The 57,671-nt window shown below is 39.5% G+C and carries 52 protein-coding genes, 1 tRNA gene and 1 pseudogene (1 of these 54 cut by a window edge); 26 read left to right on the top strand and 28 right to left on the bottom strand.

The features are described 5' to 3' along the window. The first annotated feature begins 64 nt into the window (after positions 1-64). From H8S90_RS21240 to H8S90_RS21225, 4 genes are all read left to right on the top strand, one after another. Positions 65-388, top strand: coding sequence for a hypothetical protein (locus H8S90_RS21240; protein WP_187339804.1), 324 nt, complete (start codon positions 65-67; stop codon positions 386-388). A gap of 30 nt (positions 389-418) precedes the next feature. After that, positions 419-1,051, top strand: a complete 633-nt coding sequence (locus tag H8S90_RS21235; protein ID WP_187339803.1) for a hypothetical protein — start codon at positions 419-421, stop codon at positions 1,049-1,051. Then, positions 1,044-1,385 (top strand): hypothetical protein, encoded by a 342-nt coding sequence (locus tag H8S90_RS21230; RefSeq protein WP_187339802.1) that lies wholly within the window; start codon positions 1,044-1,046, stop codon positions 1,383-1,385. Before H8S90_RS21235 ends, H8S90_RS21230 begins: the two co-directional genes overlap by 8 nt. Positions 1,386-1,460: 75 nt before the next feature. Further along, a complete protein-coding gene (locus H8S90_RS21225) occupies positions 1,461-1,745 on the top strand; it encodes a hypothetical protein (protein WP_187339801.1) in 285 nt (94 codons plus the stop codon). A gap of 194 nt (positions 1,746-1,939) precedes the next feature. Here H8S90_RS21225 and H8S90_RS21220 read toward each other — a convergent pair whose 3' ends face one another. The 5 genes from H8S90_RS21220 to H8S90_RS21200 all read right to left on the bottom strand — a co-directional run bounded on the left by H8S90_RS21220 (position 1,940) and on the right by H8S90_RS21200 (position 5,120). Further along, positions 1,940-2,374, bottom strand: coding sequence for a hypothetical protein (locus tag H8S90_RS21220; RefSeq protein WP_187339800.1), 435 nt, complete (start codon positions 2,372-2,374; stop codon positions 1,940-1,942). 6 nt (positions 2,375-2,380) lie between these two features. Then, entirely contained in the window at positions 2,381-2,737 is a 357-nt protein-coding gene (locus H8S90_RS21215) for a hypothetical protein (protein ID WP_187339799.1), read from the bottom strand. A gap of 3 nt (positions 2,738-2,740) precedes the next feature. Then, positions 2,741-3,217 (bottom strand): hypothetical protein, encoded by a 477-nt coding sequence (locus H8S90_RS21210; protein WP_187339798.1) that lies wholly within the window; start codon positions 3,215-3,217, stop codon positions 2,741-2,743. Positions 3,218-3,331: 114 nt separating this feature from the next. After that, entirely contained in the window at positions 3,332-3,694 is a 363-nt protein-coding gene (locus H8S90_RS21205; protein ID WP_187339797.1) for a helix-turn-helix domain-containing protein, read from the bottom strand. 34 nt (positions 3,695-3,728) lie between these two features. Then, positions 3,729-5,120 carry a site-specific integrase gene (locus H8S90_RS21200; RefSeq protein WP_187339796.1) on the bottom strand — a complete coding sequence of 464 codons (1,392 nt, stop codon included), beginning with the start codon at positions 5,118-5,120 and terminating at the stop codon, positions 3,729-3,731. A 582-nt stretch (positions 5,121-5,702) separates the two neighbouring features. Here H8S90_RS21200 and H8S90_RS21195 point away from each other — a divergent pair. Continuing rightward, complete coding sequence (locus H8S90_RS21195; RefSeq protein WP_187339795.1) at positions 5,703-6,947, top strand: MFS transporter; 1,245 nt, start codon at positions 5,703-5,705, stop codon at positions 6,945-6,947. 38 nt (positions 6,948-6,985) lie between these two features. On the opposite strand, the gene H8S90_RS21190 is transcribed toward H8S90_RS21195, so the two are convergent. Both H8S90_RS21190 and H8S90_RS21185 read right to left on the bottom strand, forming a co-directional pair. Beyond that, the gene (locus tag H8S90_RS21190; protein ID WP_187339794.1) at positions 6,986-7,834 is read right to left on the bottom strand and encodes a VOC family protein; all 849 of its coding nucleotides are present in this window, start codon (positions 7,832-7,834) and stop codon (positions 6,986-6,988) included. A 125-nt stretch (positions 7,835-7,959) separates the two neighbouring features. Then, positions 7,960-9,222 (bottom strand): MFS transporter, encoded by a 1,263-nt coding sequence (locus tag H8S90_RS21185; protein ID WP_187339793.1) that lies wholly within the window; start codon positions 9,220-9,222, stop codon positions 7,960-7,962. A 463-nt stretch (positions 9,223-9,685) separates the two neighbouring features. On the opposite strand from H8S90_RS21185, the gene bla reads away from it, so the two are divergent. From bla to H8S90_RS21170, 3 genes are all read left to right on the top strand, one after another. Next, the gene (gene bla, locus H8S90_RS21180) at positions 9,686-10,423 is read left to right on the top strand and encodes a subclass B1 metallo-beta-lactamase (protein WP_187339792.1); all 738 of its coding nucleotides are present in this window, start codon (positions 9,686-9,688) and stop codon (positions 10,421-10,423) included. A gap of 208 nt (positions 10,424-10,631) precedes the next feature. Further along, positions 10,632-11,192 (top strand): Crp/Fnr family transcriptional regulator, encoded by a 561-nt coding sequence (locus H8S90_RS21175; RefSeq protein ID WP_187339791.1) that lies wholly within the window; start codon positions 10,632-10,634, stop codon positions 11,190-11,192. A gap of 65 nt (positions 11,193-11,257) precedes the next feature. Continuing rightward, positions 11,258-11,590 carry a multidrug efflux SMR transporter gene (locus H8S90_RS21170; protein WP_187339789.1) on the top strand — a complete coding sequence of 111 codons (333 nt, stop codon included), beginning with the start codon at positions 11,258-11,260 and terminating at the stop codon, positions 11,588-11,590. 54 nt (positions 11,591-11,644) lie between these two features. Here H8S90_RS21170 and H8S90_RS21165 read toward each other — a convergent pair whose 3' ends face one another. Continuing rightward, positions 11,645-12,022 (bottom strand): nuclear transport factor 2 family protein, encoded by a 378-nt coding sequence (locus H8S90_RS21165; protein WP_187339787.1) that lies wholly within the window; start codon positions 12,020-12,022, stop codon positions 11,645-11,647. An 821-nt stretch (positions 12,023-12,843) separates the two neighbouring features. Here H8S90_RS21165 and H8S90_RS21160 point away from each other — a divergent pair. The 4 genes from H8S90_RS21160 to H8S90_RS21145 all read left to right on the top strand — a co-directional run bounded on the left by H8S90_RS21160 (position 12,844) and on the right by H8S90_RS21145 (position 20,626). Continuing rightward, positions 12,844-16,014, top strand: a complete 3,171-nt coding sequence (locus H8S90_RS21160) for a TonB-dependent receptor (protein ID WP_187339786.1) — start codon at positions 12,844-12,846, stop codon at positions 16,012-16,014. Between the two features lie 17 nt (positions 16,015-16,031). After that, positions 16,032-17,720 (top strand): RagB/SusD family nutrient uptake outer membrane protein, encoded by a 1,689-nt coding sequence (locus H8S90_RS21155; protein WP_187339785.1) that lies wholly within the window; start codon positions 16,032-16,034, stop codon positions 17,718-17,720. A gap of 165 nt (positions 17,721-17,885) precedes the next feature. Continuing rightward, entirely contained in the window at positions 17,886-19,097 is a 1,212-nt protein-coding gene (locus H8S90_RS21150) for a Gfo/Idh/MocA family protein (protein ID WP_187339784.1), read from the top strand. 56 nt (positions 19,098-19,153) lie between these two features. Beyond that, on the top strand, positions 19,154-20,626 hold the full coding sequence (locus H8S90_RS21145) for a sialate O-acetylesterase (protein ID WP_187339783.1): 1,473 nt from the start codon (positions 19,154-19,156) through the stop codon (positions 20,624-20,626). A 38-nt stretch (positions 20,627-20,664) separates the two neighbouring features. On the opposite strand, the pseudogene H8S90_RS26285 reads toward H8S90_RS21145, so the two are convergent. Then, positions 20,665-20,772, bottom strand: a pseudogene (locus H8S90_RS26285) (DUF6157 family protein); the annotation flags it as partial. A 25-nt stretch (positions 20,773-20,797) separates the two neighbouring features. Beyond that, the gene (locus tag H8S90_RS26280; protein ID WP_255501963.1) at positions 20,798-20,947 is read right to left on the bottom strand and encodes a DUF6157 family protein; all 150 of its coding nucleotides are present in this window, start codon (positions 20,945-20,947) and stop codon (positions 20,798-20,800) included. A gap of 355 nt (positions 20,948-21,302) precedes the next feature. Between H8S90_RS26280 and H8S90_RS21140 the strand changes: the two genes are divergently transcribed. Next, the gene (locus tag H8S90_RS21140) at positions 21,303-21,542 is read left to right on the top strand and encodes a Blp family class II bacteriocin (protein ID WP_187339782.1); all 240 of its coding nucleotides are present in this window, start codon (positions 21,303-21,305) and stop codon (positions 21,540-21,542) included. A 53-nt stretch (positions 21,543-21,595) separates the two neighbouring features. Here the strand turns inward: H8S90_RS21140 and H8S90_RS21135 are convergent, their stop codons facing one another. After that, positions 21,596-22,258, bottom strand: a complete 663-nt coding sequence (locus tag H8S90_RS21135) for an SDR family oxidoreductase (protein ID WP_187339781.1) — start codon at positions 22,256-22,258, stop codon at positions 21,596-21,598. A gap of 176 nt (positions 22,259-22,434) precedes the next feature. Between H8S90_RS21135 and H8S90_RS21130 the strand changes: the two genes are divergently transcribed. The 8 genes from H8S90_RS21130 to tpx all read left to right on the top strand — a co-directional run bounded on the left by H8S90_RS21130 (position 22,435) and on the right by tpx (position 29,798). After that, positions 22,435-23,115 (top strand): DUF6624 domain-containing protein, encoded by a 681-nt coding sequence (locus H8S90_RS21130; protein WP_187339779.1) that lies wholly within the window; start codon positions 22,435-22,437, stop codon positions 23,113-23,115. 66 nt (positions 23,116-23,181) lie between these two features. Then, positions 23,182-24,393, top strand: coding sequence for a DUF5009 domain-containing protein (locus H8S90_RS21125; RefSeq protein ID WP_187339777.1), 1,212 nt, complete (start codon positions 23,182-23,184; stop codon positions 24,391-24,393). Positions 24,394-24,534: 141 nt separating this feature from the next. Further along, positions 24,535-25,317 carry a M15 family metallopeptidase gene (locus H8S90_RS21120; RefSeq protein WP_222852152.1) on the top strand — a complete coding sequence of 261 codons (783 nt, stop codon included), beginning with the start codon at positions 24,535-24,537 and terminating at the stop codon, positions 25,315-25,317. 53 nt (positions 25,318-25,370) lie between these two features. Beyond that, positions 25,371-27,740, top strand: coding sequence for a hypothetical protein (locus tag H8S90_RS21115; protein ID WP_187339774.1), 2,370 nt, complete (start codon positions 25,371-25,373; stop codon positions 27,738-27,740). A 332-nt stretch (positions 27,741-28,072) separates the two neighbouring features. Beyond that, positions 28,073-28,519 carry a hypothetical protein gene (locus tag H8S90_RS21110; RefSeq protein WP_187339772.1) on the top strand — a complete coding sequence of 149 codons (447 nt, stop codon included), beginning with the start codon at positions 28,073-28,075 and terminating at the stop codon, positions 28,517-28,519. Between the two features lie 91 nt (positions 28,520-28,610). Continuing rightward, positions 28,611-28,805, top strand: a complete 195-nt coding sequence (locus tag H8S90_RS21105) for a hypothetical protein (protein ID WP_187339771.1) — start codon at positions 28,611-28,613, stop codon at positions 28,803-28,805. A gap of 32 nt (positions 28,806-28,837) precedes the next feature. After that, positions 28,838-28,912 (top strand) — tRNA-Val (locus H8S90_RS21100). A gap of 388 nt (positions 28,913-29,300) precedes the next feature. Next, entirely contained in the window at positions 29,301-29,798 is a 498-nt protein-coding gene (gene tpx, locus H8S90_RS21095; RefSeq protein ID WP_187339770.1) for a thiol peroxidase, read from the top strand. Positions 29,799-29,919: 121 nt separating this feature from the next. On the opposite strand, the gene H8S90_RS21090 is transcribed toward tpx, so the two are convergent. From H8S90_RS21090 to H8S90_RS21080, 3 genes are all read right to left on the bottom strand, one after another. Further along, complete coding sequence (locus tag H8S90_RS21090; RefSeq protein ID WP_187339769.1) at positions 29,920-30,411, bottom strand: DUF1772 domain-containing protein; 492 nt, start codon at positions 30,409-30,411, stop codon at positions 29,920-29,922. Positions 30,412-30,718: 307 nt separating this feature from the next. After that, positions 30,719-31,501, bottom strand: coding sequence for a PhzF family phenazine biosynthesis protein (locus tag H8S90_RS21085; RefSeq protein ID WP_187339768.1), 783 nt, complete (start codon positions 31,499-31,501; stop codon positions 30,719-30,721). Positions 31,502-31,977: 476 nt separating this feature from the next. Further along, positions 31,978-32,163 carry a CsbD family protein gene (locus H8S90_RS21080; RefSeq protein WP_187339767.1) on the bottom strand — a complete coding sequence of 62 codons (186 nt, stop codon included), beginning with the start codon at positions 32,161-32,163 and terminating at the stop codon, positions 31,978-31,980. A 353-nt stretch (positions 32,164-32,516) separates the two neighbouring features. On the opposite strand from H8S90_RS21080, the gene proC reads away from it, so the two are divergent. Both proC and H8S90_RS21070 read left to right on the top strand, forming a co-directional pair. Further along, on the top strand, positions 32,517-33,347 hold the full coding sequence (proC, locus tag H8S90_RS21075; RefSeq protein WP_187339766.1) for a pyrroline-5-carboxylate reductase: 831 nt from the start codon (positions 32,517-32,519) through the stop codon (positions 33,345-33,347). A gap of 297 nt (positions 33,348-33,644) precedes the next feature. Beyond that, a complete protein-coding gene (locus tag H8S90_RS21070; protein ID WP_187339765.1) occupies positions 33,645-33,818 on the top strand; it encodes a hypothetical protein in 174 nt (57 codons plus the stop codon). Positions 33,819-33,841: 23 nt separating this feature from the next. On the opposite strand, the gene H8S90_RS21065 is transcribed toward H8S90_RS21070, so the two are convergent. After that, positions 33,842-34,984, bottom strand: a complete 1,143-nt coding sequence (locus H8S90_RS21065) for a cellulase family glycosylhydrolase (RefSeq protein WP_187339764.1) — start codon at positions 34,982-34,984, stop codon at positions 33,842-33,844. A 153-nt stretch (positions 34,985-35,137) separates the two neighbouring features. Here H8S90_RS21065 and H8S90_RS21060 point away from each other — a divergent pair, with 153 nt between their 5' ends. The 3 genes from H8S90_RS21060 (at position 35,138) to H8S90_RS21050 (ending at position 37,788) form a co-directional block, all read left to right on the top strand. Then, positions 35,138-36,016: an AraC family transcriptional regulator gene (locus H8S90_RS21060; RefSeq protein WP_187339763.1), complete on the top strand. Its 879-nt coding sequence runs from the start codon at positions 35,138-35,140 to the stop codon at positions 36,014-36,016. Between the two features lie 676 nt (positions 36,017-36,692). After that, on the top strand, positions 36,693-37,514 hold the full coding sequence (locus tag H8S90_RS21055) for an arylamine N-acetyltransferase (protein ID WP_187339762.1): 822 nt from the start codon (positions 36,693-36,695) through the stop codon (positions 37,512-37,514). A 94-nt stretch (positions 37,515-37,608) separates the two neighbouring features. Beyond that, positions 37,609-37,788, top strand: coding sequence for a hypothetical protein (locus tag H8S90_RS21050; RefSeq protein ID WP_187339761.1), 180 nt, complete (start codon positions 37,609-37,611; stop codon positions 37,786-37,788). Positions 37,789-37,909: 121 nt separating this feature from the next. Here the strand turns inward: H8S90_RS21050 and H8S90_RS21045 are convergent, their stop codons facing one another. The 13 genes from H8S90_RS21045 to H8S90_RS20985 form a co-directional block, all read right to left on the bottom strand. Further along, positions 37,910-39,028, bottom strand: a complete 1,119-nt coding sequence (locus tag H8S90_RS21045) for an efflux RND transporter periplasmic adaptor subunit (protein WP_187339760.1) — start codon at positions 39,026-39,028, stop codon at positions 37,910-37,912. 11 nt (positions 39,029-39,039) lie between these two features. Further along, positions 39,040-42,291, bottom strand: a complete 3,252-nt coding sequence (locus H8S90_RS21040; protein WP_187339759.1) for an efflux RND transporter permease subunit — start codon at positions 42,289-42,291, stop codon at positions 39,040-39,042. 53 nt (positions 42,292-42,344) lie between these two features. After that, positions 42,345-43,712: a TolC family protein gene (locus tag H8S90_RS21035; RefSeq protein WP_255501684.1), complete on the bottom strand. Its 1,368-nt coding sequence runs from the start codon at positions 43,710-43,712 to the stop codon at positions 42,345-42,347. A 144-nt stretch (positions 43,713-43,856) separates the two neighbouring features. Further along, on the bottom strand, positions 43,857-45,176 hold the full coding sequence (locus H8S90_RS21030) for a HAMP domain-containing sensor histidine kinase (RefSeq protein WP_187339758.1): 1,320 nt from the start codon (positions 45,174-45,176) through the stop codon (positions 43,857-43,859). Between the two features lie 147 nt (positions 45,177-45,323). Further along, positions 45,324-46,007 (bottom strand): response regulator transcription factor, encoded by a 684-nt coding sequence (locus H8S90_RS21025; RefSeq protein WP_187339757.1) that lies wholly within the window; start codon positions 46,005-46,007, stop codon positions 45,324-45,326. 604 nt (positions 46,008-46,611) lie between these two features. Then, complete coding sequence (locus H8S90_RS21020; RefSeq protein WP_255501683.1) at positions 46,612-47,574, bottom strand: metallophosphoesterase; 963 nt, start codon at positions 47,572-47,574, stop codon at positions 46,612-46,614. Between the two features lie 116 nt (positions 47,575-47,690). Next, positions 47,691-48,368 (bottom strand): GDSL-type esterase/lipase family protein, encoded by a 678-nt coding sequence (locus tag H8S90_RS21015; protein WP_187339755.1) that lies wholly within the window; start codon positions 48,366-48,368, stop codon positions 47,691-47,693. A 120-nt stretch (positions 48,369-48,488) separates the two neighbouring features. After that, entirely contained in the window at positions 48,489-49,271 is a 783-nt protein-coding gene (locus tag H8S90_RS21010; protein ID WP_187339754.1) for a glycerophosphodiester phosphodiesterase family protein, read from the bottom strand. Between the two features lie 34 nt (positions 49,272-49,305). Then, a complete protein-coding gene (locus tag H8S90_RS21005) occupies positions 49,306-50,763 on the bottom strand; it encodes a SusD/RagB family nutrient-binding outer membrane lipoprotein (RefSeq protein WP_187339753.1) in 1,458 nt (485 codons plus the stop codon). A gap of 182 nt (positions 50,764-50,945) precedes the next feature. Then, the gene (locus H8S90_RS21000) at positions 50,946-54,137 is read right to left on the bottom strand and encodes a SusC/RagA family TonB-linked outer membrane protein (protein ID WP_187339752.1); all 3,192 of its coding nucleotides are present in this window, start codon (positions 54,135-54,137) and stop codon (positions 50,946-50,948) included. 313 nt (positions 54,138-54,450) lie between these two features. Further along, on the bottom strand, positions 54,451-55,185 hold the full coding sequence (locus tag H8S90_RS20995; RefSeq protein ID WP_187339751.1) for an MIP/aquaporin family protein: 735 nt from the start codon (positions 55,183-55,185) through the stop codon (positions 54,451-54,453). A 66-nt stretch (positions 55,186-55,251) separates the two neighbouring features. Then, positions 55,252-56,793: a glycerol kinase GlpK gene (glpK, locus tag H8S90_RS20990; protein ID WP_187339750.1), complete on the bottom strand. Its 1,542-nt coding sequence runs from the start codon at positions 56,791-56,793 to the stop codon at positions 55,252-55,254. Positions 56,794-56,846: 53 nt separating this feature from the next. After that, on the bottom strand, positions 56,847-57,671 hold the 3' portion of the coding sequence (locus tag H8S90_RS20985) for a glycerol-3-phosphate dehydrogenase/oxidase (protein WP_187339749.1). Its footprint extends 780 nt past the window's final position; 825 of the gene's 1,605 nt are visible here — the last part of the coding sequence; the start codon falls outside the window, past its right edge — the gene reads right to left on this strand; it ends in the stop codon at positions 56,847-56,849.

Raw genomic sequence — 57,671 nt, 5'->3', positions numbered from 1 at the left:
GTACCGAAACTTTCCATACTTTGGATGTGTTTCGCAGCGACCCGGCTATTTAATAAAAGTCATCATGGGAACTACCCAAATTATCAGCAGGACTGCGAAACCTGCATCCACAAAAAACGACGCTAATATCGACGTCAGAAATCAAGAATTAGAACAACTGGTCAAATCGATAGCCGCGGTTATCAACGCCCTTGAAGTCCCGGCTGTGTTACAAACGCTCAATTCCGTTTTGAGTGACCGGCTTATAGAAGCGGGGTCATACAGTGATGAGGGAGACAGTGAGCTTTGCTCGTATGCACTAGATGAGGCAGAGAGCCTGAACAATGTTATCTGTGCAATATCGGAATGTTATTACCATATAAAAAGTTATACACCACTTAATAGTTAAGCTATGGGGTATACCGAAAGATCATCGGGGATGAAGTCAAGGACCGAATCTCGCGACATGGCTATGCTACAACTTGACGGTGTAACCGCAGCTAACCTGGCCTCTGAGGTAAAGCATTGTAACGAAACTTTATCGGCGTTGCAGACCAAGTTCAACTCTCTCGAGATAGAAGAACTCATGGATCTATTTAGCTATTTATCGATACTTATATCCAGTGATACTAAAGAAAACTCACGCGAACATCAATTTGAAAAGGATCTCGAATGGCGTATAGATAGCGGCGCAGGTCTTATGTTTATCGTAAATACTCTCATTTCTGCCAAGTTTATGCTGGAACGCTTCTTCTCGCGCTCCGAAAAAATGAACACCGGATATTTGGATAAAATCATAAAAAACAGCGCTTTCGATCCAATGTTCGAAAAACCGGAATCAGTAAGCGGGGTTTCCATCGCTTCCAGCGCGAGAGCCAGAATTATATGTAAAGATCTCTTTAGCTCCAACCGTAAGAAGTCCTCTGAACTGCTTCGGATCGCTTCTGCGGACGGCAACACTTACATAATCAATGCATACTCAGAAGTGCTGGCCGGTATCAAAGAATTTGAAGGAATGTGCGCCGATTGGATTAAGGAGGTTGTAAAGAAAGAAAGGAGCTGCCATGAGTGATCAAAGAACATCGTTATCTGAATTATCTCAAGAGACCTATACGAGCTTTGGGGAAAAGGTAAGTTCTGTGGTGTCCGAATGTGATTTGGATAAGTTAATAGCTGGTTTAGCCGCCATAACAAGGGATAAAATCAAATCAATTGGTACACAAAAAAACAATTCATTATCCTTAACATTGGACGATCTGAAAACACTAAATGAAGTCACGTATATTTTAGGCACTATAACCGCGCTGCACGGTAGTGTGTCTTTCGTAGACGGATTCAGTGAAGGTGTTAACGATCCCAATAATTGGATAACCAACATGGATGCTGGCGTGGCCATCAAAAAATGAATTTAGAGCACCGGGTGTCGTGAAACGCGACGCCCATAAGTATTGCAACAAGTTTAACAATTAATAAATAAAATAATGGAAACTAAAGTATACTCATTAAGGGAGGCCGAAATAATAGCCAAGGTGGCAGCAACGCTGACGGCTGTCGATGTCCTTACCCGAATGGGGGCTATAAAACCCGACCTGACCAAGCAGGAGGCTTATAGGATATATGGAGAGGCCAACGTAAACAGATGGTTGGGTGAAAAAAAGATAACAAAGAGGCAATCCGGTAAAAATAAACACTGGAGGCTGGAAAGACTTGAATTGGAAGCGGCAAGGCAGGGGGACGTAAAAATATCTAAAATAGGCATTATGTAAAAAGAAAAGCCCGGAGTTACCGGGCCAGACCACCCACTTTCGTGGATCTAAATTTAAAGCACTTTTGATGAGGATAGACAGGGTACAACGGGCGGTAATGTGTTGTGTGACGGAAGGCGGTAATATTGCTTCGGTTAATTGAAGGAAAAAAAGGGGGGGCAGTAAAGTATGTTGGATTAATACATAAGCTGTAATTATGAATCTGGAGAATCGAAGTTTGGTAATTTATTAGGAAGCAACATGTTTTTTAATACTGTATTACTGACTAAAAATGATTGAATACCTCTGGAATGAGACATGGAAACGGCGGTTAATTCGGATAGCAGTGTATTGTCTATTACATTTCCATCGTCTCCCTTTCTAATGTATTTATCAATATTAGAAATAAGGAAACCAGTGTTTACCTTCACGCTAAACAACTCTAAATCACTGTCATTAACATTTATATGGTATGAAATTGTAACTTCGATAGAAATAATTTTTTTTTCAATATTAAAGCCAATACCAAACGAGGTTTTCCCTTTTACCTCCTTTTTAAACTTATCGTAATCATCAATAAACCAGTCAGGCAGATTTATGCTTTGGCTGTTGTTTTCTATTGATATTATCCTATATTCCGATGATAACATTAGTAATTAGTTGTAATTAAATTCATAATGATATTCCAACTTTTTAGGGGTGATTACATCTTTTATTAAATGGGTTTTCTTTATATTCTGAGTTTTTTTTCTTTGCTCGTTAACTTCAGAGGCGTGCAAATATAGGTTTTTGACGTATATTTCGAAGGAATCATCTACGTGCGCATCAAACTGTATATGAAATTTCTTCAGTTCTATATATCTTTTAATTAGCTGTATATTGTCAAGAGATTTTGCTTCTTCAATATCGTACAATTTTTGCTCTTCCTTGTACAATCGTTTAAATAGAATAAACGATGCGGCAATAAATATTGACGTCAGCAATCCTAATAAAAAATATATCAACATCTCCATGACCTAACTTTTTTTAATTGTTTTACTATTCAAATAAGATTCGTAATATATGGCCGTTTTTAAAATAACTGTCCAGCATATACTTGAAACAAATAAGAACATCTGTATGTTTTGAAACACCTCAAAATTGAAATTAAGAGTGCTATTTAGTGCATTGGATAAATAAGCTATAGCGTAAGAACCCATTGCTACAAGTATTATCCCGAACGTAACAATCACTATTGCAACATGAAGGTATCTATTCGCTTTAATTTTAGCTTCCATATAAAACTCATAGCAAACGCTGAACACGATAGATATACCAAGAAGCAACAGAAAACCCTCTTCTATTATCTTTATAAAGTTCAATCCAACCGCATTAGAAAACAAAGAAAGAAAGAGAATTATTCCAATTTGCACACAGCCTACAGTCACAATACAAAACATCCACACCAAAGCTTTAGCAAAAGATCTTGGAAGTCTTGATTCTAGTATTGTCATGGTCTAGTTAATGATGCAATATAAAGAAAATAATACTCTCAAAACAAAATTTTACTATCAGAAAAATGTTAAAATATTTGCTATGTAACTAAATGGTTTTTTCTCTGCAACATTCTAAATCTTATCAATCAACTTGACAACCAGCGCCTTAATATCGGTAAGCTCCCTTTCTAGCCTGTTTACCTTGGCTAATATATTTTCATTAGAAGATTCGTCTATTTTGGACCTGCTATCAGCTTTACCCTTACCTGTAGTGAGCCATTCGGCATTTAATCCATATTTATCTGACATCTTTGTAACAAGGTCTGTGTTTGGCGAAACTACGCCACGCTCGATCTCGCTGATATATTTACGGCTATAGCTTGTATCTCCGGAAATATCGCCTTGCGTTAGGCCTTTGCTTAGGCGGAATGATTTGAATCTGGCTGCAATATCCTTATCGGCTTTTCTCGGCTTTTTAAGCTCTCTTTGTTCCATTATATAACACTTTGATAGCAAATATCTGAAAAATTTATTCGTTGACCACTTTAAGATGTTTCGGAGCGCCCCATGCTTTTTGCATTTCGTTGCGTTTGCGCTCCTCAGTGACCTTAACGTATCTTTGAAATGATTTATAGTCCGTGTGCCCACTTGTAGCCATTACAGTTTCTGCGGGTACACCACGCTCCAGTGATAATGTACAAAATGTTTTTCGTCCGGTATGAGAGCTAATCAATTCATATTTAGGATATTCAATAGTAACTTTTTCAGCGCCTTTGTAACGGATAATTTCAACCGTATCATCTATGCCGGCAAGTCGGCATAAGGCCTTTATGTAAAGATTATACTTCTGGTTGCTGATGATAGGCAGCGGATACAATGGGTGATTGTAACGGGATAGTATTTCGTAAGCATAACCATTAAGTGGTATGGTCAACATTTCACGTGTTTTTTTAACCGTCAATTTGATCTCTGTTTCCTTTATATGTGTTCTGCGTAATTGCTCAAGATCCGAATAGCGAAGCCCTGTTGTACAACTAAAGCATAATACATCGCGCACTTTCGCCAAAGCATCGTATGAAATATATCTTGTTACATTTCCTTCGTCATCTATTACTAATGGAGCTTTGTTTGTACCGTCAGATAAGTCAAGTCTGTATAGTGAGAGAAATTCCCGTTCAGTAAAAGCTATAACTTCAAGTTTTTGACGGGTGACTTTATAATCTCGGTATCCATCCGAAATATGGATATTATGTCGCCTTGCATAACCTAAAAAAGTCTTAAGCGTACTTATTTGCTTGGCTATGGTGATGTTGTTGAGGGTTATTCCTTTGTCTGTTACGTATTCAATCAAGAAATTATGGAAAGACTGCATAAAAGAATAGCTCATTTCATCAAAACGTATCTTTTTTCTTGTATGCTTTTCATAGGCCGATAAATGCTTTCTTAGCGCCTTATAAACACTTAAGCTGCCCTTGGCTCTACTTGGTGCATTTTCGATAATGTACTTATCAATAAAGTCATATACCATCTTGGAAGAAGACTCTTTTTTTGTCGCTCCCGGCTTACTACTCTTGAATGCTCCAGTAACCATTTCTGCGCTAAAAGCCTCGCCATTGACCTCAAATCTCTTCTCGATTCTGTCCAATTGTAACAAAGTGTCTGAGATGACTCCTTCAAAGGTGGAGATGTCGTCACGATCTGATAGTTCGTAATAGGGTCTGTTGGGAGCGATCTTTTTAGCCGACTTTTTATCGATAGCTATAAAGCGCTGATTGTTGTCATCCCATTGCTCAGGGAAAACGCTAATACCAGGGTAGATGTATTTACGCTGACCCCGGACTGAATAGATGATTTCCAGAGAGCATTTGCCGTCTTTTCTCACCTTGTCAAGGCGGAGGTTTAGGCGTGTAGTACCTTTCATAATATTGCTTTTTAAAACTCACGTCAAAGATAAACAATTGCTACCTAAAAACAATATGGTAGCAAAAAAGGTAGCGTATTTTTCCAGACAAATCCAAATAAATCCAAGCATAATACTACATTAAAGATGCTTATAAGCTTTTCTTTAAGAGTATTGAGAACGATTGATCATGATTTTGTTTGAAAGGTTCGAATCCCTCTCTCTCCGCCAAACAATAGAAAACCCGACTCATCGTCGGGTTTTCTATTGTTTGGCGCCTCCCATATAGGGGTGGCTGCTGCCGTTGTGTGAACGACCAGCGCGACGCAGCCGATCCTTCTCCCGTTCAAGGTTCACTGGAGTGTAGCTGAGGTTATCCCTGTTTTATTTTATTCAGCTGTAAATTATTTGTCTTACTTATTGGGTACTTATAGCGCATATACCTAAAAAAACTTAGGTATATGCTTATTATTATTAAATATTGTTTCATTGACCGTAACACAACAACGAGCCTGTCTAAGCCTTATCTAAGCACTGCAAATTGTTGTAAGCAGAACATTTTGTGTGACCTGAAATAATTTTTTTGTGTAGCTTTATGTTTCTATGGATTTTACGTTACGCTTTCAACTGTCTTTGATGATGTTTTTGGAATATTTCATCAAAGGCGCATGGTTTGTCACACTTGGAACTTACCTTGCAACTAACTTAAAGGCTACTGGGCTCGAAACTGCTAATATTTTTTCGACGCAGTCTTTAGGAGCAGTAATTGCTCCTTTTTTTATCGGTCTTATAGCAGATAGATATATCAATGCTGAAAAATTATTGGGTGTATTGCATCTTTTTGGAGCTTTTTTACTGTATATGATGTACAGCTCTACGAGCGCAGCAAGTTTTTATCCTTATGTACTGGTTTACTTTATTGCATATATGTCGTCGTTGGCCATAAGCAATGCGATTTCATTCAGGCATTTACCTGATGCTAAGAAACAATTTCCGACTATTCGTGTCTGGGGAACTATCGGGTGGATTACTTCAGGCGTAGCGATTAGTTATATTTTCCATTGGGATCAACAGGAGGCGATCGCAATGGGTGCGCTTGGAAACACTTTCCTTTTGGGAACACTCTTTTCCTTATTGTTGGGAATATTTAGCTTTACACTTCCCGCAACACCTCCTATTAAGCATATAACAGCATCAAAGAATATTACTACGTTGCTTGGGCTGGATGCGCTCCGTCTATTGAGGAGAAGAGATTTTTTTATATTTATCATAACAGCGATCTTAATCTGTATTCCTTTGTCTTTCTACTATCAAAATGCTAATCCATTTTTAACCGCTATTGGGTTACCAAATCCAACAGCTAAAATGGCACTGGGCCAGTTTTCCGAGGCATTGTGTTTGTTATTGGTGCCCCTTTTCTTTCGTAAATTGGGATATAAGAAAATGATTATAATCGGTATCACTGCTTGGGTCATCAGATACTTGCTATTTGCTTATGGCGATGCAGATAGTTTAGCATTTATGCTTATATTAGGGATAATTCTTCATGGTGTTTGTTATGACTTCCTGTTTGTAGTAGGGCAAATCTATACCGATACAATAGCTGGTGAACAATATAAATCTTCCGCGCAGGGTTTAGTTACGGTCGCCATGTACGGTGTAGGGATGTTGATAGGTTTCTGGATTGCAGGCTATATTGGTGAGTACTTGAAAGCAAAGGACGTAACGAATTATTGGTGGCAGTTATGGATGTACCCGGCAACGATAGCCGCTGCTGTATTAGTTGTTTTTATAGTCTTGTTTAAAGGTAAAACTGCCGGAAATGAATCCAGCTCTTTACCTGGATAAGTAGACTGGTAAATACTTATCCCTTTCACATGGCTACGTTATGCTTTTGTCGCTCTTAAGAGACCCTCTATGTCAAACTTCCTCATTTGCATAAAGGCCTGCATTACTTTAGGTGCTTTTTGGGCATCGCTCATGAGCTCATGCAAGACGGTAGGTACAATTTGCCATGATACGCCAAATTTATCCTTGAGCCAGCCGCACATACTTTCCTCGCCACCTTCGCTAAGTTTACTCCAATAATGATCAATTTCTTCCTGCGTCTTGCAATCAACAACCAACGATATACCTTCGTTAAAAGTGAACGGCTGCGGTACATTGCTATCCATCGCCATTAATAGATTATTCCCTAAATAAAAACGAGCATGTACAATTGTTGCATCGAGCGTTACCTGTTCTGGTTTATACGTAGCTATCATATCTACTTTAGACTGGTCAAAGATTGAAACGTAATGATCTATCGCATCTTTCGCCATTCCTTGATAATCTCCACAAAACATTAGTAGGGGAACAAGTTTTTGTCCTATTTCCCTTATGTTCCCTAAACTTAATTGCCAAGAGATACCGAATTGGTCTTGTACCCAACCATACTTTTCACTCCAATCATATTTATCTAATGGCATAAAAACAAAGCCGCCGTCTGCAAGACCTTTCCAGGCTCTTTCAAGCTCATGATCATTTTCAAACGTAACAAAAAATGATATTGACGCAGTTGGTTTAAATTGTGGGCCGCCATTCAGACCCATAAAGAGCTGTCCGTTCAATTTAAAGTTTACGACCATTTCGGTCTCTGTGGTGATACTCGAATTATTGAAAAGCGAACAATAGAGGGTTGCCGCTTCTTTTGCCTTACCGTCAAACCAAAGACATGGAAAAATTAAGTTCTTCATAGTTCAGTTGTTTTATAGTATATATAGCAAATATACACAGCTAATCCTTTCCGTGAGGGATGTGAAAACGACATTGGAAGGGGGGGATTGGGCCACGTCAACCTTGAAGACGTGTCATAATACTGTTAACTAGATGTTCGAGGCAGATTATCATCTATAGCTACAGACTGTGCTTTAATCAAACCATCCACTCGTCTTACCATCAAGATACTAATAATGGTTATGGCCACCACCGTATATCCCACGTAATTATAATGCATCAAAGGAGTTGTTTTGTCTTGTTGATAAACGATCAAACCGGATATCACCGCTCCAATACCACCAGCTATCTGTTGTAGAGAAGCATTAATACTCATAAAAGCCCCTCGATCTTGTTTTTGTGGAACGGCACTCGTTAAAGCCGAAGAAGGTACCATTCTTCCCATAATAGAAATCATCATCAAGATATTGAGTGAAATGACCAGCCAAAAAGGAGTAATTGACAGATTGGTGTATATTACACAAATCATCATAAGCCATATACTGGCTATTGCAAAAAGTTTGAACTTGCTCACTTTGTCACTTAACTGTCCTACAATTGGCATAGTAATTAAGGCACAAACACCAGACACCATAAATAAAAGAGGTAGTTGCTCGTGATCTACACCCAAGTTGTTTACAGCAAATACCGTTGAGTAGGGCATCATCATAAATCCACCGATGGAAAGGAATGCTGTTGCAGCGAAGCCAACCTTGTAATGTTTGTTCTTTAATGTATGCCACAAGTGGCTAATGGCTTTTTGCTGCTGTTGCATACCAAGATGCTGTTTAATAGGTTTTAAGCGCAGGGCAATGATTAATGCGATAAAAATAGAAGCTGTGGCAATCATTAGGAATGGCGCTTCCCATCCCCATTTATTAGCTATGTACAAACCGATAGGTATTCCGAGAACCTGACTCGCACCGAAGCCCATTTGTACAAAGCCCATAACACGACCTCGCTGCGCAAGTGAAAATAGGTCGGTGATAATTGCCATAGAAATAGATCCAATAACGCCACCAAAAAGTCCTGTAATGATGCGCGCAGCAATTAATGTTACCAAACTGTTTGCTAAGCCACATAGAAAGGTGCCAATAATGAAGCCGACATAAAAGAATAACAGCAGTCTTTTACGATCGAACTTGTCAGCAAAACCGGCTGTCAACAATCCTGAGGCTCCAGCGCTAAACGCATACGCAGATACCGCTAAACCAAATGCTTTTGCGTCCATGTCCATCGACTTGATCATCAGATCCCCCATGGGCGACATGACCATGAAATCCAGAATTACCGTGAACTGCGTGACGGCTAATATAGCTATGACTAGTATCTGGTAACTATTGAAAGAGGAGGGGGAAGTCTTTTCCATTGCGGGTAATCGTTTTAAACAATGTTATAGGTGTTAATTTAAAGCTAATAATCCATTTAGTAGTGTTTTATAGATCTCTCTGTTTCTTTTCACTTTCAAGGTAATGTGTTGATAAAAATAGATCAATATTGACTCGTCGACAGGAGGCACTCGTTGAGTTCTCTCAATTTTATCCAATTGAATCCATTGTTATGTGTAAAAATCAACAACAGAAATATCTCCCAAAGAAAAAAGAAGAATAGAATTCGAAAGGTCTATTGGTAGAGTAGCTACCTTTTTGGTATATATACAAACATGTTGCAATATTATATAATCTTGATTATATATGCAAGTTTACATGTTAAATAACTAAAAGATAAGATGAAGTTGGTGAGCCTATTAATTAAATAATACTTATCTACGAAGCACCGAATAATTTGTCGATTTTATGTACTTTTATCCATCTAGTTTAAAAAAAAGAGGTATGAAGAAGATTTTGTTCTTATTAGTTGTCGGAAGTATTTTTTGTGGTTGTAACTTTTCAAAAGTTAAGGAAGAAGGTGAGCAATATGTGTCAGACAATTTAGTCATTGATAAAATTTCAGATCATGTTTACACACATATGTCTTTCTTTAACTCCGAAAGCTTTGGGAAAGTTGCCTGCAATGGAATGATCGTTTTAGACGATGGTCAAGCACTAGTTTTTGATACACCAGCAGATAATGAAGCTTCGGAAGAATTAATAAATTGGGTGAAAGGATCACTGAAAGCGGAGATAAAATCGGTTGTTGCAACGCATTTTCATGACGATTGCTTAGGTGGCTTACAGGCCTTTCATAGTCATGGCGTTCCTTCCTATGCAAATCAACGTACTATAGACTTGGCAAAAGAGCAGGAAATAGTTCTGCCACAAAATAGCTTCGAAGAGTTTCTCGAACTGAATGTAGGCGATGAAAAGGTGAACGTAGAATTTCTTGGGGAAGGACATACGAGAGACAATATAATAGGCTATTTTCCAACAGAAAAAATCATGTTTGGTGGTTGTTTGATAAAGGAGATAAATGCAACCAAGGGAAATTTAGAAGATGCTAATGTGGAAGAATGGGCGAAAACAGTCAAAAAGGTGAAAGCAAAGTATCCTGAAACATCAGTAGTTGTTCCTGGGCATGGAAAATTGGGAGGGGCGGAACTGCTCGACTATACAATAAGTCTATTTGAATGATTTTAATTGGCTGTCTGTTATGAACATCAGTTTGTATCTTTAACCGGATAAACCATAAATGGAACGGAAATTAAATCTTTACACAGCTATGAGCCTGGATGGCTATATCGCTAAAATTTTAAAAAGAGTATTACCTTTCCTTCTGGATTAGTCCAGCTATGGTATGATGTTTAATCTTACCATTAGTATTTTGAATTCCTAAAATATAATGAATCCACTAATTAATGAATTGGAAAAATTTGGTCATATAGCAGAAAGCGTCAAGAAAGTTATAACCAGCAGAACCAAAATTATTCAGAAGTCCAAGGGAGGCTATTTATTAAAAGCCGGACAAATACTTGGTAACCTGTTTGTAATTGATACGGGGTTAGTGAGGGCTTTTTATATACAGACTGATAAAGAAATCAATACTTGGTTTGGTCTTGAACACACCCTTTTAGGGTCTACATTGCCGTTATACCTTAATAAACCAGCAACAGAATACATTCAATGTTTAGAAGACTCGACAATCTACCCTTTAACAACTACAGATCTACTTAAAATCTATAGTGATTTTCCTGAGATGAACAGTATAGGGCGAAAAACTGCGGAATCTTACTGTGTATTTTTAGAAGAGCGTATAGCTGCGTTGCAGACCTTAACCGCCATAGAAAAATATAAAAGACTGCTGGGAGACTACCCTGATTTAGTTATGCGGGTCTCACTAGGACACATTGCTTCTTTTCTGGGAGTGACTCAAGAGACCTTAAGTCGAATAAGAAAAGAGTAATTTGACATATGTCAAATTTATGAATACAAATAATTGTCATATTTGCTTCTATCAAAAAAGTAAATATGAAAAAATTTCTTTTTCTTGCGATTGCCATAGTGTTGGAAACTATAGCGACCTCGGCAATGAAAAGTTCAGATCAATTTAGTAAATGGCTGCCTACAGCAGTAACTCTTGCAGGATATATTGGAGCATTTTATTTTTTGAGCTTAACGCTTAAATCTATTCCAATCGGCGTTGCGCATGCGTTATGGTCAGGTATAGGGATAGTTTTAATAACGGTGGTTGGCATTTTCCTTTATAAGCAAGTCCCAGATTTTCCCGCTGTTATTGGACAGGTATTGATTATTGTAGGTGTAATTGTTATTAATCTATTTTCAAAAACATCCATTCATTAATTTTCAGACGATAACATCACACTGAACAATCGTAGCTAATCGATACAAACATCGCTAACTTATGTCGGTAATTGCAGCAATTTTGTTACCTGAAACTTTAAAAATAGATTTTCCTTGAAGGTTTATTGTCTCGTTTTTTTTTAGACCATTGGGAAGATCTTTGGCAAGTTTAGCATAATAGTCCAATATTACCTCATACGTGTTATCTCTATGTGATATACTGCTTATTACTTGTCTTCTTTCTAAAAAGAAGCTTACGACAAGCTCAGCCTGTGCCTTAAATTCCTTTTTATTTTTCAGTATCATGTTGGATACGCCGTTTGCAATATTTTCAAATCTCAAATTTTCATCGAGATTTTCGAGCATTTTTTCGATATCAAACTTGTTGTAGGCGTCGATATATTCCCTGATCATTGTTTCTTCTTTTGTCATGCGTGCTTTTTTATATTGTTGATCATTTTAAAAAAGAGCTCACCTTCAGGTGTTGATGTTTATTTCACTATTACTTTCGGATATATATAAAGCAAAGCGTTCCTGCATTACAATGTCTTTATGTTGCTGGATGGTATATGATGTTTAACAAGTATTATTGGAAACATGTTTTGCAGATTTATAAAAGGAAGGAGACTCCCAATCGTTCTTTTTTTCTCGTCAGCTAAGATTGTCGTGAGTTGTTTTATTACCGCTACGCTAATGTGTGAAAATAATAAGTTTATATCGATGTCTTGTTCAAAACGTTTTGATAAAAATCAATAAAAATTTGGATGAGAACTTTTTTTTACCTTAGTTTACGGTAACGCTAACGTAATTGTAAACCTGAGGCTTTGTTTTTATTGATAATCACATTTTGTTTGCCATTTAAGCAATAATTTGCTTCGGGTCTGTAAGCTATATTTAGTGATTTCATTGTAAAAATTCGGGAAAGTTACCATAACATCCCGGTTAAATTTAATACAGTGTTAATAAAAATAGCCGATATATGAGAAACTGCGTGGAATTTTTTTTGAAAGGTAAGCATCAAGAACATAAATATCTCTTGATCGCTTAAGTATCGGTGGTGTTGAATATAATAAGCACTATTTATTGATAGAATAACGGTAACGTTAACGTAGTTTCAAACATTGTTTGTAAGACTATACCAAAAGCCACTATTATGAATATTTATTTTCTTAGGTGTAGATCCCCATAAAATAGGTGTTGACAAAGTAAATGTTGAAAGCAATCATTAGATGAACTAACGCTAATATAAAATAATGAAAAGTTATAAATTTAAGGCAATAGCATTTTTATTTGCGGTCTTATCTGCTTTAAGTGCCAGGGGGCAGAACGTGAGAGAGGTTACTGGAATAGTGCTCGACAGTTTAACCCAAACGCCTATTCATGGAGTCAATATTACTGCAAAACCTGGTGGACAGCATATTAACACGTCTGCCGATGGAACGTTTCAAATAACCATTAACATAGAAGATGTCTTAGTGTTTACCTCGATAGGATACATTCCTCTTGAGCTGAAGACTTCGGAAGACACGTTAAAAGTCTTGTTAGCACAAGATTTTCAGTCGTTAAACGAAGTAGTTGTTACTGGATACGGTACGCAACAACGGAAGGATATAACAGGTGCTATCACCAGCGTTGCTGCCGAAGATTTGAAAGCCGTCCCTGCTCCTAATTTAGGACAAGCCCTTCAAGGCAGAGCTGCGGGAGTAACTGTAGTAAATGATGGGCGGCCCGGAGGTAATCAAACCGTACGGATTAGAGGCTTTGGGACCATAAATAATAGTAATCCCTTATATGTCATTGATGGAGTCCCCACAAAACAAAACCTGAATAGCATAAACCCGAACGATATTGAAACGATACAGATTTTAAAGGATGCAGCCGCAGCTTCAGTTTACGGTTCTAGAGCAAGTAATGGAGTGGTTGTAATCACAACGAAACAAGGGCGATCTGGAAAACCAAGGCTCGCTGTTGAAAGTTTTTACGGCATCCAATCTGCCGGCAAAATGCCAGAGATGGTAACGCCAATACAGGCGGCAGAGATAGAGTGGGCACTACAACGAAATTCTGGGCTCACACCGAGCCATCCACAGTATGGAAACGGAACCAACCCGGTATTGCCAGACTACACTTGGCCGGCGGGAGCAATGGATGGTGATCCTAGGGCAGATCCAGCTTTATATAGTTATAATCCGCTGATGGTTACCAGCCAAGATAATCCCATAACTCGAGCAAATAAAATGGGTACCGATTGGTTTGATGAAATCTTTCAGTCAGCACCTATTCAGAGTTATCAGGTAACGGCGACCGGCGGTACCGATCTCAGTAAATACGTGTTTTCTACCGGGTATTTCGGACAGGATGGCCTCTTAAAATATACCGGTTTTAATCGCTACAGCATCCGGGCAAACACAGAGTTTGGTTTTTTAGACAACAAACTGAAAATCGGTGAAAATTTGCAGTTCGCATATACGGAGAATCGGGGAGTGACGGGCTATCAGAGTCAAACCAATCCGTTAACAATGGCATTCAGGCTCCCCCGCATCATACCGGCTTATGATATTAACGGAAATTTTGCCGGCTCCCGTGCCGCTGGACTGGGAAACTCGTATAACCCATTAGCGCAATTAAGTAGAGGACAAGATAACAGGGCTAAGGAAAGTCGTGTTTTTGGAAACATGTTCGCGGAAATAAATATCCTTGAAGGGTTAAAGGCAAGAAGTAATTTTGGATTAGATTACGCCTATAATAGCGGGCATAGTTTTGATTTCGTCCAAGTTGAAGCTTCCGAACCAGGCTTGCGTAACGGACTGAGTGAATATGCCGAGAGTACGCTAAATTGGACATGGACGAATACCTTGAGCTATAGTAAAACATTTAATGAGTCTCATTTATTAAATGTGTTAGGGGGAACGGAGGCTATTCAGGATAATTTTAGGCGTATAAGTGGAGGTAGAGAAAATTACTTTACCCTAGACCCAAACTATCGTTATTTGAGTGCTGGTGAAACGAATATCGTTAATAGTGGTACCGGAGCACAATGGGGATTGTTCTCTATATTTGGAAAAATAGACTACAGCTATAAAAGTAAGTACTTAGCTAGCGCCACATTAAGAAGAGATGGTTCTTCACGTTTTGGAGAAAATAATCAATACGGTTTTTTTCCGGCAGTAGGATTAGGGTGGGTTATTTCGGAGGAAGATATGCTCCGTAATTCAACTTTCGTCAATAATCTTAAACTCCGAGGTGGGGTTGGTAAAACAGGTAATCAGGAAATTGGCAACTATGCTGCGTTTAGTACCTATACTACAGCTCCTGGCACTACTTCGTATGATTTAGCGGGCACAAGCGGTAGTCTTATCAATGGCTTCGCAATAGCGGCTTTGGGTAATCCTGATTTGAGGTGGGAAACCTCTATTTCAACAAACTTAGGTTTAGATGTAGCGGTGATGGATAACCGCTTAGATATGACGATAGATATTTATCGGAATGTAACTAAAGATATGCTATATCGAACACCGCTGCCTTCAACTGCCGGGGGTGCCGCTCCCCCTTTTCAAAACATTGGAGAAATGGTTAATAAAGGGATAGATATCATGCTGAATTATCAAGGTACGATCGGGGGGGATCTGCAATATGCGGTTGGTGGCAATTTTTCGCTCTATCGGAATGAAGTGCTTAAGATCGATGATAATGATAATACTTTTATCGCTGGTGGTGATACCAGACCCGGTTTTTTTACCAGAATACAAAAAGGACATCCCGTATCTGCTTTTTATACCTATCAAACCGATGGTTTTTTCCAAAACCAGGAGGAAGTTGAAGCACATGCATCGCAGGAAAGGAAAGCGGTTGGCGCTTTTCGGATTAAAGATATCAATGGCGACGGAATCATTGATGCAAATGATCAGACGTGGATAGGTAATCCGCATCCTGATTTTACTTATGGATTGAATTTATCACTCAATTATAAAAATATAGATTTAGTGCTTTTCTTTCAGGGGTCGCAAGGTAATGATGTAGTTAATACATTGAAATGGTTTACTGATTTTGACAACTTTGGAGGAAATAGAAGTGTACGTATGTTGGACACCTGGACTGAAACAAATCGCGATGCCACCTTACCTCTGTTAAATCGAAATAGGACACAACTGGATTCTAGGGCATCTGATTATTATATCGAAGACGGTTCTTATCTGCGATTGAAAAATGTTCAGTTAGGCGTTAACCTGCAACCGAAATTTCTTGAAAGAATTAAGATTCAAAATTGTAGGATATACTTACAGGGATTTAATTTATTAACGTTTACGAAATATTCAGGTATAGATCCCGAATTGTTTAATAGTGGTTTGGTAGATATGGGCATCGATCAGGGCGCATATCCTGTAACAAGATCTGTTAATCTCGGTATTAATCTATCACTATAAATCAAAATATTAATATAATGAAAACACAATATGGTATATTATGGTTCATAAGCATTATTTTACTAGTGTCTTGTGGCAAGGATTTTCTTAGCAAGCAACCACAGGGAGAAGTCGACCTTTCAACTCTTGAAAATGAAGCGGGTATTAACGCACTATTGGTTGGTGCCTATGCGTTGCTGGATGGTAATGGTACCATGGGTGCATATCCCGCTAATTTAATATGGGGAAGTTTACGGGGAGATGAACTACACAAAGGTTGCGATCCAGGCTGCGGTGTTGAGATGGCCGAATTAGAACGTCAGGAACCTCAGTCAGCTAATATCTATTTATTGGAGAAATGGGAAGGTCTATATCACGCTATTGGCAGGTGCAATGACGCGTTATCACTCATTAAAATAGTTGAAGAAATAGACGACGAAACGAGAAATGAGTTGACTGCTGAGGCGCGGTTCTTAAGAGGACACTATCATTTTGAAGCGAAGCGACTATGGAATAATGTGCCTTATGTAGGTGAGGATCTGGAAAATCACAATGTGCCCAATGACCGGGATATATGGCCGGATATTCTTGCAGATTTTGAATATGCAGCAGAATACCTTCCACAAACACAATCTCAACCCGGAAGAGCTACCAAAGGTGCAGCAGAAGCTTATCTTGCTAAATCATATATGTATTTAAAAGATTATGAACGCGCTAAACCGCTATTAGAAACGGTCATAACTGCGCGCGGTTATAGCTTGGCTCCACTATATTGGCAAAATTTTAATGCTGCCTTTAAAAATAATTCTGAAGCGATTTTCCAAGTTCAGATGTCGGTAAATGATGGAGCGAACGGCGCAAATGGTAATAGGGGGAATTGGGGCACTGGTGTATACAACGCAGGGCCAGACGCACCTAACTCTTTGGGCTATTTTCAGCCCTCGCAGGATTTAGTTAATGCCTTTAGAACGGAAAATGGACTTCCTTTATTAAATGAGTATTATTTAGAAGGGGTCAAAAGCGATTTGGGACTTTCGTCAAGCCAACCTTTTGAACCTCATACTGGGTCCTTAGATCCCAGACTAGATTGGGCCGTAGCACGTAGAGGAATACCTTATTTGGGCTGGGGAAATTTTCCTGGTCAAAACTGGATCAGAGATCAGTCGCATGGTGGGCCATATATGACAAAAAAATATACCTATACTAAAGATCAGAATGGCGAATATTCTGAAGGCGCAAATTCAAGAGATAATGCCGTGAATATTAATGTTATTCGCCTAGCAGATGTCGTGCTGATGGCCGCAGAGTGTGAAGTAGAAATCGGTACGCTTGAACAGGCCCGGACATATGTGAATATGATTCGAGAAAGAGCAGCTAATAGCGAAGGTTTTGTAAAGATGGACGATGGCAGCAATGCCGCGAATTATGAAATTTCTTTATATGAAACTCCGTGGACCGATCAAGAAATGGCCCGAAATGCGGTCTATTTTGAAAGGAGACTAGAACTTGCACTTGAAGGCCATCGTGCATTTGATTTAGTTAGATGGGACATTGCGGACCAAACCATTAATCGATATATTGAGCGGGAAAGTAGTATTACTGGCTATTTATCAGGTGGAAGTTTTAGTACGGGCATTAATGAATATATGCCTATACCATTGAATGAAATTTTTCTAAGCAGTGAAGACGGTGTCGAGACGTTAAAGCAAAATCCAGGCTATAGGTAACCGGTCATAAAATTTTAGTAATCAAAAATAGTAGATAAGGTAGGTAGTAATGGTAAGATCCAGATTTCTGAAGGAAGAGTGATCTTACCATTGTCCAAAACAGAAGCTACGAATGCTTCCAGTAATAATATTTAAGGTTGGTAATAACGAAGTATTTATAAAAAAATGAAGAAGGAAAATGTTTCAAGACGCAATTTCTTGGCAAGAGGTAGTTTAGCTCTGGTGAGCCTAATCCCTTTGGTGCCAGTGCCATTGATTAATATGACAAAGTCAAGTAAGGAGGTGATCCGATTGGGAATTTTGGGGACAGGTAGTCGGGGTGTTGGAATAGCCAATATTGTGAAAAGTTTACCGGGAATTGAACTTTCGGCCTGTTGTGACGTATTCGACCCGCATTTAAGGGTGGCAATGGCACTAGCAGCGCCTAAGGCTAAAGCATATACAGATTATAGACAAATGCTTGACAATAAAGACTTGGATGCTATAATCATTGCTACACCGTTGTATTTACATTATCAGATGGCAATAGACGCATTGGAGGCAGGTAAACACGTATACCTGGAAAAAACCATGACCTATGACATTAAGCAAGCGCTAGACTTAGTAAAAAAGGTAGAGGCGCATAAAAACTTGGTTTTTCAAGTAGGACATCAGTACCGTTATTTTAGACTTTATCATAAAATAGCAGATATGATTGCCAGAGGCTGGTTAGGCGAGGTTAAGCAATATGAATGCCAGTATCACCGTAATAACGACTGGCGGAAACCTGTGCCAAAAGGTGCAGAAGATCAGCAGATTAACTGGCGTATGTATAAAGAATATTCTGGAGGTCTTATGGCCGAATTATGCTCTCATCAAATAGATGTGGTTAATTGGTTAACCAATAGTCATCCGCAAAAAGTTACAGCAATGGGCGGTATAGATAACTGGAAGGATGGACGCGAAACTTATGATAATATAAGGGCCGTTTTCGAGTACCCTAAAGGTGTAAAGGCCAATGTGAGTGCTCTACTTAGCAATGCTTTTAAAGGATATTCGATTCGTATATTAGGAACCGAGGCAACTATTGAGATACAACAATCAAAAGCTTATATGTATCGGGAAGAAGTTAAAAATAAAAAAAAGATGGTTGTAGATGGTGTAACAGGCGCTACCGCCGATTCTTGGGGGCAGGGAGAAGCTATACCTGTGGAATTTGACTATCAAGATGAAGAGAAACGGGACCCAACAGCTTATGCCTTACTAGATTTTGCCGATTGTATACGTACGGGTAAAAAACCCTTTTCGGATGTATTTACGGGCAAAGATGCAGCTATTGCTGTGTGTATGGCCAATGAGGCGGCAGAGAAGGAAACTTTTCAGCAATGGAGATTTTAGTAAACCATGATTGAACATTGAATAAAGGAAGTGATGGATTTTAAGTAATAAAGCATATGAAAAAAGTATCATATATATATATCTTTTTAACTTTGATGACCTCGGTTTTTCTTTTAAAGGCCCAAAACATCAAGCATCAGGATAGTAGTTATCATATTTACCTTTTATTAGGACAGTCAAATATGGCAGGAAGGGGAGAGGTTACAACATACTATCGTAGTCAAGTCCACTCCCGTGTTTTGATGCTGAATAAAAATAATGATTGGGTGAAGGCATCTCACCCCTTACATTTCGATAAACCTGAAGTAGCAGGTGTTGGTTTAGGGCTAAGGTTTGGAGTGGAGATGGCAAAAGCTTATCCTGAAAATATAATTGGATTGGTCCCTTGCGCAGTTGGCGGGACATCGATTACCAAATGGCGTCCAAATGCCTATGACGATGTTACCAATACACACCCTTATGACGACGCCGTGCTTCGCATTAAAGAGGCGATGAAAGCGGGCACTATAAAAGGCATTTTATGGCACCAGGGAGAAGGAGATAGCCAGTCGGGCAGTGACACTTATCTGGAAAATCTAGCGATACTTATTGAGCGTTTGCGGGATGTTGTAGGCAACCCTGAGCTTCCTTTTGTGGTTGGTGAGCTAGGAAAATACCGGGCTGATTATTTGAATATTAATAAAGTTTTAGTAGACCTTCCAAAGAAGGTTCCTCATACATATCTGGTCTCATCTGAGGGTTTGTGGCACAAAGGTGATGGAACTCATTTTGATAGTCCTTCTGCTTCTACTTTTGGAAAACGTTTTGCAGAAGCAATGTTAAAAGTACAGCATCAAGTGATTAATAATAGAAAAACAGTAAAAGGAAGGTGTAATCGGCTCACTGCCAAGGAAAAGGCCGACGGTTGGGAATTACTTTTTGATGGTGTTGATCCCAGTATTCGTTGGAGAAGTGTTAACGGAGACGATTTTCCCCAGGAGGGATGGACTATAGAAAAGGAGTCTCTAAAGATCTTACCAGGAGGTAGGGGGAAAGATATCATCAGCCGGGAGGAGTTTTCGGATTTCGAATTAACGTTAGATTTTAAATTAACTAAAAGTGCCAACAGCGGGGTGAAATATTTTGTAAACGAACTACAGAGTGCTAAAAGCAATAAAATTGTATTCAACGGACCAGAGTTTCAGATCATCGACGATTTTAATCATCCTGAGGTAAAAAGCGATCAAGATGGAAAAGGTAGTACCGGAGCCTTATATTTAATCTATGCGCCAGAGGATAAAGAATTAAAAGCTGTTGGAAAATGGAACACCATGCGGATTGTTTCAAATGGAGGGAGTGTTGAACATTGGCTCAACGGGAAAAAGGTGGTTGATTACAAACTAGGTTCGGAAGAGTTTAGGAACTTGATAGAAACAACCAAATTTAAAGAGTACAGAAATTACGGAGAAACAGCTTCCGGACATTTGATACTGCAAGATCATAATGATGCGGTTTTTTTTCGAAATATTAAAGTGAGGCGTTTAAAATGAATAAATATCAGTAATTAGCAACAAAAATAAGTAGTAAGTCATCTGCTCGACCTCATTGCTTTAACAGTCGTTAGTTTATTGTCGTTTGCAAGTTTTTGATATTCGGGCGTTTCGCAGCCGTAGACGGCGACTTTCTCCTCTGCATTATGGTGAACACCCCATCCATAGCGCTTAGCAAGCGGTGTTGCTCTGAAACAGGGTTGGCCTTAGGGAAAAAAGCAGTCGCGCTTTTTCGAGCCCGCTTTTCGCCAAATTATTCCGTTCAGCATAAACCTGAAATAATATATCATCTGACGTAAATTTATAAGGATTATTATAAATGAGGTCGAATTGTAAGCCTACAGTGTTTTTTTTCTCTTCTTGTTGATGGATTTTCCCCTAGAGCAGCCCGACAGTCTTCCGCCACTGTGATGAAAGTGTTTCTGTAATCGCTCCTATATATAACAAATTATAACAAGATCATTTCAGCCCTTAAACTTCAAAATGATCAGTGTTTTGTTAGTAGTAGAATCTCAAGAAACGTGAAATCCCGGATTATAGGGAGAATAAATCACCATAAATTGGGATTGACAATGGTAGGTTTCGAGCTTAATTTAGCTGTTGTTAAATAAATTGATTAAAAAGCGAAAGCCGAAAAGCTTAAATAGAGTAGGCAAAAATTCGTAAATCTATTAAAATGAGAACATTATCAGTAGAAAATTTAGGACTTGAAGAATTAAGCAATCAGGATTTAGTGGATGTAAATGGGGGCACAACCTTAAGGTGTAATGCTGGGGCAGCAGGATCTGCTATTGGCGGTGCACTAACTGGAGCTGCTGCAGGTTCGGTGATTCCTGTAATCGGAACTTTAGGAGGAGCAGCTATAGGCGCGTTAGGGGGGGCTTTGCTCGGTACAGCACAGTTTTGTCTTGAATAATTACAATTTCAGCTCATTAATTAAGGGCATGCCGAACAGCATGCCCAAAAAAATTATGATAGGGAAGCTAATGCTTTGGAAATATCTTGGTGGCCATTAATAATGTCAATCACTTTATATATGGTTAGCTCATTTGGTATCGTTTCTATTATTACTTCTGCTACATCTTCCCGGAAAATCTGTAGATCACTTTCTGGACTAACGCTCGTAGAAATTTTTCCAGTACCTTTACCATCTAACAATCTGGCTGGCCTAAGAATAGTATATGTTAATTCGCTGCTTTTCAGTAGCTCATCTGCGTAATGTTTTGCTATAAAATAGGGTTTAATGCCGGTTTCATCCCAAGCTTCGCGGTCATCCGCATGTATAGCACTTACCATTATATACCGTTTTATTCCTGAAGTTTTAGCGGCTTCCATGCTTTTTACTGCTCCGTCCAGGTCTATGGTCAGTGTTTTATCATGCCCAGTATGCCCGCCTGATCCAGCTGAAAAAACAATAATATCTATTGTTTCAAATGCTTGCTGAAGTTCTTGCACACTGCCTTCCAGATCAATTAAACGATATACTATTCCACGTTCATTAAAATGAGCTGCTTGGTTTGCATTTCTGATAGCCGCTATTGGCTCGAATTCATTCGAAAGTATTAATTTTTCACAAACAAGTTTACCAATTTTTCCATTTGCTCCAATAATTAGGACCCGTTGTTTTTTCATAGTTAATTGTTTTAATCGGGAAAAACTATTTTTTGTATATAAGTGCAACGTATCACCGTCTATTTTAGTTTGAAATAACTACGGATCTTAACGCGAGTATACAGTGTCAGAATGGATGTGTAATGATATGTACATTTAAAATTATTTGTTTATATTCAACGGATAAACTTCCAGTTATGCGTATAATTCTTGTAATATTATTAATGCTCACCAACTTCGGTTTAAGCGTAGGACAGGATAGCTTAAACCTCGACCTGAAAGAGAGATTAGACTCTATTTATGCATTTGACCAGGGTTTGAGGAGGTATATGGGAAATAGCGATTCACTTCAAAAAGATTCAATCGCACAGCTTGTAGGTTATACCGTAGAAGAATTAGATGAGCGCAAATTTGAGATTTTACCTTATCATGATTCGCTGAATTTAATTTTTGTAGAGCAGATAATCGCTGGTGTTGGTTATCCGGGAAAAACGCTGGTGGGGGAGCCGACCAATGAAACTGCATGGCTGGTACTTCAGCATTCGGATAAAATACCGCAATATTTTCCTTTAGTGAAAGAAGCCGGACAAAAAGGAGAAATACCTTTTCGATTAGTTGCTATGATGGAAGATAGGTTGTTAATGTATGAAGGTAAAGAGCAGTTGTATGGTACTCAAGCCAAAGGTATGACTGTAACTAATGTGGAGAAGGGTAAGAACGAGTTTATCTATTTTATTTGGCCGGTCAAAGATCCCGCTAACGTTAATAAACGCAGACAGCAGGCGGGTTTTGAAGATACCATTGAAGAAAATGCAAAAAAAATGAATATCGATTATAGGGTGCTTACCCTACGCGATGTAGAAAAAATGGCAAAGTAAGCAACTTTGTCCTATAGACAATGGCGCTTTTCTTACTAATATCTTCACTAGGTATAAACTGATTTTATGAACGAAAGATGGATTAACTACCAGCCACCAACGCAACGCGTGTTGTCAATTGATATCATGAGAGGGCTGACCCTTTTTCTGATGCTTTTCGTGAATGATTTATATATACCAGGTGTACCTTCATGGTTGGTACACACTGAAGCATCCGCGGACGGTATGGGACTTGCTGATTGGGTGTTCCCTGGTTTTCTTTTTATGGTTGGCATGTCTGTTCCATACGCAGTTAGGTCTAGGAGAAAGAAGGGACAGTCAAATAGCACTATTTTTGGCCATATTGTTCTGCGTACCCTTAGTTTATTATTGATTGGCGTGTTGATTATGAATATCGATAGACTCAACCCGACTTTAACGGGTATCGATCGGAATCTATGGGCAATATTATTATATGTTTCTATCTTTTTGATTTGGAATAATTATCCCACTGACAGTCGCCATAACAAACTTTATCTTACATGTCGGGTTATGGGAATAGTCGGTTTGGTGGTTCTTGCTTGTATATTCAGAGCAGGAAGCTCGGCAGAACCAGCATGGTTGGAGATCGGTTGGTGGGGTATTCTTGGCTTGATTGGGTGGGGATATTTCGCTGCCGCTACTACTTTTTTGCTATGTGGTTCAAAGTTGCTTGCAAATATTGCCGTATGGTTGTTTTTCATTTTGTTAAATATAGGTAACCAAATAGATTTATTGAAATGGTTTGATTTTTTGACACCTGTTTTAGGAGTGTTGTTGAGTGGCAATGTGCCTGCCATCGTGCTTGCCGGTTTAGTGGTGGGTTCATTGCTTAGTATGCCAGAAAGACGCCATAAAAAGTTGGTGTTGATAATTATATCACTTGGAATAGGGTGTTTATTGCTAGGCTTTTTTCTACGTAACTGGTTTATTGTTTCAAAGATATATGGTACACCCAGTTGGGCCATGATCTGTAACGGAGTAAGCATGTTAATATATGTGTTATTGTATTTTATCGTTGACGTTTTAGGATACTATCGGTGGATAAACATGTTCGGAGCAGCTGGAAAAAACTCATTGACAACATATTTAGCGCCGGATGTGATATATTTCGTTTGTTGGGGATTGGGAGTACCACTTTTTTTCTATAAACAGGAAACGAGCCAGCTTTTAGCTGTGGCAGGCTCATTGGTGTGGGCAATGGCAATGATTGGATTTGCAATAGCATTAGCCAAAATCCATATTCGTCTCAAGCTTTAAGAAATATGGAATTCTCTCGCATATTTTGCTAACAAAACCACTGCCAATTGGTTGTTTAAGAAGTAGGTAATGGTCTGGCTGCGAATAGATTTTGGCTATCACCACTGCTTAATATTATCAATAATTAGATCGTTAAGAATCATGGCAAATCTGAAGGCACTTCATGTTGGCAGCAAGGGTGTAGAGGTGAGGCGATGGCAATATTTTCTTCTTGGCCAGCAGCTTTATAAAGGGGAGGTCGATGGAAAGTTTGGTTTGTTAACCCTTGAAGCAAGCAAAGCATTTCAGCAGTCACAGGGTCTCCTTCCTGATGGCGTGGTCGGTAACAAGACCTATGGGAAAGCTATGTTAATTGGTTTCGAAGGGGCGACAGATACAGCAACTGACAAGCAAGCGAGCAACTGGCCTTCAAAGCCAGATTTTAAACCTTTAACTAATGATGCTGAAAGAGCTGGAATTTTTGGTAAATTTTCATATGAGCACCACCCTGTACCGGGAGACCCTGAACACATTAGGATATTGGGTAATTGGCAGAGCGAAAATATTCTTGCCGTAGAAATTCCGCAACTCACAGCTATTGCCGGTATTGAAAGAATTAATTTTCATAGATTGGCTGTTAAGCAATTACAGAAGTTATGGTCTGATTGGGAAGCGTTGGGATTACTTTCTCTAGTATTAACCTGGCAAGGAAGTTTCAATTCGCGTTTTGTTAGAGGAAGTCGTACGTCACTGAGTAACCATGCTTTTGGTACTGCTTTCGATATTAATGCGGCCTGGAACCCATTGGGAGCCATACCGGCCTTTGTGGGGCAAGAAGGATCCGTAAGGGAGTTGGTGAGCATAGCCAATAACAACGGCTTTTATTGGGGAGGGCATTTTACCAGAAAGGATGGGATGCATTTTGAGGTGGCAAAGTTATTCTGAATATAAAATAGACGTCTTTAATAAGGGCTTTATATATTTAAGAAACGTGCATTATGATCTTCGATAAGTTATATAACTACTTGGCCCGTTTATATTACACCTTTGTTTACAACTGGTTCTATATCATCTTGTCGCTTTTTGTGCCCATTGTATTATGGGCTATCGATATTGGGCGTGACATCGTTTTGGATTTAACCGAGATACATAATTTTCAGTTCATAAATATTCCATTGATTATTTTATCATTTACGTTATTAACATTAAGTAATTGGGTTATCCCGGTTCTTACAATAAATGTATGGCAATTTTTTACTGGAAAAAAGCCCAATAGTCTTTTCATATATGCTCGGCTTATTCCCTTGTATAACGGATCGAAGGGAGGAGGTCGTAAACTGCAGTTTCCATCGCGGTATGTGGCAATATTACCTTGGAGCATTTTTTTATTTGTTGTGGTACGGTCCTTCTTGCCTGAACATCGGGAATATTTAAGTTTTATTGCCTTTTTTATAATTTGGCTGATTATTGTCCTGATAGATCGCTTTTATAAGAAGAACCTTGTATTTGTTTTCTTTCGGAGTATGTGTGGTGCAACAATGCGTATTAGTGCAGATTCACGTGTAAAGGCTTGGCTGTATATTGGATTGTTGGCATTGTCATTTATACTTTTCTTAGTTTTCGCCGGTTTCATATCAGCTATTGTCGGTGCAGGGCCTGGCAACAACGATGTAATCAAATACTTTATTGTAATTATCAATCTTGTTGGCTTGGTGATGATTTATTTATTTATGCAATTCTCAGAAAATATTCATGAAGATTTTCGAGATATTGAGCAACCTTATTTGATCAGCAGATCTGTCCATCTCACTTGCTTGGCATTTATGGGATGTTCGGCTGTCATGTTAGGTCTGAGTAATGAATATCTCTGGCCAGCAGAAATCGGCTATTTTTCCCCGGTATATGTACTGATTATCGTGATTTCTTTTTACCTCTTTACGGTGGATATTTTGGTGACAAGTCAGCTGAATATCACGGGGATTTATAATCGTATAAGAAAAAAGGAACGGGTATTGACTACGTATAGTGGCCGCGTAAGCAAATACTATAAAATATTTATCTACACAGCAGTGTTTTTTTTTATATATATAGTCTTTTTTAATGCTATCAATTCACATCGTATTCGTTCCGAGCGGGTTGGTTTGGCAGCATATTTTCAAGAAGATGCCCGTCCAGCATTAACAGATTATTTTGATGGATGGTTAGCCCAAAGGGATACAGTGGAAAAAATAACTGTTTATTTGGTTTCGGGACAGGGGGGAGGCTCTCGGGCAGCGGCGTGGTTCATAATGGCCATGCAACACCTTAATACTTTGGATCCGAATTTTAGCAAAAATTTATTTGCTGTTTCAACGGTTTCAGGATCCACCTCCGGAGCTGCTATGTACCTGGCAGATATCCATCTAAAACAGTCCATTGATTCGGTAAATGTGCAGCGTATTCAGACCATTTATGGCAGAAACTATATCAGCAGCGCACTTTGGGGCTTGCTACTAGGCGATGGGTACGAGGGGCTTAGGCATCTTTTACAGGATGCGCGAAAGGAATTTCCCAAAGATCGAAACTATTATTTTCAGGAAGAGGAGATAAACGCCTATAAAGCTTCGGTCGGAACTAAATTTGATGCACAAGTTGATAGTTTTTTTAGAAATGATTATTTAGCATCTTACTTTTTAACGAGGCAGGGTAACGAGGTGGATAAAAAAAATAGTAAAATCGATAACTATTCCTTACCCTTGTTCTTTATCAACTCCAGCATTGTTGAACGTGGAGAACGTGGCGTCTTTTCACCAGTACGTTTGGAAGAATTCAGTTTGGCTACAGATTTATATGCAAATTTTAAGTATTATGTCGGTTCATACTACGAGAGTCATCTCTATAATATTCCGCTCATTACATGTGTAAATCAAAGTCAGGCTTTTCCTTTTATCAACGCATATAATTATATGGAATCTACCGGTAGGTTAATGGATGGGGGAATGTATGAGAATTCTGGAACTACCACTACTTTAGAAATATATGAAGCGCTGCGTAAACATATTGCAGATAAGAAGTACGAAAATGTCAGGTTGGTGGCTATTAATGTGATGAATAGCCTTATGGGAGATGAATTTGTTCCTATTCTATATAAGTCGTCTACCGTTTTTAATACACTAACAGCGGCTTTCAATGTCCCATTCGGTGGGCATCAACGTTTCAGTTATAAAAATATGTTACGTAACATAGCCAATAAACCTGATACAGCATTGCAGTTGCCGCTTAAGGTTGATATTCCACTGACGAGAATGCTACCTCGTCATAGTATAGATACGATGAAACAGCATTTAGACAGTTTATCGATAAATCAATATATTGGTAATGCTTGGTAACTCCAATGGCTATTTAGCTTCATTAGACAAGGTGTTTCCTGATTTTTTCCTGTAAATCACCGATGAAGGTTTTGCAATGTAATCACCTACATTTTCTGGAAGTTAACAATAACTATCATACAATAAACTCATTTACCATAAAACCCGAAAACTTGGACAGATAAGTTGCGAAGATAATAATCCTTTTTTAAATCTTAGCAAGTGGTTATTGTGTGGTAAGGGAAGATATGTGATCATAATCACTTAAAACACTGTGTTTTATCATTAAATAACTTTATGTAAAACGATAAATTTGAATAATAAACTTATTCGCTAACTTAAATTTGCTCGTTATGAAAGAGGAAAGATCTTCAGGTATCGTTTTAAAAAAATTGGATGTAAAAGAAGCTGATGGTTTTCTTAGTTTACACAACTATCCAACAGTATGCGGTAGTTATTTTGAAGCACTATATGTTAAAGGCGAATCTGGTGTAAGTTTTACGCAAAGACTGCTATGGCTTTCGAAATGCGCTTATACCATTCGCTTAAAATCGGATCCGGATAAAATTATAGGAGCGTGTCTGATATACCGTGATATAAACAAAGGGAATCAACATATTTTTGGAGGAACGTTACTTCCAACTTACCGAAATAAATCGTTATTGATAGAAGCTTTTAATCAAATAAAAGAGTTGGCAAAATATTGTTATGGATTAGTTGATCTGAAAATCAACAAAAAGGTCGACGAACAAAGACAGGTTTTTCTTCCCAGTACCAGACATATTTCGGTAGTTTCTTAAAGCTGCAGACTATATGCTTTAAAAGATTCTATCCGCTATTTATTTTAGCTTCATTTTGTTATTTTTGTATGAAACGCTTTATAAAGCGGCCATGCATCGCAATAAACATGTATTGGTTCAAGCAATTAATCCTTTCTGGGATATAAGGGTAAGGTTGCCCGAGTTCACTTATTTGGTGCTGGATCTTTTTATGGATCGTCGGTTGTATGGATTCTTCATAATAGGCTTATTATTTGGTAACCATGGTTTTATTGATTTACAGATGAGTTATAACAGTAAAACATAAAAAAAGTTTATTTTTGCTGACTTAAACAATAGGGGAAATTAGCTCAGTTGGTTTAGAGCACTGCCTCGACAAGGCAGGGGTCACAGGTTCGAGCCCTGTATTTCCCACAAATATTATCAGTACGAGTTATTAAAAAGCAGGATACGGAAATAAGCCTTTATATTAAAGGACCTGCTTTTAATTTTTATTCTTCACAGGTAAGAAAGGTATACCTCATTCTTAAAACATCACTAGTTTCAGTTCGGTTTTTTTATGCATTTCCCGATGAAACCAAAGCTAACCCCCAATAAAAAACAAATCACCTCCGATATAACGCAGTCGTTTGGCCAGGATTTGGTGACCTGTTCAGCTGAAGATATAGCTATCTCGAAAATATTAAAGATTATGTAGATACTTAAAATGACTAAGTATTTACTTATTGTAACAGCGTGAAGGAACTTAAGGAAGAAAAAAAATGTAAATTTGGACAGGAGAAATAAAATAATTTTTAGAACTATGAGTAATATCACATTTAAAGGTAACCCTGTTAATACGATAGGAGAGCTTCCCACAATAGGTACTGCAGCTAAAGATTTCACCTTGACCGCTAGCGATCTATCTGAAAAAAGCTTGCAGGATTTTAAAGGGAAGTCTATTATTCTTAATATATTTCCGAGTGTAAATACAGGGGTATGTGCCGCATCCGTACGCAAATTTAATGAAGATGCAGCCAAACTGCCTAATACTACTGTTTTATGTATTTCAAAAGACCTGCCTTTTGCGCAAGCCGAGTTTTGCGGTGCAGAAGGAATAGAAAATGTGGTAATGTTATCAGACTTCCGCACTGACTTTGGTAAGGTGTATGGTGTAGAATTGCGAGATAGTCCGTTAAGAGGTTTATTGAGTAGAGCAGTTGTGGTTATAGATGCAGATGGTAAGATAATATATGAAGAACAAGTGCCTGAGATTGCACAGGAGCCAAATTATGATGCTGCGTTAACTGCAGTAAAATAGTGAAGAGGTTATACGATAATTTTATGGTTTTGTAAACAAGCGGCTGTTGTATATCTTATCGCCTTAGGGATTAGGGGCCGTTGAAATTTAAGCATTTAACAGCCCCTAGTTGTTAGAAGTTTTAATCCCATTTTAGTACTGCCCAAATCAAGCTGACAAAAGTGATTATATTAGCTAGGGTGCGGATTGTATGGAAACGGTTCCATGAATTGGAAAAGGCGATCCTTTGCTCATTTAGCTCCTCTGCCGTAGCGACGTAAGTATTAAAATGGTCTAAAGACTCATTGAGAGGAACGTTGCCCATGGCCGTTATCAAAAAGACACCAAAAAAATAGAACGTACAAGCTGCCAAAAGGCAGTAAAAAGAAGAAGTGCTACCTGCTGTTACATAAATTACCCAGGTTGCCATTGGAAGTAAAATTAGTGTGCCAAAGAAACTTAAGAAGAAGGTGGGATTTAACACGGCACGATTGATATGCTGCATTGCTCGAATATATTCTGCATCGGTCAGTCTACTCAAACCGATATTTATAGAACATGAGTAGGCATAGAAAAAACCACTGATCAAGCCGGTTGTCAATGTGGTTAGTAATAAGAGTAGTCTGACTGTCATGGCATTTAGATTTTTTTGGTAAAGATAGCTAGGTGCTAAAATTCAAAATAGAACAAAAGCGACAGTCATTTTTTCCTTATTGAAAATAAAAACCGTACCAGCAGGATCCATAATCCACTGTTTTGTCAGCAGGTATTTATTCTAAGTTATCACATGTGTTTATCTCTCTGCTATTCAGGCAGTCAGTGGTAGAAGTCACGTCAGATGTTTTTAATTCCAGTTATACTTCTGAATGCGTATAATTGTCTACACAATCTAACCAAACCAAGTTGCCATTAACATCAAAGTTTTTAAATGGCATTTTACATTACAGCATAATCTCTCCAATAAGAAACGGTTTGGCTTTACCTGATATTTTAACTCTATCGCCAGTGCTTTCGCACTTGAGAAAACCCATGCGTGAGGAAAGTTGCATGGCTGTCAGTTTTTTCTTTCTAAGTTGTCGCGCCCAATAGGGCGTTAATGTGGTGTGTGCAGAGCCGGTAACGGGGTCTTCGTCAACTCCCGACTGCGGCGCAAAAAAACGTGAGACAAAGTCAACATCTTTCCCTTGGGAGGTGATGATCAGGCCGCGCACGTTCAGAGATTGTATGTAATAGAGATTAGGTGTGGCGGTTGAAATCTGTTCAGTTGTTTGATAAATAAACATGTAATTTGTTTTGCCTTTATATACTTCTATTGGACTGATGCCAATTGCATGCTGAAAGCTTTCTTCAAGAGGTAGTTGTTCGAGTGTGTCGACAGGAAAATCAAGTGAAAAAAAGTCGCCTGATTTTGTTATTGGTAAAGAACCACTCCTAGAAGAGTGAAAGGCAATAGTGTTTCCTGCATGTCCTTCAAAATTGAAAAGTACATAAGCTGCGGCTAAAGTTGCGTGGCCACATAGATCAACCTCTACAGTTGGCGTAAACCACCTAATGTCATAGTAATTTTCTTTCTTTACATAAAATGCCGTCTCTGATAGGTTATTCTCCGCAGCGATACGTTGAAGTATATCGTCTTCCAACCATTGGTTTAACGGGCACACAGCAGCCGGATTGCCTGAGAAGAGTTGATCGGTAAATGCGTCTACTTGGTAAATCTTTATCATTGTTATAAAAATAGCTGTTATAAATTTATATTGCAAATTTTAAATTGCCAATATCAGCTGTAGTTTTTCTTTGGCGAAGAAAACCTTTCTTTTTGACTTGGGAGTTCTGATACAGGTGAGGCAGGTAATGGCTGTGTAAAATGTTAAAACTTTAACATAGTGAAAAGACACAATTACCGACGATTGGCCGTACTTATTAAATCAATATTTATGAGATCAAATCGCTCGTTCAAAATGAACAGATGTCGTAGCTGCTTTTAAGTATGACACGTCACAAAGCGTGAATGTAATCAATATTCAGGTATCAATTTTTTGTTAAGAGTAAAGATGGTTTCCAATTATAGATCGGTTGAGTTAGATATGCTTTTTAGAACGGGTGTCTGCCGGTTTTTTGATATTACTTTTCGATAAATGTTTGTTAATGTGCAAGAGGCGCCCAGAAGGACGACCCTTGCACATTAAATCAGCCCAATATCTTATAGGCTGTTGAGATAATCAACAATCTCGTCTCGCGTCTTGCCGGTTTTTTGCTGTAGCTTTCCGAGCAACTCTTCTTCTTTACCATCTGCGTAAGTTAAGTCATCATCTGTTAACTCTCCCCATTTTTGCTTAACCTTGCCCTTTAATTCATTCCAAGAACCTCTCAATTTTAAGTTACTCATTTTTCCTCCGTTTTGTTAATAGTTACGTTAATAACAGTAGTTGCCAACATTTGTTTGATAACCCTTTTAAGTGCTTTAGTGATAAGGTAAAGCAATAGATGTTACCTGACAGATTTACTTAATGATGAAATTATTTTTTTTAGACTGTCATATTTACATTCGTGTACTTGGTACACGATTTGAAGGAGATAGGGCTAGTTCGCATACCTGAATTTATATTATTTGTTGATTTTGGATGTGAAGAATGGTACAATTTGACAAAAAATAGCGTAACAGTACGATGCTTGTGCTATTTATGCCAAGTAATGATAAAGCCGGAAAATATATCTGGGAATTAAAAACATAAATAAATAATGAAAGTACTTGTAATTGGAGGTGGAAACATGGGGCTAACTTATGCAGAAGCTATTGCCAAATCTAATTTTTTAAATAACGGGGATCTAATGATTTTCGACAAGAGTGAGACTAAGCTCGATGAGTTGCGGGAGCGAAAACTTTTTGATGTATATGATCGTTTGGGAGATTGCCTCCCTCAAGCTGATGTGGTGTTTCTAGCTGTAAAGCCCGTGCACTCCGCTGAACTTATGCAGCAAATGAATCCTCTGGTGAGTAATGAACAGCTGTTTATATCAATTATGGCAGGTGTTACTATCGAGGCAATGAAAAACGGATTAGGTATAACTAAGGTCGTGCGTGCTATGCCAAATTTGCCAGCATTGGTGGGGTTGGGGATGACTTCCTTCACTGCGGCGGCCGAAGTGTCGCGATTGGAGCTCGCTACAGTAGAAAATTTGTTAGATACCACGGGTAGGTCTATAGGAATGGAGTCTGAACAGCAAATTGATGCTTCCACCGGTATATCGGGTAGCGGACCGGCTTATGTTTTTTATTTTATGGAGTCAATGATGGAAGCGGCTTTAAAGATGGGTTTTTCAACAAAAGATGCCCGACTATTAGTTAGCCAAACTTTTTTGGGTGCTATTGAGTTGTTTAATTCTTCTGACCTTAATCCTGACGAATGGATGAGAAAGGTGGCCTCAAAAGGAGGTACTACACAAGCAGCTCTCGAATCAATGGAAGAAAATCATGTGAAGGAGAGGATAAAAGATGCTGCATATGCTGCTTTCAAACGGGCCGCCGAATTGGGAAAGGAATTTGCTGCCAGCTCTACGGCGATTGGCTAAATCAAAACGAAAAAGTCTGGCTCCAAAGCTAGGCTTTTTTGTTCTCATCTTTTGTGGGATTAATCAAAAATATCCTTTAGTTATATATCAACCGCAATGGTGATTTATGCTTCAATTTGGATAATAAGCTGATAAGGATAGAAAGAATTGGGTTGCCCTTTTATTTAAAAAGGTCTGGTGATAAGATATTGAAAATAGCTGATTTCGGGGGGTGATACATTAGATTTCATCAAAGATATTTGCTTCCAGGGATTACCGAAACCCTGAAGAGCAGGTAAAAGAGTAAATAAAGTAAAAATGGAAAATCAATTGGAATCGGAAGACTTATTAGAAATTACTGTTGAAGAATCGCGTGACATCGTTGGCGGTAAAGCCAATTTTTCTAGGGTATGCAGTTCTGTTAGTAGCACTGCAACACCCACAGAAAGCGATCCTTTTTATGGTATCGTTCGTTGTAACAGTGCCAACTAAGTAATTCAACAGTCAATCTAAACCTAATTTTCACTTGCCTTTTTCTCCATTGCTCGATTGATGTATGCTTTGATCAACGCCACTTCTTCCTTGCGGTAAGGTTTAAAACTACCATTGTATAAATCGTGCTGCCAAACACTTGGTTCTGGATCACCCGGTCGATGTCCCCAAGGTAAATGCGTTTGTGTTTTGCCATTTACTAAACCCCAAAGCATACACCCAACCCCTTCTTCAAAAAAAACTGCTAAATTATTTTCAATCGTGGAGCCAGTGGGCCTGTTGAGCCATTCCGTATTAATGAGTGGGCGTCCATGTTTCTTTAATTCTTCTATTTGCTTTTGCAGATTTTCCTGATTACCATAGTTATGAAAAGTGATAATATCCGAATTGTTAAGTATAATCTCGTTGAGACGCTCGTTTTGATCAAATACCCCAATACTTATAGGTTGACTTGGGTTTGCTTCACGGGCTGAAATAATGACTTTTTGGAGAAGAGGTAAAGTGGTTGTGCCAAGCCCGCTATTTGTCGGTTCGTTGTAAAGGTCCCATAACATAATGCGTTGATCGTCCTTGAAGTGACTGATGACGGTTTTTACGTATTGTGCTAATTTTGGATAGCTGCTAGTATCTGTTACCATACTATGTCCTGGACTAGGCGACCAAGCCCAAGCATACCACCCAATTAGCGGTTCTGGTTGTTTACCTGTTTTAGGATCATTTTCAATTCCGAAAGAACAATCATCAAATAAGGCAGGCATAAATTGAATATCATACTTTGCGCATATGTCCATAAAGGTATTCAAAGTGTTTAAGAAATATTGCGGATCTTCTTCGTAAACAGCATACTGTAAAACGGCTCTTAAGGCATTCATGCCTGTTTTTTTTGCCAGCGCCAGCTCTCGCTCTATTGCTTTTGGATCAAAGGATGTTTTATCCCACATGGCAGTGTAATTGATAGCATATGCGGGAATATAATTGAATCCACAATACCAGGAAGTCTTGTTGTACCAATCCCAAGCTTGTTTTTTTGTCCAGCGTTTAGCAGGTATTTGTTGTGCTTGCCCAAAAACTGGTCTTGTTAAATAGTCGGTAACTAAAAATACAAATAGTATGGCTAGCATCTTGTTAAATAGTTTGTCAGACCTTGTATGAACCATTGTACGCATAATTGCTTTTGTTTATTTCAAAATAACGCTCGATTTGATGGATAAAAAAGGGGAATATTGTTTATTTACTGGATAATATTGTTTTTTGATGATATTTTTAGAGATAATAGCTTAATATTGTCTATATATTAGTGTTTTTAACAAGTTTTACAAATGAAAGCAACCTTCGAATCAGTTGCTAATATGGCAGATACCTCTTTTACGATTAGGCATTTTGAAGAAGAATATTTTTCAGCACCTTATCATCATCATCCGGAATTTGAGCTGACCTTTATTATTAAAGGTTATGGCAAGAGGTATGTAGGCACTCGGATGGACGACTATAATAAGGATGATTTAGTCCTATTAGGTAAGAATTTACCTCATTGCTGGAAAACAGAACAGGTTGTTAATGGGGAAATTAATGCGAGCTCCATAGTAATCCAGTTTAAAGAAGATTTTTTAGGCACCAATTTTTTTGATATTCCAGAAATGAAAGCAGTAAGCAGACTGCTTGACTTAAGTAAAAACGGGTTACAGTTTACAGGTCGTGGGGTTCAAGAAGTTTACCATTTAATGCTGGACTTGCTGGATGAACAAAGCCCCGTAAAGAGGGTTTGCCTTTTCCTTACCATTTTAAATAAACTAGCTTTTTGGGAAGATTTTGTAGTGTTGGAAAAAGGGAATCCCTACGACAGTATGGCGGTAGTTGAAAGAGAAAAAATTAATCGTGTGACGGCATACATCGTTGAGCATTTTACTCAAAAGGTGTCTGTAGATGAAGTGGCTGCTTTAGTCCACATGACCCCCCATGCTTTCTGCAAATATTTTAAACGTATAACACGCAAGACACTGATGGAGATGGTTATTGATTATAGAATCGATTTGGCTGCCCGTCAATTAGTTTATACGGATTTGCCGGTGGCTCAGATTGCCTTGGAAAGTGGTTTTAATGATGTGTCTAGCTTTTACAAAACGTTCAGGAAAAGGAAGAAAATAAGCCCATTAACATATCGTAATAGGTTTCTTCAGGTAAACGAAAAAGCCAATTAGCATGGTTTAAGGTTACAAATAAATTACAATTAAAATTTGTATTAGTGTTTTTAGTACACTATCTTTGTTTCATCATAATTTAGGTTTATAATTGGTTAGTAAAGATCTTCAGTCTCCCCGATTGAAGATCTTTTTTATATCGTTTCTTACAGTTAGTGATCTTGTCAGCACATATTCTTACTCCAGTTAATGTATGGTCTATCCATTCTATAGTTGCATCTGCTCCTAATATCGCTTGAAGGCGAATCCAGATTGATAAAGCCTTAATTAGATCCGCGCAGGACCATATACCGGAAAATGCTTTTAATAAGTAAAATAAATCTTGATGATTTTGATATTCAGCCGTATGCTCCTACGCATAGCGTGAGCAACTAAGGGAACTTTTAGGTTTCAGAAAGTTGGTGCCACAAGCTGTTAAGGAAGCTTCTGATGCACTTTGTAACTATCAAACAACTTTGAAACAAGAATGGGAAAGAACCGGACAGTTAAAAACATTGGAAAAAACATAGATTACAATAAAAACTGTTAAATTACGGTTCATATACTTGTTATACAGCGATATTGCTGGCCGAGCAGAATTTATTGATATCGCAATTGGATTTTGTGAACGGTCAATGGGCCAAATGGCGCACTGCTAGAGTGGTACTCAAGTAAATTAAAAAATAAAAGATACGTTATGATGAATGTTAACGCATACTTAGAACGGATTCACCATAGTGGACGCACAGACGTTTCGTTGGAATCGTTGATGGCAATTCATCGTTTGCATCCTAAACATATTCCCTTTGAAAATTTGGATCCATTGACCGGGAAAAATGTTAGCTTGGCGATCGAAGATGTTAATAAGAAACTGGTATATCAACGTAGGGGAGGTTATTGCTTTGAACAAAACTTGCTACTGAAAGAGGCACTCACAGCATTGGGCTTTGAAGTTACGGGTCTTTCGGGGCGAGTAGCGTGGAATATAGACGCATCAGTGATTACGGCGCGTACACATATGTTATTGTTGGTGTTACTCGAGGAACAACAATATGTTGTAGATGTTGGTTTTGGCGTGATGACATTAACTGCGCCTTTGCTCTTGGCACCCAATGTCGTGCAGGAGACCCCACACGGTATTTTTCGGATAATAAAGAAAGAAAAGATCTATTTACAACAAGTTTTAATAGAAAAGGAGTGGCGACCCGTCTATTATTTTGATACAGAACCAACTGCCCCTGCTGATTATGAAGTGGGTAACTGGTACGTGTCAACCCATCCTAATTCTCACTTTAGAAAACAGTTGATTGCAGCGAAAGTCGATGATGGGGTTCGCTACTCTTTGAACGATAATGTGCTAACTATCCGTTTCTTGAGTGGTAAGAAGGAAACGCAAGTACTTCGATCCGTAGAAGAGGTCTTGCAGGTTTTAAACGGGCTGTTTGGTATTCAGACCGAAGGGGTTGATAAACTAGCTGTAAGGTTGGCAGACATCAATGCTAGCTTAAATAGATATTAACAAACATATTGAGAGATTTCTTGTTATTATGTATAATAAACTTGCTTTATAAAGTAGTAATGAAAATAGGTTATAAATAATTAATATCTTGATTATGAATAAGGATAAAAAAGAAGCGTCAAAAAACGAGATGAAAAAATCAGAGAGTAAATCAAATCCCTCCGCTGCAGCATTAAAAGCTATTAAAGACCGGGATGAGAGTTTTTCGGATAGTAAACATCCAAGAAAACACGATGCTCCAAAGACAAGTAGAAATCCGAAGGGATTTTCATAAATTTTAAGTCAAAGCTTAACGTTACGCAAAAACAGTCAGGATCGGCCTCTAGCGTAGGAGAAGAGCTTGCGAACGGAGATATATGATGCACTCACCTATGGTAGCTAATACACAGATCGAGTTATTGGCTTATATTTAGCGTTCCGGCAACAGGGCTTTGATCTCGAATTTCTTCACTGGCTAATTTAATCATTTGCTCATTTTCATTAAGGTTGCCATAAATTTCAGTTTTATCATCTGTCTGACGACCTAACTTTATAGGTACCCACTTCGTGCTATCATGTTCAACCTTAATGATATACGTTCCCATGGTAGATTCCAGAATTGATTCAGAGGGTACTATAAAGGTTTCATCTTGCCCGTTAAGTGGGATGTCTACCTCTGTAATCATACCTGGTAATAATTGTTTATCTGTATTGTTGACATCCATTTCCACGCGTTGCGCACGCAAACGGGTGTCGAGCGCCCCGGCAAGTCTGTTAACTTTTGCCGTAAAGGGTTTATGCGGAAGAGCTTTGACAGTAAAACTTACCTCATGCTGTTTTTTGAGATAAGAAGAGTAAAGTTCTGGTACGCTCACCACCAGACGCAGCTTATCTTGTTCCTGTAAAGTAAATATTGGTAGCTCTGAACCTTTTCCCGATGGGCCCACATACGCTCCGGAACTTACATTTCTTCCAGTAATTATTCCAGCGAAAGGGGCTCTTATTTCAAGATAATTCTTATTATCGTCCACTTCCTTGTATGCTGCTTTGGCAGCTTCGAATTGCGCAAGGTCGGAGTTTTGTTTCGCCAACGCCAGGTCGAGATCATTTTGTGATACCGTGCCGGGTGTCTTGCTGGTTTCCAGCAGACGATCATAAGTCGCTTTACTGGCTAGATAAACTGCCTCTTGAGATTTTAAACGAGACGCCGCCCCGGATAGCTGAGAAGTAATCTCAGGAGCTTCCATAGCAGCTAATAATTGGCCGGCCTTCACTTCACTTCCAACATCTACATATAGCCGCTTTACAAAACTATTGACTTTTGCATAGATGTCAACTTGCTGATAGGCAATGAGCTCACCGGGTATCCGGATGACAGAAACTAATTGCCCCTTAGTTAATTGAAAGGTTTCAATAACGGCAGTATTGCTATCGTCGCGTGCTTTTTCAGCGCTATTGGACGGTGAAGCGCATTTAGCGAAGATGCACACAATGGGGGAAAAGCAGCACAAAGTGATAATTCGATTAATATTCATGGCTTAATTTTTTAATTTCTTTTAGTGATAGAAGGTATATAGTGAATGCTTTCCTCATCTTCTGGATCAAGCGAAACACTTTGTATACTTGTTTTATTTTGTCCCCATGCAAATACTAGAGGTAAAATAAATAGTGCAGCAAAGGTTGAAGCGATTAACCCTCCAATAACCGCTCTTCCAAGTGGTGCGGATTGATCACCGGCCTCTCCCAGTCCACTGGCTAATGGGATCATGCCTACTATCATGGCCAAGGCCGTCATAACTATAGGGCGTAACCGGAGGGAAGCAGCTTTAGTAGCGGAAAGAATGGAATCTCCGGTTGTCATTCGTATTTCCTCTGCATTGGTTATCAACAAAACCGCATTGGATATCGACACACCTACTGACATAATCAAGCCCATATAGGATTGCAGGTTTAAAGTAGCCCCTGTAAGCATGAGCAATGCCGTTGATCCCATGATGACAGCGGGTACGGTAGCTAAAACGATACCAGAAACTTTAAAAGATTGGAAGTTAGCGGCTAACATCAGAAAGATAACTACTATTGCAATCAGTAGCCCACCTTCGAGACTGCCCATCGTTTCCTCAAGCGTATCACTTAAGCCAATTAATTCTACTTCAAGACCTCTCGGTAATTCTCCCATTGATGCGATGGACGCTTTTACGTCCGTAGCAGCTGTACCCAAATCTTTGTCACTAATATTAGCCGTTACGGTGAGCATCGGCATGGCTCCCAGGTTATCCACCTCACCGTACGTGGTACCTGTTGTGAGTTGGGAAACATCACCCAGTACCGGCCGGGAACTGTTCCTTAGCAAAGGGATTTCGCTGATCTCATCCATATTATTCATCTTACCTTCGGGTATTTGTACCTGTACACTGTAGCTATTGCCGATTGTTTGATCAATCCATATATTTTTGTCCGTATATCTTGATGAGGAAGTAGATGCTATAAGCGATCGGGATATATCGTTCATATCGACACCCAATTGTGCTGCTCGCATGCGATCCACTTCAATATTTATGGCAGGATATTTAGTAGACTGACCCAGCTGTACATCGCGTAAGTAGTCTATTGCCTGTAGTTTGGTAATCAATTGGTGTGCATACGCTTCATTGAGTTTCTTGTCCCTGCCCGAAAAACGTACCTCAATAGGGGTTGGAGAACCTTGACTTAATATCTTTTCTGTCAACTCAATCGGTTCGAACGAGGGTTTTATTTCGGGCATACGTTTCGTTAATGCGGTACGGATCTGCTCTTTTAATTCGTCGATATCTGTATGGAAGTGTTCTTCCAGTGCGACTTGTATAACCGATTCATGTGGTCCGGCCATCCATAAGTAGATGGGGCTTGTAGAAAATAAAGAGGGGTGCGTACCCACATAAGCAGATGTAATCGACACATTATCCGGCCCTACGAGTTCTCTGATCTCATCTATCGCTTGGGCGGTTTTGCGCTCGGTTGCTTCAATTCGAGTGCCTTCAGGGGCACGTAAGCGCACTTGAAACTGATTGCCGTTTACTTTAGGTAGCACATCACGGCCAATTTGTGACATCAATAATGTAGCTAATGCACAAATAAGGATTAGATAAGCGATTACGATAGGCTTTCTATGCGGGATCAGGCGTTCCAGAAAACGTAAATATCGGTTACGTAGGCGTTCAAAAATACCGATTTTTCCGTCACGGTTAATATCCGCTGATTCAGCGGAAGCGATTTTTTGCTCCGTCGACGATGGTTGCTGTCTAGTTTCCGTTGAGGGAGTAGCCTGATCCTTTTGATGGTGTTTGATTTTCATGATCCAGTTGGCCATGATAGGTACAAAGGTCTGTGCGAGAAAATAGGAAGCGATCATACTGAATCCTATGGCCAAAGCCAGAGGAAGGAAGAGGGATCCCGGGATACCACCCATGGTAAAGGCCGGGGCAAAAACAGCCAATATACAAAATAGAATGAGCAGTTTAGGAAAGGCAATTTCTTTACAAGCCTCCCAGATGGCTAAAGCCTTGGGTTTGCCCATATCCAGATGTTGATGGATGTTTTCAATGGTTACCGTACTTTCATCCACCAGTATACCAATGGCCAGGGCAAGGCCACTTAAGGTCATGATGTTGATGGTTTGTCCAAAAAGATCGAGAAATAGAATACCCGATATAATGGAAGTAGGAATCGTTAATATTACGATGAGGGCCCCGCGCAGGTCGCCAAGAAAAAGCACCACCATTAGACCCGTTAAAATAGCCCCAATGGCCCCCTCTGTAAGCAGGCTTTTAACAGAATTCATAACATACACCGATTGATCGAATTCATAGCTGACTTCTACATCTTCTGGTAACTGACTTTGAATTTGAGGTACAGCAGCCTTTAGGTTTTTTACGACTTCCCAAGTGGAAGCGTCGGCACTTTTGGCTATGTTAAGATATACAGAACGTTTGCCATTTACAAGGGCATACCCCGAAGTAATATCGGCCGCATCTTGCACATTAGCTACATCTCGCAGGTACAGGTTTTGTACACCCTCTTTAAATAAGGGGATATCTTCAAAGTCTTTTACTTGTTTTATGGTTGTATTAGTAGGGGTGATATAATTTTTATCGGCAATCCGGACATTTCCCGAAGGTGCCGTTTGATTATTTAAACGAAGTGCCTCCACCAACTGATCGGGCGTCATATTATGCGACCGTAATAAGGCCGGGTCGGCATTAATAACTACGGTACGAACGTTGCCACCAAAAGGGGGAGGAGCTACCAATCCGCTTATTGAGGTGAAGGAAGATCGAACATAGGTGTTAGCTAAATCGGACAACTCATTATTATTACGTGTTTTACTACTGATTACCAGCTGACCAACTGGCAAGGTAGAGGCGTCGAAACGAATAATAAATGGTGGATTGGACCCGGGAGGGAAAACAGCTTGGATACGGTTGGTGAATGAGGCGAGTTCACCCGCGGCCTGTGCCATATCGGTTCCGGGATAAAAACTTAACTTCATCAGGGTTAAACCCTGAATGTTTTTTGTCTCAATACTCTTCAAACCATTGGTATATAATAATATGTTAACATATTGCTTAGCAAAAAATGATTCCATCTGCTCCGGCGTGTATCCTGTGAATGGATGCGATATATAGATGACAGGCATGTCGAGTTTTGGGAATATGTCGATCTTTATAGATGTAACGGCTTTAATGCCGAAGAAGAATAGCCCTGCTACAATAACCATGATGGTTATAGGTTTACGTAATGCAAAGCGAATTAAATTCATAGTAGCTAGTTTATGTGCGTTTTACTAATTTTTTCAATTGAAAAAACAATTACTTATGATGTAACTTTATCAATAAATAAACTGAAATCTCCAGCGGCGGCCGCTTTATAAAGCAAAGCCTGCCAAAGGTTATTGTATGCAATATCACGATCTGTTTCCGCTCTTATTAAAGCATAGAGTGCCTGCGTGACATCCACCAGGTTGGTAAGTCCGTTTTTATATAATACGGTCTTCTGTAAGAAAGCATCTGAAGCGGCTTTAATCTGTGTAGGCACCTCCCGATAATTGCTGAGTGCATTTTGTATTTTAGTATCTGCGAGAACGAGTTGGGCACTTAATTGTTGGTTTGCCAGTTCATATTCATTTGCCAATGCGCGGTTGTTGAAGTCTTGTGCTTTTAATTGTTTTGAAACGCGGAGTGGTTGGGTAATGTTCCAGGTAAGGCCGATGCCAATGAGGTAATTGCTACGGGTAGGTTTGATTCCTTCAAAATAATTTTGTGTATATGATGTTTGATTTACTGCGTAATCACTGTAAAAGCCGGATCCCCGTGTTTGCATGACACCTATTAACGAAAAGGTTGGGTAATAGAATGTTTTTAGATATTTCGATTGTTCTTCACCTACGTTGATGCGTGATTGGTACCATTGTAGAACGGGATGCGCTTTTAAATCGAGTGTTACTACATGCTCGATATCACGAGGCACATTTGAAATAAAAATACTATCGAGTATAAACTCTTGGGCCGGAACGCCCATGAGCTGAGCCAAAGAATTAGCCTGTTCCTGTTCGGTGTCTTTTGCGTTCGTGAACGCTATTTTGGCATTAGATACTTCTGCATTCGCTAAAGAAGAGTCTACCCCGGCAATTAATCCATTAGATGCTCTGGTCACCACTACTTGCCGAAAGGTATCGGCTCTATGAAGATTTTTTTCATAAGATTGTGTGAGTTTTTGTGCGGCTAACAAATTTAGGTAAGCGGCTGCTACTTTTACTTGATGATTAAAAAGTTCTTGTTGTAGATCCCTATTTTCTCTATCGGCTGTTTGTTGGGCGACTTTTATGCGCTCTTTTGCTCTTCCGAAAGCAAAAAAATCCCAGTTGATATTAGCTAAATAAAGCGAACCAAAAGCAGCATTCCAGTTCTGGTTCGGGAGTGGCAGACCGGAAGAAGCTACGCCATATCCCCCAAAACCATAGAGCGGCCCATTTTGTCCGTTGATGGTTCCGTAATCTTGTTGACCTGAAAGCACGAGATTCGGGAGATATTCCCGCTTTGCGTGTTCGGCGCTAAGCCGTGCAGCTTGCGCAAAATTTTCTTTGGCTTTAACGGTACTGTAATTATTTACGGCGGTATTCAGCGCTTCTTTCAGGCTTAAAATTTCCTGCGCTTCCAAACCATTTGTAAGGGCTAATGGCAAAAGACATGTTATAAGATGTCTTATTACGCTTCTGAATCTGTATTTCACAAAAATATTACGTATTGTTAATGTCTTTTGTAAAATTCGTACACGATTTTGAAGAAATTTTGAAGAAAATGCGCTGATTTTTGATATTCTTCTGTTTTATTGTAACAATTTGCTGGTAGATGTTTTACCTGCCATCATTGTTGTTGTTTTAGTGAGCGCTGTCTCCGGAAATATCACCTTTAATGTATGTAAACCGTTTTGATACACGTAGGATATGTTGAAATTATTCAATTCACATATTCTCTTGACAATAGAAAGACCCAAGCCTATGCTGTTGTTGCATTGATTGCTTTTTTTGAAGCGTTGGAACAGTTCTTCGGTAGGACAGAAGGGTGCCGGTCCGGTGTTGCTGATGCTGATGCCTGCGCTATTGACGGTTAAAAATATATTGCCATTGTTTATATTATGACGGATGGCGTTGCTTAATAGGTTGTCATACAGCATGTCCGCCAGTGCGGCATTCATTTTTAAATAGACGGATCCCTCGATTTGAGGATCGATAGTAATGCCTTTGATACTTATGCGATCTTCGTAAACAGATAGCAGTTCTCGCACATGCTGTGAAAAATCGATCTCATGGGTGACTTCGAACTCCTGATTTTCGAGCTTTGTTAATAATAAAAGTGAATGATTGATCCTGGAAAGTTTTTCGATAGCATTCTGCATATCAACAATGAGTAGTGCCTGGTTACTTTGGATGGTTGTTTCTGTCAAAAGTTCAAGTTTGCTACGTAAAATTGCTAATGGGGTCTGCAGCTCGTGAGAAGCATTTTCGCTGAACTCTTTGACTAATCCATATTCGTTTATAGCTTTATCTGTCATTCTTTTCAAGAATTGATTGAGTTCCTTGAATTCGATAGTGTTGGTGGCTGTTAAAATTAATGGTTGCTTTTTCCGGATACTGAATTGTTGAATGTTTCGAAGGGTTTGATTGAAAGGCGATAAAATTTTTTTGGATACTAGGCGTACGGTTGCCAGTACAATGAGACTGGTAATCAATATTTTAATGATAGCTGTTTGGAGCATGCCATTAAAAATTTGCCGGGACTGGGTAACGTAGTTATATGATGAAACTTTGTAAAAGTGATTATTGATGGCATAGTAACTGGTAACGGTGATGCGGCATTCATCGTCAGTGTTTTGGGCATCATAGCATTGCTTCAGTACGTTTACTTTTTCTTCGGGTATAGGTGTGTCAAGCGGTGTAATAACAATAGGCCTGCCTTGTGTATACTTATCGGGAGCGACGCCTTCACTTAATTGTTTTGACACTTCGTCGTTAACGGTTTTAAGCCGTTCGATTTCTGAATTATCTATTCTTTTACGAATACCGTTAAAGGTATTGAGCATGCTAATCGGTGTAATTAAAAGAATAATTCCGATGAACCATAGCGTAAATTTATTGGCGAGTTTCATCTATGTAATGTATTCGTTTTTATATGTGTTCTGAGGCAAGCATCAAGTTACCTCTTAGTTGTTTGTTACTATTATTCGTTATTTTATATGATATTAATGTATTCACAATGTTTGGTTCACTTATTAGTCTTTGATGAACCTATTTTTTTATGTCTTATGAATATTAAATTTATACCCTAAACCGTATACTGTGCTAATATAATCTTCACCGCCGGCATGATTGATTTTTTTACGAAGATTTTTGACGTGCTGATAAACAAAATCTAAGTTGCTGAGATTGTCTGTATAATCACCCCACAGGTGATTGGCTATCGCTTGTCGGGAGATTACCCGGTTTTTATTGACTAGGAAATAAAGAAGCAGCTCGAATTCTTTCTTGGTAATGTCAACAGTTTTTCCATATATCTGTAATTCAAAGGTATTCGTGTTAAGGGTTATTTCTTTAAAAGATACTATGCTGTTGCCATCTAGATTTTTTCTCCGATGAATAGCTCTTAGTCGCGCATGAAGCTCCGGTAAATAAAACGGTTTGGTGAGGTAGTCGTCGGCACCACTTTCCAGACCTTGTATCCGATCATCGAGCGCTCCTTTGGCAGACACAATCAATATGGGGCTTTGTATATGTTCGCTTTTCATGAAATGCAATAATTCTAGGCCATTTCCATCAGGCAACATAATATCCAGGACAATACAGTCGTAAGAATAGAAAAGCAACTTCTCACGAGCTTGATCCATGTTATAAGCCAGTTCACAGATATAATTTTCGTGAGCAAGATAATCGTAAATGCTGCTGGCAAGCTCTTCATTATCTTCTATGGCCAATATTTTCATCTTTCTAAACTTGTGTTTTAAGGCGATGAAACCCTGCCTACCGTAGGTAGAGTTACATAGGCTTTCTCAATTGTAATATTTTACTTTTAAGGGCGATAGCTAATTTATGTAGGTTCCACTTCTTAAACTTTATTTTTAAATAAACATAGCTAAAGTTTATGCTTCAAACAACACTTTCTATCTTTAGTATGCGAATTTGAAGCAAAATATACGCAAATTCTGAGATAATTTTGAAGTTGATGGCAAATCTGTTAAATAGTGTTAAATATAGTGAGCTATTTGTAACCTTGCAAAATATCTCGCGTCTTATGGGTAGTTTTTGTTTATATTGGGTTTGTTAAGCCCTGCAAAAAGTAAAACGTTGCAGGGCTTATTTTTAACTTTGATATTGTCATGAAAATGTGAATTCGATAAAAATATTTTTAATAGTGTATAATACACACTATCTTTGTGTCATTCATAATTTAGGTTTATAATTGGTTAGTTAAGACCTTCAATCTCCCCGGTTGGAGGTCTTTTTTATTTGGTCACGCGCAAGGCCATTTAGTCGGCTTTGTACTCAAAATTCTAAATAGCTTAGTACGGAAATCAGATGGATTGGCTATCAATCTATTTCGAATGAAAACTCGTCGTAGTCTTTGGTTCGCCAAGCCAAATGTTGTGTAGTAGGCGAAATAGCGAAGAAGGGAGAGAATGTCTTGACTTTTACGGTCTTCTCATTGGGAAGAAATTCCAATATCCTTAGCCAACCATCGCCTCCATTGCCATGCCAACCACCACCGAGCGCTTGAGCATTGAACACCATTTGTTGCACTCTTTTACCCGCCGCATTTACATCCGTCTTAAATGCGACATGTGCCTGTTCGTCATCTGGTGCACCGATATGTCCGGCAAAAACCAGAACTATATTTTTTGATGGTTTGACAAGTTTTTCCCAGATGGCCTTACCGTAGTTCGCTTCCTCCACTGCGTAATGCTCTTGCTTTATATATTCGTTATTGGCATTTAGATAGGAGTGTGTTAACAAAACAACTTTGTGTTGTTGATATCTAGGCGCATCAACAACTTCCTTAGCCCAGGCTAGTGTCTTATCATGTGGTGCAAATTCCAAAACCATAAAAAGGTATTTGGTGCCTTGAGGGGAGATGAATTCATAAGCGGCATTGGTGAGGCTCGGCCGACCTTGAACATCTAGGCCGACCTCTTTTAAAAGCGCTTGCGATTTTGAGTTCTTATCGGCGGGAAAATAGTCGTTGTAAACAGTTTCGCGATTTTCGGCACTTTTAAATCCGTAGTCATGATTGCCTGTTGCCGCTATGTAGGCCACTTTGCCGTCAAGTCTGCCAAAAGATCTAGCAACTGATCGCCATTGTTCGCCACTGTTTTGATCACCATTTTTTCCATCGCCTGTTAAGATGTTGTTTTGCTCTACCAAATCGCCGGTGCAAAGGACCATACCGATATTTAAGGGTTGAATATTCTCACTGATCCATGCGGTCATCAATTCGAAAATAGGTTGGTTACGCGCAAACTTTACGTAGGTTTGAGGGTCTGGCAGCAGTACCATTGACCATGAGCTTGAATCTGTAAGGGCTGGCCGAATGTACGATTGGCAATGGGCAAGGGAGTTAGTGAAACAGTTTATCCAAATTATTAAAATACATATAGTTACCACGAAGCGTTTCATAGGTATCCTCCTTCTTTAAGTAGCTCTGCCCAGGCTTTATACCCATCAATGGTAAGGTGTAATCCGTCATAGGTATAGTTGGCTTTCAGACACTTGTTCGAATCGAGAAAAGCAGGATAAAGATCAATGAGTTGCACGTTTTTGATCTGCGTTAATTTCTTAAGTCCTTGATTAACGTAGAGAATGTGTTCATCCTTACCATAGTGGTTTTTAAATTTATTGAATGTTTCGTTTACCGGGAGTAGGGTCTGAAAATAGATTTCGGTAGCAGAAGAACCTTTTTGTATTCTGTCGATTATTTTTTCATAATTGCAAAGAATGATGTCGTCGGGAATGTTTCTGGAGATATCATTAATACCTATGAGAACAAATACTTTTGCTGGTTGCCCTGCTATTATATCATCTAAACGTTCGAGTACCCCAAAGGTAATATCTCCAGATATTCCACGGTTTTTTGCTTCAGGAATTTGTAATAGTTCGCTCCAATCTGTACCGGCAGAGATGCTGTTGCCTAAAAATATGATATCTTGTTTACTTTTTTTAAATGATTTGAACTGGTTTACCTTTAGCTGGTAACTATCAGGTCTATGGGTGCTATCCCATACACTGGATTGAGCATGCAACTGGTTAACGCAAAAGCAAAAGCATATGGTAAATAATTTTATCAGGTTCATAATAAATGTTTTTCTTGTAATATCGGTGCGCTTCTAATACAGCAATATCATTTTTCCCTAGGCTGAGCTTTTTTTAAGGTTCAACCTAGGGAAGAATCTTTTTATTTAACTGTAAAGTTATTATTCATGTGCCTGAATCACCTCAAATAATTTTTCCGGCTCATCTGTTGTAATAAAATCGACCTTCTGATTTAATAATTCAGCCATATCAGCTTCGTCATTAACAGTCCAACAGTTAACGGAGAGCCCAAGATCTTGGGCTTCTTTAATCCATGTTGGATTGGCCTTATACACTTTGAAGTGATAATCTAAGCCAGTGTAACCGTCTTTTTTTGCTTGGGCGGGTGCAACGTCGCCGTTTAAATAGGCTACTTCAGCTTTGGGGTCTAGCTTTCCTACCAGTTTACCTGCCTCGTAATCAAAAGTGATATAATCAACCCATTTTTGTGCCTTCAGCTTTTTTACGGTGCTTACGCATAGCTCTGCTGTTTTCAAAGCGCGTTCTTTCTTGGCTGTCGACGGTTTGATTTCTAATATTAGTCGGGTTTTCTTTTGTTTCATCCCTTCTTTCAGATAAGATTCCAATGTAGGAATGCTTTCGCCATTGGGGAGTTTTTTTGCTAATAGTTCTTGATAGGTGGACGACTCAATGTCCAAGCCAAAATAGTCCCGATCATGGTTAACTACCAATACTTCGTCTTTGGTAAGGTGAACATCGAACTCTGAGCCATGGCAGCCAATCTCTACGGCTTGGTTTAACGATGCTAAGGAGTTTTGCGGAATGTCCTGTGCTTTCCAAGCACCTCGATGTGCGATGACTACATTTTTGTTAAACTGCCCGTAACTTACTTGCATGACTGCAAATAAGCAAATTAAAGTAAATAAAAAGGAATGTCTGTTCATTTTTGTCTGTTTTTTGTTATTTACATTTGTTGTATTATTTTTCCCACCAAACTTTAGTCAGTACGTTGTCTCCGCCTATCCGTTCCACAGCTTCCTGGTAATTCTCCGGATTAAACCTTCTAACATCAATATGGTACATAAATCGAGTGGGCATCACGCCATCGTGCCACATGTATTCCGTTTTAGGGAGTACAGGAAAGCCAGTTCTCCTATACTCAAACCATTGCTGGTAATCATTAAAGAAAAGCGCTAGGTATTTTTGATTCATAATCTGTTCCAATGTGCCATTGAATTTAGCGTGCTCGTTTTCAAAATAGTCTGCCGCAATCGCACCGTCTTTCCATTGGGTAATTGCAGCCGTTACACCTTGCTCATAAGCAATCTTCGCTGCCTCTAAGTCGCCGAAATGTAGGGCAACTTCTGCTTTGATAAATTCTACTTCAGCATAGCTCATGATCACTTCGATTATTTCGGTGCCAAGCTCCGTATAAACCATCAGGTTGCCATTGGGCGTGCTTGGACTAAAATCAAATTGGGACTCGTCACCCGAGTGGGCGCTGGGAATACCTTTGTAACCGATCGGTTGTATTTGACCGTCTACAAGGCGGGATGCTTGTGTCATAAATAGGGGACGGCGAGGATCCTCAAGATCGTTTAATATGTCTACAAAAAATTCACTCATGGCTTCGAAATTAACATAATCTTGCCTGCGGCCCCAAGCATAGTCGTAAGGTGAATTGCCATTGATCGTTACAAAGGCAGCCTCTTCGTTATTTTCAAATATAGGATAATCTGTTGGGTTATTTAACATGGTTTGAATTCTTTCATAACTGTTGAATTCAGGTCTTTTCGATGCCCTAAGCAACACCCGGAGTAATAAAGAGTTGTTGAATTTTCGCCAAAGTCCCTTATTGTTGGCATAAAGCAAGTCATTTCCGGTCATTTCACCGTCCTGAGTATATATCTGATTGGCCTGCTCCAGCAGGTCGACGAAATTGTGGTAAATTTGCTCTTGCTCGTCAAAGCGAGGACTGGTAATGCCATCTTCTGCCAAAAGTGCTTCGGAGAAAGGGACATCGCCAAAGCTGTCCGTCAGAATCCCGGCGATATATACTTTAAGCGTATTGGCAATAGCTTGGTATACAGGTTGTTCATTTTCGACGGCAGTTTGTTCCATTTCACGAACATTTCTTAAATATTGATAGGCATTGTTCCAAGTGCCATTACCGGCCGTTTCATTGACTTCATAGCGGTGCACGCCGTTAGCTGCACTTGGATTGGGTAGACCTACCTGCATGATTTGCCAGGTAAAGTCATAACTCCTAACCGTAAAATAAGTGGCCATGCCATATACCGTTGGGGTTACTAGGCTACCAGGGGTAACTCTTTCTAATCGATTGGGGTCGGTATTTATATTGTCAAAATCCTTCGTGCAGGAAGAGAAGTTGAATAATGTAGCGAAACTTATTGCTGTTATAATAATATTTTTCATCCTTAAATAATTAGTTTGTCCATGTTTATTTTTAAGAGACTTATGAACCGCTGTGCGGTTTGGTCGACACTAGCTAAGTAGCTGATGGTATCTAAAGGCTGTACTCCTTTGCTGATAAACAGAATTAAAACATGGGCGGTTCATTTGAATAATCTAAATTCGTTTGAATACTTTGTTGGTTCTTAGAGTTGCAAGCGGAGGTTAAGTCCCCATGTCCGTGGTGTTGGCAATTGTCCCATTTCAACACCAGGCATAACAACAGCACCATTCAGGGCCGCTGTCTCAGGGTCAAATACCGGAAATTTTGAAATCATGGCTAAATCCCTTCCAAAAATCGCGACGCTGGCACCGTTAAGCCGCCACCGTGAGACCAAGCTTTGTGGGAAGGTGTATTCAATCCTAACTTCTCGTAACTTGATGTAAGACGCATCAAAACTATTGGTTTCGATATTGGCCCTTCTGTAGTAATCGCCATACCAGGTATTGATATTTACCGGAGTTGTATTGGGTGAGTAAGATCCATCGGCATTCTGAACAACGCCTTCACCAACTAACTGGCCAGTTTCGCGACCAGCTAGGGTATGTGTTAATTTTCCCTGTTCGCTCATTTTATGGAAACTTTGTGAATAAACAATCCCTCCGTATTGACCATCTAGTAAAACCGACATTCGGAAGTTCTTATAGTTGAATTCGTTGAGAAAACCACCTCTCCAATCTGGATAAGCGGTGCCTATCTTTTGTATATCATTGGGGCGTAAAGCTAAACCTGTTTGTGCATCAAAAACAACTTCGCCATCTTCATTTCGCACTAGGCCAAAACCATAGATATCACCGGTAGTACCACCAACTTTAGCGATGACAGATGCCGTACCACTTTGTGCTATAATTTGTTGATCGCCACCTATATCGTCACTGAGCTCCAAAATTTTATTCACGTTCTTAGCCCAGGTGATGGTAGAGTTCCAAGTGAAATTTTGACTGGCTAGAGGTGTGCCTGTGAACATAAGCTCAATACCTTGGTTTCGAACAGTACCACCGTTGATGAACGCTTGGCTATAACCCGTTGTTACATCTAAGGGCACTAATAATACTTGATTGACCGTCCTATTTGTGTAAAAGTTTACGTCCGAAGTAATCCGATTATTGAATAAGGCGAAATTTAAACCAGCCTCCCAAGAAGTTGATATTTCCGGTTTCAAATCTGCATTGAAAAGCACTGACGGAGCCTGTGAAGAGCCGGGAAAGGCTGAAGTGGCATAATACTTCGCAGTTTGGTAAGGATCTGTGTCGTTGCCAACCTGCGCCCAAGATAAGCGGGCTTTAGCAAAGCTGATCTGCCGCGGTAACTGAAATATATCGCTGAGAATATAACTCGAACTTATCGATGGGTAAAAGAAAGAATGGTTATGTCTGGGTAGGGAGGAGGCCCAGTCGTTGCGGGCTGTAACATCTACATAGACTTTCTCATCAAATGAAAAATTAGTCAATGCGTAAACGCTATTCAAATTTCTTCTGGACAAGTCAAACTCTGCTAATGCTTGATTGGCGGCATTGGATAGTTTATAAATTCCGGGAATTACCAGTCCGCGCGCAACTCCTACACTTTCTTTGATTTGACTACTCAATAGGTTGCCACCTAAAGAAGCCGTCATTTTTATTCTGGAACTGAGATCTTCCGTGTAGGTTAGTAAAGCATCGGTATTTGATTCATAGAAATACACATCCTGCTCTTTATAATACCCCTGAGGAAAATTGGCGGAGCTGAAAGGTCTACGTTGTGTCCTGCGGTCTTGTCGCATATTTAAGCCGGAGCGCAACATTAAGTTCCATTTGTCATTGAAAGCATAGTGAGCCTGTAAATTTCCATCCATATTATAACTATCCAATGAGTTTGTCATGTCGTGTGCAATAACATAAGGATTTTCGATATATGAGCTGAAAGGATGTATTTGTTGTATTTGGTCAAGACCGTTTTGCCAGCGGGGTTCATACCATTTTAGATCCACATTTGGATTCTGAAAAATCATAAAGTAGGCGATCGACTGATTGTTGTAGCCCGTAGCAGGTAAATTGTCGCTGTTCTTATTTGTATAACTTACCTTGGTATTGATGGTAAGTTTATCGGTTAGTTGTAAACTGGAGTTAAAAGATGCAACTAGCCTTTCGAAACCAGTGTTGGGCATAATCCATTCGTTTTTGGTATGAGTAATGGACGCTCTGCCCGAAAAGCGATCTCCAGCGCCATCTACCGCTACGCTGTTGGTAAGGGTATAGCCCGTGCGCCAAAAGTCTTTAATATTGTCTTCATAAGGCCTCCACGGTTGTCGACTGGCCGATTGTCCTTCAACACTTGGGTCATATTGAAAGTAGGATTGTCCCATGAACTTTGGTCCGAAAGCACTTGAAGTGGAGCCTGTATTTGCTCCATCTTCTGATAAGCCATAAGAATAATATAAATCACCTGCACTATTTCTATTTAAATTACCTTGTCCATATTCGTATTGGTAATCGGGCCAACGAAGAACATCGTTTATACTATTATTGGAATTTATGGTAATGCCCAGTCCGTTCTTTCTACTTCCTTTTTTCGTGGTAATGATGAGTGCGCCATTACCAGCTCTACTGCCATATAAGGCAGCTGCGGCAGCGCCTTTTAATACTGTTACAGATTCGATATCGTCGGGATTAATATCTGATAGCCCGTTGCCAAAATCTACAGGCACATCTTTATCTTCGCCAGTAGCCCCTGCTCCGTAAGCCTGATCTACACCGGAACTAACCCTGCCATTAATCATTGGTACGCCATCCACCACAATTAAAGCTTCATTTTTCGCAGGATTCAAAGATCGGTCTCCCCGTAAATTGATTCTAGTGGAATTGATAGGGCCAGAGCCTGCTTGCGTTAAATTCAGACCCGCTACTTTGCCCTTTAAACCGTCTGTCCAGTTGTTTGGCATAGCTTCTGAAATGTCACTACCTCTAACGGTGGACACGGCGTAACCCAATGCCTTGGATTCCCGTTTGATCCCCAGTGCGGTAACTACTACCTCATTCAGCTCATTCGCATCATCACTCAGCATGATTGCGAGTTGGCTTTCCGCTTTAGTGATCGTGGTAGTATACATTTGATAGCCGATCATAGAGGCCGACAAGGTACTGTTATTCGGAGCTTTGAGACTAAACTCGCCATTGATACCTGTTCTGGTGGTGGCTTTACCGTTTAAAGCGATGGTTACGCCAGGTAACGGTTCTCCGTTTTCATCTTTTACAATGCCTGAAATTTCGAAGGATTCTTGTTTAACTTCGTTCGTGATGACTTTAGGCGTTATCTTTGCGTGGACTACGCTTAAATCCAACGAAAAAAGGATCATCATAGAACAAATAGCTTTCCAATTGGACAGGGGAGATCGCTTTGTGCAAGCTCGGGTTAACGGCAAAAGTTGAGTTTTGGTTTCAGTTGTTTTCATAATGTTTCATTAAATCGTCTATAGGTGCTCCGCTTTGTGCAAAAGCACCAAAAATGAAAGCTGCAATATTAGTATTGCTAGGTTTTAATACAGTTAACGTTATGTTAAGTAATTATTAATTGGTTATAAATTGCCATAAACGACCCTTTGGACAGGGAGACTATGGCTTTTTGGTACTAGAAGCTAGTGTGTTATTGTGATTTTTACGTTTACTTTCTTTTTACTGTAGCATCAGGTAAAATAGACAAGCAATACACGCGCCGATTAAAGGCCCAAAAAAAGGAACCCAAGCGTACCCCGCGTTGAAACCGGCCTTATTTTCAATAGGTAGAAGGGCATGTACAATGCGTGGTCCGAGGTCGCGTGCCGGATTGATGGCATAACCCGTGGTTCCGCCCAACGAGAGGCCAATAACCCAAACGACAAAAGCAACGGGGATCGCGCCTATAGAGCCCAACCCAACAGGCGTTGCTGTTTCTTCTAAAGCGATTTCTCCATCGGTGAAAAAGAATACTGCCAAAATAAGTACGAATGTCCCGGTTATTTCGCTAATGAGATTGATAGGCAAATTGCGAATAGCGGGAGAAGTACAGAACACGGCTTGCTTTGCCGGGGCATCCGTTGTTTTGTCGAAATGGTCTTTATACATGACCCATACTAACATAGATCCGGCCATTGCACCAACAAACTGTGCCATGACATATAAGCCGGCATCGTTTAATGATAAACTACCTGTGATCACCATCGCTAACGTGACCGCTGGATTAAGGTGAGCTCCGCTGTAAGGCCCGGCGATAACTACGCCAGTGAAAACAGCTAATGCCCAGCCAGTTGTAATGACGATCCATCCGCCATTATTACCATTAGTGTCTTTTAGGAGTACATTTGCTACTACACCTCCCCCCAGTAGTATAAGTATGAATGTACCGATCAGTTCTGCAATAAAAGGTGTCATAATTAGATATTGGTTCTGATTGTCCCAATTCCAATAGCGATTGCATTGGGACCTTATTCATTGGTTTTAATTTTCGGATGTTAGCTGTTCTTGTTTCTGTTGAAAAGATGCTGTTAGTTTGGCCCATGCTTTTGCGGCCTCGACAGCTCTATGCCAGTTGCCGAGCTGTTCTTCTACAGGAGTAGCTGCATCTGGTTTAAAGATTTTATTAACTTGCCATTGATCTTTCAGATCGTCTATATTTTCCCAGAAGCCTACAGCTAATCCAGCTAAATAGGCGGCACCTATAGCAGTGATTTCTGTTATGTTCGGCCGAACAACCTCTGCTTGCAGGATGTCTGCCTGAAATTGCATGAGCAGATTATTGTTGGTGGCACCTCCATCTACGCGAAGTTCATGTATGTCTTTTTCTGCATCAGCTTCCATAGCTTTCAATATATCCACTGTTTGAAAAGCGATACCTTCCAGTGCCGCACGTGCTATGTGCGAAGCTTTGCTTCCACGTGTCAGGCCTACTATGGTTCCGCGGGCATAGGAATCCCAATGAGGTGCCCCCAGTCCGGCGAAGGCAGGCACAAGGTATACCCCGTCAGTATCTTGCACTTGCGCCGCTAACGACTCTATTTCTTCAGAAGACTTGATAATACCCAAGCCATCGCGTAGCCATTGTACAATAGCTCCTGCAATAAATATACTTCCTTCTAAAGCATAAGTTACCTGATCGCCAATTTGCCAAGCAACGGTAGTAACAAGATTATTTTTTGAAACGATTGGTTTGTGCCCGATATTCATGAGCATAAAGCAACCAGTGCCATAGGTGTTTTTAACCATGCCCGGCTTTGTACATAGCTGTCCGAACAGCGCTGCCTGTTGATCTCCTGCAATACCGGCGATCGGGATCCGTTCAGTTAAGATTTTTCCAGCAGTTTTCCCGTAAACTTCGCTTGAGCTTTTAACTTCCGGTAGCATGCTTTTTGGAATTTCGAAGAGTTCTAGAAGCTCTTGGTCCCACTTCATGTCAACAATGTTATAAAGCATGGTTCTTGAGGCGTTGGTGACATCTGTTACGTGGTTTTCTCCATTGGTAAGGTTATAAATTAACCAAGTATCAATGGTGCCAAATAACAATTTCCCTGCGGCAGCTTTTTCTTTAGCTCCTTCCACGTGCTCCAAAATCCACCGGATTTTTGTAGCGGAAAAATAAGAATCTATAAGCAGTCCTGTTTTTTTTCTGATGTTTTCTTCGTATCCCTGACTTTTTAAGTCGTCACAGTAGGGGGCGGTCCTACGATCTTGCCATACAATGGCGTTATATATGGGTTTACCTGTTTCCTTATCCCAAACGATGGTTGTTTCACGTTGATTTGTAATGCCTATGGCGGCGATTTCTGCTGATTTTATATCTGCTCTCACCAATGCCTCGGTTGCTACGGCTATCTGGGAAGACCATATCTCACGTGGGTCATGCTCCACCCAACCCGATTTAGGATAAAGTTGTGTGAATTCCTTTTGGGCTATGGAAATGATTTCTCCCGAATGATCGAAAACAATAGCTCTTGAGCTGGTGGTACCTTGATCAAGTGATAATATGTATTTTGCTTTTGTCATAATTTTATTTTTGGTCTACGATGTTTTGGTTTACATATTAAGAAAAACGCATATTATTTAGTAATGGTATGTTTTTGATAGGGTGTGTTATTTTTGTTTTCTAATAAGTACCCCTGTGCAAGCTGTTTGAAATCCTGTATTTGCTGTTTCTGCCATGTTTCATCTTTCTGTAGTTCCTGGCCCATTAATGCTGCCACGATAGGAACCATTTCTATGGCAGCCCGCGCATCGAGGAAGAGGACGCGTAAGCGCCTGGCTAAAATGTCTTCCACATTGCGTGCCATTTCATGTCGAGTTGCCCAAATAACCTCTGCATGGATATAATGGTAGTTTTTATGAATTTTTTCACTTAACCGGGGAGTTTCAGCGACGAGCGATTGTATTTGAGCAGCGTCTGATCCGTATATTTTTAATGAGTGATCACTTGAGACACCATTTGTGGCTCCATGTATTTTAATATCCGCTGTCTGGCAATTTGCAGGCTGTAGATTGCCAGATCTTATACATTGATTAACGGTGTCTTCTGCCATTTTTCTATAGGTAGTCCACTTCCCACCGGTGATGGTCACTAAACCAGAAGTGCTAACCATTAATTTATGATCGCGTGAAATCTCCTTTGTACTTTCTTGTCCGTCTTTTGGGGCGGCCAGAGGTCTCAAGCCGGCGAAGACGCTTAACACGTCAGAGCGGCCGGGCTTTCTGGTGAGGTATTGTGCAGCGGTATTTAAAATAAAATCAACTTCTTCGGTTAGGGCCCGAGGCTCCAAACTATGTTCATTTAACGGCGTATCTGTCGTTCCCAATATCAAATGCTCGTGCCAGGGAACGCCAAAAAGTACTCTTCCGTCACTTGTTTCTGGAATCATAAGTGCGCTTTT

Source organism: Olivibacter sp. SDN3 (assembly GCF_014334135.1).
Taxonomy (GTDB): Bacteria; Bacteroidota; Bacteroidia; order Sphingobacteriales; family Sphingobacteriaceae; genus Olivibacter.
This window is presented reverse-complemented; position numbering and strand designations above follow the sequence as displayed.

Coding starts and splice junctions, on each gene's coding strand:
- H8S90_RS21170 (WP_187339789.1), top strand. CDS start 11,258: ATGAAAAAATTTCTTTTTCTTGCGATTGCCATAGTGTTGGAAACTATA.
- H8S90_RS21090 (WP_187339769.1), bottom strand. CDS start 30,411: ATGACAGTCAGACTACTCTTATTACTAACCACATTGACAACCGGCTTG.
- H8S90_RS21240 (WP_187339804.1), top strand. CDS start 65: ATGGGAACTACCCAAATTATCAGCAGGACTGCGAAACCTGCATCCACA.
- H8S90_RS21150 (WP_187339784.1), top strand. CDS start 17,886: ATGAAGAAGGAAAATGTTTCAAGACGCAATTTCTTGGCAAGAGGTAGT.
- H8S90_RS21205 (WP_187339797.1), bottom strand. CDS start 3,694: ATGGAACAAAGAGAGCTTAAAAAGCCGAGAAAAGCCGATAAGGATATT.
- H8S90_RS21185 (WP_187339793.1), bottom strand. CDS start 9,222: ATGGAAAAGACTTCCCCCTCCTCTTTCAATAGTTACCAGATACTAGTC.
- bla (WP_187339792.1), top strand. CDS start 9,686: ATGAAGAAGATTTTGTTCTTATTAGTTGTCGGAAGTATTTTTTGTGGT.
- H8S90_RS21230 (WP_187339802.1), top strand. CDS start 1,044: ATGAGTGATCAAAGAACATCGTTATCTGAATTATCTCAAGAGACCTAT.
- H8S90_RS21060 (WP_187339763.1), top strand. CDS start 35,138: ATGAAAGCAACCTTCGAATCAGTTGCTAATATGGCAGATACCTCTTTT.
- H8S90_RS21010 (WP_187339754.1), bottom strand. CDS start 49,271: ATGAACAGACATTCCTTTTTATTTACTTTAATTTGCTTATTTGCAGTC.
- H8S90_RS21190 (WP_187339794.1), bottom strand. CDS start 7,834: ATGAAGAACTTAATTTTTCCATGTCTTTGGTTTGACGGTAAGGCAAAA.
- H8S90_RS21210 (WP_187339798.1), bottom strand. CDS start 3,217: ATGACAATACTAGAATCAAGACTTCCAAGATCTTTTGCTAAAGCTTTG.
- H8S90_RS21145 (WP_187339783.1), top strand. CDS start 19,154: ATGAAAAAAGTATCATATATATATATCTTTTTAACTTTGATGACCTCG.
- H8S90_RS21225 (WP_187339801.1), top strand. CDS start 1,461: ATGGAAACTAAAGTATACTCATTAAGGGAGGCCGAAATAATAGCCAAG.
- H8S90_RS20995 (WP_187339751.1), bottom strand. CDS start 55,185: ATGACACCTTTTATTGCAGAACTGATCGGTACATTCATACTTATACTA.
- H8S90_RS21160 (WP_187339786.1), top strand. CDS start 12,844: ATGAAAAGTTATAAATTTAAGGCAATAGCATTTTTATTTGCGGTCTTA.
- H8S90_RS21070 (WP_187339765.1), top strand. CDS start 33,645: ATGGAAAATCAATTGGAATCGGAAGACTTATTAGAAATTACTGTTGAA.
- H8S90_RS21025 (WP_187339757.1), bottom strand. CDS start 46,007: ATGAAAATATTGGCCATAGAAGATAATGAAGAGCTTGCCAGCAGCATT.
- H8S90_RS21195 (WP_187339795.1), top strand. CDS start 5,703: ATGGATTTTACGTTACGCTTTCAACTGTCTTTGATGATGTTTTTGGAA.
- H8S90_RS21165 (WP_187339787.1), bottom strand. CDS start 12,022: ATGACAAAAGAAGAAACAATGATCAGGGAATATATCGACGCCTACAAC.
- H8S90_RS21120 (WP_222852152.1), top strand. CDS start 24,535: ATGGCAAATCTGAAGGCACTTCATGTTGGCAGCAAGGGTGTAGAGGTG.
- H8S90_RS21175 (WP_187339791.1), top strand. CDS start 10,632: ATGAATCCACTAATTAATGAATTGGAAAAATTTGGTCATATAGCAGAA.
- H8S90_RS21140 (WP_187339782.1), top strand. CDS start 21,303: ATGAGAACATTATCAGTAGAAAATTTAGGACTTGAAGAATTAAGCAAT.
- H8S90_RS21155 (WP_187339785.1), top strand. CDS start 16,032: ATGAAAACACAATATGGTATATTATGGTTCATAAGCATTATTTTACTA.
- H8S90_RS21125 (WP_187339777.1), top strand. CDS start 23,182: ATGAACGAAAGATGGATTAACTACCAGCCACCAACGCAACGCGTGTTG.
- glpK (WP_187339750.1), bottom strand. CDS start 56,793: ATGACAAAAGCAAAATACATATTATCACTTGATCAAGGTACCACCAGC.
- H8S90_RS21020 (WP_255501683.1), bottom strand. CDS start 47,574: ATGGTACTGCTGCCAGACCCTCAAACCTACGTAAAGTTTGCGCGTAAC.
- H8S90_RS21080 (WP_187339767.1), bottom strand. CDS start 32,163: ATGAGTAACTTAAAATTGAGAGGTTCTTGGAATGAATTAAAGGGCAAG.
- H8S90_RS21200 (WP_187339796.1), bottom strand. CDS start 5,120: ATGAAAGGTACTACACGCCTAAACCTCCGCCTTGACAAGGTGAGAAAA.
- H8S90_RS21110 (WP_187339772.1), top strand. CDS start 28,073: ATGAAAGAGGAAAGATCTTCAGGTATCGTTTTAAAAAAATTGGATGTA.
- H8S90_RS21030 (WP_187339758.1), bottom strand. CDS start 45,176: ATGAAACTCGCCAATAAATTTACGCTATGGTTCATCGGAATTATTCTT.
- H8S90_RS21085 (WP_187339768.1), bottom strand. CDS start 31,501: ATGATAAAGATTTACCAAGTAGACGCATTTACCGATCAACTCTTCTCA.
- H8S90_RS21235 (WP_187339803.1), top strand. CDS start 419: ATGAAGTCAAGGACCGAATCTCGCGACATGGCTATGCTACAACTTGAC.
- H8S90_RS21000 (WP_187339752.1), bottom strand. CDS start 54,137: ATGATGATCCTTTTTTCGTTGGATTTAAGCGTAGTCCACGCAAAGATA.
- H8S90_RS21005 (WP_187339753.1), bottom strand. CDS start 50,763: ATGAAAAATATTATTATAACAGCAATAAGTTTCGCTACATTATTCAAC.
- H8S90_RS21055 (WP_187339762.1), top strand. CDS start 36,693: ATGATGAATGTTAACGCATACTTAGAACGGATTCACCATAGTGGACGC.
- H8S90_RS21135 (WP_187339781.1), bottom strand. CDS start 22,258: ATGAAAAAACAACGGGTCCTAATTATTGGAGCAAATGGAAAAATTGGT.
- H8S90_RS21105 (WP_187339771.1), top strand. CDS start 28,611: ATGCATCGCAATAAACATGTATTGGTTCAAGCAATTAATCCTTTCTGG.
- H8S90_RS21065 (WP_187339764.1), bottom strand. CDS start 34,984: ATGCGTACAATGGTTCATACAAGGTCTGACAAACTATTTAACAAGATG.
- tpx (WP_187339770.1), top strand. CDS start 29,301: ATGAGTAATATCACATTTAAAGGTAACCCTGTTAATACGATAGGAGAG.
- H8S90_RS21215 (WP_187339799.1), bottom strand. CDS start 2,737: ATGGAGATGTTGATATATTTTTTATTAGGATTGCTGACGTCAATATTT.
- H8S90_RS21220 (WP_187339800.1), bottom strand. CDS start 2,374: ATGTTATCATCGGAATATAGGATAATATCAATAGAAAACAACAGCCAA.
- H8S90_RS21050 (WP_187339761.1), top strand. CDS start 37,609: ATGAATAAGGATAAAAAAGAAGCGTCAAAAAACGAGATGAAAAAATCA.
- H8S90_RS21015 (WP_187339755.1), bottom strand. CDS start 48,368: ATGAACCTGATAAAATTATTTACCATATGCTTTTGCTTTTGCGTTAAC.
- H8S90_RS21040 (WP_187339759.1), bottom strand. CDS start 42,291: ATGAATTTAATTCGCTTTGCATTACGTAAACCTATAACCATCATGGTT.
- H8S90_RS21130 (WP_187339779.1), top strand. CDS start 22,435: ATGCGTATAATTCTTGTAATATTATTAATGCTCACCAACTTCGGTTTA.
- H8S90_RS21045 (WP_187339760.1), bottom strand. CDS start 39,028: ATGAATATTAATCGAATTATCACTTTGTGCTGCTTTTCCCCCATTGTG.
- H8S90_RS21115 (WP_187339774.1), top strand. CDS start 25,371: ATGATCTTCGATAAGTTATATAACTACTTGGCCCGTTTATATTACACC.
- proC (WP_187339766.1), top strand. CDS start 32,517: ATGAAAGTACTTGTAATTGGAGGTGGAAACATGGGGCTAACTTATGCA.